Source organism: Vibrio sp. 14G-20, assembly GCF_026241515.1.
Classification (GTDB): domain Bacteria; phylum Pseudomonadota; class Gammaproteobacteria; order Enterobacterales; family Vibrionaceae; genus Vibrio.
The window spans coordinates 1-49,740 of record NZ_JAPHPW010000029.1 but is presented as its reverse complement, the minus strand read 5'-3'; the positions used below and the strand labels follow the sequence as shown (position 1 = coordinate 49,740).

The 49,740-nt window shown below is 44.8% G+C and carries 39 protein-coding genes, 2 tRNA genes and 4 pseudogenes; 27 read left to right on the top strand and 18 right to left on the bottom strand.

All coding sequences use genetic code 11. The annotated features are described in order from the left end of the window. Nucleotides 1-5,895: VCBS domain-containing protein (locus OQJ75_RS19925; protein WP_266067270.1), on the bottom strand; the 5,895-nt coding region annotated here is incomplete at its 3' end. Between the two features lie 233 nt (nt 5,896-6,128). Here OQJ75_RS19925 and OQJ75_RS19920 point away from each other — a divergent pair. The 5 genes from OQJ75_RS19920 to copI all read left to right on the top strand — a co-directional run bounded on the left by OQJ75_RS19920 (nt 6,129) and on the right by copI (nt 13,709). Then, a complete protein-coding gene (locus OQJ75_RS19920) occupies nt 6,129-6,593 on the top strand; it encodes a hypothetical protein (protein ID WP_265974590.1) in 465 nt (154 codons plus the stop codon). A gap of 177 nt (nt 6,594-6,770) precedes the next feature. Next, nucleotides 6,771-8,144, top strand: coding sequence for a TolC family protein (locus OQJ75_RS19915; protein WP_372194613.1), 1,374 nt, complete (start codon nt 6,771-6,773; stop codon nt 8,142-8,144). 3 nt (nt 8,145-8,147) lie between these two features. Continuing rightward, a complete protein-coding gene (locus OQJ75_RS19910; protein WP_265974589.1) occupies nt 8,148-9,887 on the top strand; it encodes an efflux RND transporter periplasmic adaptor subunit in 1,740 nt (579 codons plus the stop codon). Continuing rightward, complete coding sequence (locus tag OQJ75_RS19905; protein WP_265974588.1) at nt 9,884-13,027, top strand: efflux RND transporter permease subunit; 3,144 nt, start codon at nt 9,884-9,886, stop codon at nt 13,025-13,027. The genes OQJ75_RS19910 and OQJ75_RS19905 overlap by 4 nt, the downstream gene beginning before the upstream one ends. A 106-nt stretch (nt 13,028-13,133) precedes the next feature. Further along, nucleotides 13,134-13,709: a copper-resistant cuproprotein CopI gene (gene copI, locus OQJ75_RS19900; RefSeq protein ID WP_265974587.1), complete on the top strand. Its 576-nt coding sequence runs from the start codon at nt 13,134-13,136 to the stop codon at nt 13,707-13,709. Between the two features lie 126 nt (nt 13,710-13,835). Here copI and OQJ75_RS19895 read toward each other — a convergent pair whose 3' ends face one another. The 3 genes from OQJ75_RS19895 to OQJ75_RS19885 form a co-directional block, all read right to left on the bottom strand. Further along, nucleotides 13,836-14,093, bottom strand: a complete 258-nt coding sequence (locus OQJ75_RS19895; RefSeq protein ID WP_265974586.1) for a hypothetical protein — start codon at nt 14,091-14,093, stop codon at nt 13,836-13,838. A gap of 238 nt (nt 14,094-14,331) precedes the next feature. After that, nucleotides 14,332-14,406: transfer RNA gene (locus OQJ75_RS19890), tRNA-Gly, on the bottom strand. A gap of 38 nt (nt 14,407-14,444) precedes the next feature. Further along, nucleotides 14,445-14,519, bottom strand: a tRNA-Gly gene (locus OQJ75_RS19885). A gap of 529 nt (nt 14,520-15,048) precedes the next feature. On the opposite strand from OQJ75_RS19885, the gene OQJ75_RS19880 reads away from it, so the two are divergent. The 7 genes and pseudogenes from OQJ75_RS19880 to OQJ75_RS19850 all read left to right on the top strand — a co-directional run bounded on the left by OQJ75_RS19880 (nt 15,049) and on the right by OQJ75_RS19850 (nt 21,142). Further along, a complete protein-coding gene (locus tag OQJ75_RS19880; protein ID WP_004731486.1) occupies nt 15,049-16,212 on the top strand; it encodes a threonine/serine exporter family protein in 1,164 nt (387 codons plus the stop codon). A gap of 179 nt (nt 16,213-16,391) precedes the next feature. Next, complete coding sequence (locus tag OQJ75_RS19875) at nt 16,392-16,730, top strand: zinc ribbon domain-containing protein YjdM (protein ID WP_004731484.1); 339 nt, start codon at nt 16,392-16,394, stop codon at nt 16,728-16,730. A 135-nt stretch (nt 16,731-16,865) separates the two neighbouring features. Next, nucleotides 16,866-17,288 carry an N-acetyltransferase gene (locus OQJ75_RS19870; RefSeq protein WP_265974584.1) on the top strand — a complete coding sequence of 141 codons (423 nt, stop codon included), beginning with the start codon at nt 16,866-16,868 and terminating at the stop codon, nt 17,286-17,288. Between the two features lie 51 nt (nt 17,289-17,339). Further along, nucleotides 17,340-17,843 (top strand): GNAT family N-acetyltransferase, encoded by a 504-nt coding sequence (locus tag OQJ75_RS19865; protein WP_265974583.1) that lies wholly within the window; start codon nt 17,340-17,342, stop codon nt 17,841-17,843. A 119-nt stretch (nt 17,844-17,962) separates the two neighbouring features. Continuing rightward, nucleotides 17,963-18,393, top strand: a pseudogene (locus OQJ75_RS19860) (GNAT family N-acetyltransferase). Nucleotides 18,394-18,533: 140 nt separating this feature from the next. Beyond that, entirely contained in the window at nt 18,534-19,895 is a 1,362-nt protein-coding gene (locus tag OQJ75_RS19855) for a DUF1800 domain-containing protein (RefSeq protein WP_265974581.1), read from the top strand. Nucleotides 19,896-19,903: 8 nt separating this feature from the next. Continuing rightward, nucleotides 19,904-21,142, top strand: a complete 1,239-nt coding sequence (locus OQJ75_RS19850; RefSeq protein WP_265974580.1) for a DUF1501 domain-containing protein — start codon at nt 19,904-19,906, stop codon at nt 21,140-21,142. Between the two features lie 52 nt (nt 21,143-21,194). On the opposite strand, the pseudogene OQJ75_RS19845 reads toward OQJ75_RS19850, so the two are convergent. Then, nucleotides 21,195-21,416 (bottom strand): annotated as a pseudogene (locus OQJ75_RS19845) (LysE family translocator); the annotation flags it as partial. 202 nt (nt 21,417-21,618) lie between these two features. Between OQJ75_RS19845 and OQJ75_RS19835 the strand changes: the two are divergent. Continuing rightward, a pseudogene (locus OQJ75_RS19835) lies at nt 21,619-22,000 on the top strand (TonB-dependent siderophore receptor); the annotation flags it as partial. 31 nt (nt 22,001-22,031) lie between these two features. Here OQJ75_RS19835 and OQJ75_RS19830 read toward each other — a convergent pair. The 6 genes from OQJ75_RS19830 to OQJ75_RS19805 all read right to left on the bottom strand — a co-directional run bounded on the left by OQJ75_RS19830 (nt 22,032) and on the right by OQJ75_RS19805 (nt 28,025). Then, nucleotides 22,032-22,976 (bottom strand): ADP-ribosylglycohydrolase family protein, encoded by a 945-nt coding sequence (locus OQJ75_RS19830; RefSeq protein ID WP_265974579.1) that lies wholly within the window; start codon nt 22,974-22,976, stop codon nt 22,032-22,034. Between the two features lie 218 nt (nt 22,977-23,194). Next, complete coding sequence (locus tag OQJ75_RS19825; protein ID WP_239831126.1) at nt 23,195-24,118, bottom strand: amino acid ABC transporter permease; 924 nt, start codon at nt 24,116-24,118, stop codon at nt 23,195-23,197. Nucleotides 24,119-24,257: 139 nt separating this feature from the next. Continuing rightward, complete coding sequence (locus OQJ75_RS19820; RefSeq protein ID WP_050634275.1) at nt 24,258-25,067, bottom strand: transporter substrate-binding domain-containing protein; 810 nt, start codon at nt 25,065-25,067, stop codon at nt 24,258-24,260. A 12-nt stretch (nt 25,068-25,079) separates the two neighbouring features. Continuing rightward, on the bottom strand, nt 25,080-25,877 hold the full coding sequence (locus tag OQJ75_RS19815) for an amino acid ABC transporter permease (protein WP_265974592.1): 798 nt from the start codon (nt 25,875-25,877) through the stop codon (nt 25,080-25,082). Further along, on the bottom strand, nt 25,877-26,623 hold the full coding sequence (locus tag OQJ75_RS19810; RefSeq protein ID WP_016796287.1) for an amino acid ABC transporter ATP-binding protein: 747 nt from the start codon (nt 26,621-26,623) through the stop codon (nt 25,877-25,879). Before OQJ75_RS19810 ends, OQJ75_RS19815 begins: the two co-directional genes overlap by 1 nt. Before the next feature lie 253 nt (nt 26,624-26,876). Next, on the bottom strand, nt 26,877-28,025 hold the full coding sequence (locus OQJ75_RS19805; protein ID WP_265974578.1) for an iron-containing alcohol dehydrogenase: 1,149 nt from the start codon (nt 28,023-28,025) through the stop codon (nt 26,877-26,879). Between the two features lie 193 nt (nt 28,026-28,218). Between OQJ75_RS19805 and OQJ75_RS19800 the strand changes: the two genes are divergently transcribed. The 8 genes and pseudogenes from OQJ75_RS19800 (at nt 28,219) to OQJ75_RS19765 (ending at nt 33,824) form a co-directional block, all read left to right on the top strand. Beyond that, nucleotides 28,219-29,103, top strand: coding sequence for an AraC family transcriptional regulator (locus OQJ75_RS19800; RefSeq protein ID WP_265974576.1), 885 nt, complete (start codon nt 28,219-28,221; stop codon nt 29,101-29,103). Nucleotides 29,104-29,268: 165 nt separating this feature from the next. Further along, nucleotides 29,269-29,619 (top strand): hypothetical protein, encoded by a 351-nt coding sequence (locus OQJ75_RS19795; protein WP_248391512.1) that lies wholly within the window; start codon nt 29,269-29,271, stop codon nt 29,617-29,619. A 100-nt stretch (nt 29,620-29,719) separates the two neighbouring features. Next, nucleotides 29,720-30,199, top strand: coding sequence for a GNAT family N-acetyltransferase (locus OQJ75_RS19790; protein WP_248376583.1), 480 nt, complete (start codon nt 29,720-29,722; stop codon nt 30,197-30,199). 460 nt (nt 30,200-30,659) lie between these two features. Then, nucleotides 30,660-31,793: pseudogene (locus tag OQJ75_RS19785) on the top strand (RidA family protein); the annotation flags it as partial. A gap of 185 nt (nt 31,794-31,978) precedes the next feature. After that, nucleotides 31,979-32,335 (top strand): hypothetical protein, encoded by a 357-nt coding sequence (locus OQJ75_RS19780; protein WP_248376581.1) that lies wholly within the window; start codon nt 31,979-31,981, stop codon nt 32,333-32,335. A 94-nt stretch (nt 32,336-32,429) separates the two neighbouring features. Beyond that, nucleotides 32,430-32,579, top strand: coding sequence for a hypothetical protein (locus tag OQJ75_RS19775; protein WP_265974573.1), 150 nt, complete (start codon nt 32,430-32,432; stop codon nt 32,577-32,579). Nucleotides 32,580-32,723: 144 nt separating this feature from the next. Continuing rightward, nucleotides 32,724-33,242 carry a GNAT family N-acetyltransferase gene (locus tag OQJ75_RS19770; protein WP_265974571.1) on the top strand — a complete coding sequence of 173 codons (519 nt, stop codon included), beginning with the start codon at nt 32,724-32,726 and terminating at the stop codon, nt 33,240-33,242. A gap of 105 nt (nt 33,243-33,347) precedes the next feature. After that, nucleotides 33,348-33,824, top strand: coding sequence for a GNAT family N-acetyltransferase (locus OQJ75_RS19765; RefSeq protein WP_132936138.1), 477 nt, complete (start codon nt 33,348-33,350; stop codon nt 33,822-33,824). A gap of 103 nt (nt 33,825-33,927) precedes the next feature. Here the strand turns inward: OQJ75_RS19765 and OQJ75_RS19760 are convergent, their stop codons facing one another. Next, entirely contained in the window at nt 33,928-34,374 is a 447-nt protein-coding gene (locus OQJ75_RS19760) for a DUF417 family protein (RefSeq protein WP_146449751.1), read from the bottom strand. 250 nt (nt 34,375-34,624) lie between these two features. On the opposite strand from OQJ75_RS19760, the gene OQJ75_RS19755 reads away from it, so the two are divergent. Further along, nucleotides 34,625-34,987 (top strand): RidA family protein, encoded by a 363-nt coding sequence (locus OQJ75_RS19755; RefSeq protein ID WP_017632780.1) that lies wholly within the window; start codon nt 34,625-34,627, stop codon nt 34,985-34,987. A gap of 128 nt (nt 34,988-35,115) precedes the next feature. Here the strand turns inward: OQJ75_RS19755 and OQJ75_RS19750 are convergent, their stop codons facing one another. Next, nucleotides 35,116-36,702, bottom strand: coding sequence for a BCCT family transporter (locus tag OQJ75_RS19750; RefSeq protein WP_265974563.1), 1,587 nt, complete (start codon nt 36,700-36,702; stop codon nt 35,116-35,118). A gap of 451 nt (nt 36,703-37,153) precedes the next feature. Here OQJ75_RS19750 and OQJ75_RS19745 point away from each other — a divergent pair, with 451 nt between their 5' ends. Both OQJ75_RS19745 and OQJ75_RS19740 read left to right on the top strand, forming a co-directional pair. Then, nucleotides 37,154-40,321 carry a chitinase C-terminal domain-containing protein gene (locus OQJ75_RS19745; protein ID WP_265974561.1) on the top strand — a complete coding sequence of 1,056 codons (3,168 nt, stop codon included), beginning with the start codon at nt 37,154-37,156 and terminating at the stop codon, nt 40,319-40,321. Nucleotides 40,322-40,595: 274 nt separating this feature from the next. Then, the gene (locus OQJ75_RS19740; RefSeq protein WP_260811793.1) at nt 40,596-42,059 is read left to right on the top strand and encodes a sensor domain-containing diguanylate cyclase; all 1,464 of its coding nucleotides are present in this window, start codon (nt 40,596-40,598) and stop codon (nt 42,057-42,059) included. Between the two features lie 149 nt (nt 42,060-42,208). Here the strand turns inward: OQJ75_RS19740 and OQJ75_RS19735 are convergent, their stop codons facing one another. Further along, on the bottom strand, nt 42,209-42,463 hold the full coding sequence (locus tag OQJ75_RS19735) for a YgjV family protein (protein ID WP_017068159.1): 255 nt from the start codon (nt 42,461-42,463) through the stop codon (nt 42,209-42,211). A 268-nt stretch (nt 42,464-42,731) separates the two neighbouring features. Between OQJ75_RS19735 and OQJ75_RS19730 the strand changes: the two genes are divergently transcribed. The 3 genes from OQJ75_RS19730 (at nt 42,732) to OQJ75_RS19720 (ending at nt 45,154) form a co-directional block, all read left to right on the top strand. After that, nucleotides 42,732-43,322, top strand: a complete 591-nt coding sequence (locus tag OQJ75_RS19730) for a DUF4136 domain-containing protein (protein ID WP_265974560.1) — start codon at nt 42,732-42,734, stop codon at nt 43,320-43,322. A 178-nt stretch (nt 43,323-43,500) separates the two neighbouring features. Continuing rightward, nucleotides 43,501-44,685: a D-alanyl-D-alanine carboxypeptidase family protein gene (locus tag OQJ75_RS19725; protein ID WP_265974559.1), complete on the top strand. Its 1,185-nt coding sequence runs from the start codon at nt 43,501-43,503 to the stop codon at nt 44,683-44,685. 175 nt (nt 44,686-44,860) lie between these two features. Further along, the gene (locus OQJ75_RS19720; RefSeq protein ID WP_017076090.1) at nt 44,861-45,154 is read left to right on the top strand and encodes a YkgJ family cysteine cluster protein; all 294 of its coding nucleotides are present in this window, start codon (nt 44,861-44,863) and stop codon (nt 45,152-45,154) included. Nucleotides 45,155-45,321: 167 nt separating this feature from the next. Here OQJ75_RS19720 and OQJ75_RS19715 read toward each other — a convergent pair whose 3' ends face one another. The 4 genes from OQJ75_RS19715 to OQJ75_RS19700 form a co-directional block, all read right to left on the bottom strand. After that, nucleotides 45,322-46,998 (bottom strand): RluA family pseudouridine synthase, encoded by a 1,677-nt coding sequence (locus OQJ75_RS19715; RefSeq protein ID WP_265974558.1) that lies wholly within the window; start codon nt 46,996-46,998, stop codon nt 45,322-45,324. Between the two features lie 151 nt (nt 46,999-47,149). Then, nucleotides 47,150-47,770, bottom strand: coding sequence for a glutathione S-transferase family protein (locus OQJ75_RS19710; RefSeq protein ID WP_248391479.1), 621 nt, complete (start codon nt 47,768-47,770; stop codon nt 47,150-47,152). 33 nt (nt 47,771-47,803) lie between these two features. Then, entirely contained in the window at nt 47,804-48,835 is a 1,032-nt protein-coding gene (locus OQJ75_RS19705; protein WP_265974557.1) for an NADP-dependent oxidoreductase, read from the bottom strand. 160 nt (nt 48,836-48,995) lie between these two features. Continuing rightward, entirely contained in the window at nt 48,996-49,589 is a 594-nt protein-coding gene (locus OQJ75_RS19700; protein ID WP_248400074.1) for a TetR/AcrR family transcriptional regulator, read from the bottom strand. Nucleotides 49,590-49,740: the final 151 nt, after the last annotated feature.

Sequence of the window (49,740 nt, the reverse complement as noted above, 5' to 3'; positions counted from 1 at the left end):
GCCATCAGCTGAATGAACGGTAATTGTATCGGTGGCAGTAGTGCCTTTGCTTAAGGCTTGCACTTGTGGGTTTGTGTTATCGAGATCGTAAGTCCAAGCACCATTATCTTTGAGGTGGAGTGTGCCTAAAGCACCAACAACATCCGTATTGGAGAAATGTGCTTCCCCCGTATCAACATCAGTAATTGTCAATGTACCGGATGTTTGCAGTTGAGTTTCTTCCGTCACTGCGCCGGAGTTAGTTCCACCAATCACGGCTTTGTCGTTAGTGCCGTTAATTGTAATCGTCACTTGATGTGATGCGCCGTCTGCTGAATGAACGGTAATCGTATCAGTAGCCGTCGCGCCTTTGCCTAACGCTTGAACGGTTGAATTAGTGTTATCGAGATCGTAAGTCCAAGCACCATTGTCTTTGAGGTGGAGCGTGCCTAAAACACCTGCAACATCCGTATTAGAGAAGTGCGCTTCACCCGCATCGACGTCAGCAATCGTCAACGTTCCGGATGTTTGCAGTTGAGTATCTTCCGTTACTGTGCCGGAGCTCGTACCACCAATTACCGCTTTGTCGTTAGTGCCATTGACGGTGATAGTTACCTGATGGGGCGTGCCATCAGCTGAATGCACGGTAATCGTATCGGTAGCGGTTGCTCCTTTGCCCAACGCTTGAACGGTTGGATTCGTGTTATCAAGATCGTACGTCCATTTACCTGAACCTGTCAGATGCAGAGTCCCCAAGTTGCCAGCAATATCGGTGTTTGAGAAATGGGCTTCGCCAGTATCGACATCCGTCACGGTAAGTGTACCTGAGGTCTGAAGTTGAGATTCTTCGGTAACAGCTCCAGTATTGGTGCCACCAATTACCGCTTTGTCGTTAGTGTCATTGACGGTGATGGTAATTTGATGTGGTGTACCATCGGCAGAATGAACGGTGATGGTATCGGTAGCTGTTGCCCCTTTACCTAACGCTTGAACGGTTGGATTGGTGTTATCTAGGTCGTACGTCCATTTACCTGAGTCAGTCAGGTGAAGGGTCCCAAGAACACCAGCGATATCGGTATTGGAGAAGTGTGCTTCGCCTGTATCAACATCGGTTACGGTGAGTGTTCCAGAAGTGTGTAGTTGCGACTCTTCAGTGACTGCACCAGAGTCGGTGCCCGCAATGACGGCCGTATCGTTGGTACCATTTACAGTGATAGTGACCTGATGAGACGTACCGTCAGCTGAGTGCACGGTAATAGTATCAGTAGCCGTCGCGCCTTTGCCTAACGCTTGAACGGTTGAATTAGTGTTATCGAGATCGTACGTCCACGAACCTGAATCGGTTAGATGTAATGTACCTAGTGTTCCTGCGATATCGGTATTGGAGAAATGTGCTTGTCCTGTATCGACGTCAGTAATCGTCAATGTGCCGGATGTTTGCAGTTGAGTATCTTCCGTTACTGTGCCGGAGCTCGTACCACCAATCACCGCTTTATCATTGGTACCGTTAATTGTGACGATAATCTGATGGGGTGTGCCGTCCGCCGAATGAACGGTAATTGTATCGGTGGCCGTCGAGCCTTGTCCTAACGCTTGCACTTTAGGGTTGGTGTTATCGAGGTCGTAAGTCCAAGCACCATTGTCTTTGAGGTGGAGCGTGCCTAAAGCACCTGTAACATCCGTATTGGAGAAATGTGCTTCCCCAGTATCAACATCAGTAATTGTCAATGTACCGGATGTTTGCAGTTGAGTTTCTTCGGTGACCGCGCCTGAGCTTGTTCCACCAATCACTGCTTTGTCGTTAGCGCCGTTTACTGTAATCGTCACTTGATGAGGAGTTCCATCTGCGGAATGTACAGTAATCGTATCCGTTGCCGTTGAACCTTTGCCTAAGGCTTGCACTGATGGGTTGGTGTTATCTAGGTCGTAACTCCAAGCACCATTATCTTTGAGGTGGAGCGTGCCTAAAGCACCAGCAACATCGGTATTGGAGAAATGTGCTTGTCCCGTATCGACGTCAGTAATCGTCAATGTGCCGGATGTTTGCAGTTGAGATTCTTCCGTTACTGCACCGGCGCTTGTACCACCAATCACTGCTTTGTCGTTAGTGCCGTTTACTGTAATCGTCATTTGATGAGGCGTTCCATCCGCCGACTGAACGGTAATCGTATCGGTAGCTGTTGCCCCTTTACTTAACGCTTGAACGGTTGGGTTGGTGTTATCAAGGTCGTACGTCCATTTACCTGAGTCAGTTAGATGAAGGGTCCCAAGAACACCAGTGATATCGGTATTGGAGAAGTGTGCTTGTCCAGTATCGACGTCAGTAATCGCCAACGTTCCGGATGTTTGCAGTTGAGTGTCTTCTGTTACTGCGCCGGCGCTAGTACCACCAATCACGGCTTTGTCGTTGGTGCCGTTAATTGTGACGGTAACTTGATGCGGCGTGCCGTCTGCTGAATGAACGGTAATCGTATCGGTGTCAGTAGCGCCTTTGCCTAAGGCTTGTACTGTTGGGTTCGTATTATCTAAATCGTACGTCCATTTACCTGAGTCTGTTAGATGCAGAGTACCTAACACACCAGCAATGTCGGTATTTGAGAAGTGCGCTTCACCAGTATCAACATCAGTTACAGTTAGCGTACCCGATGTCTGAAGTTGAGATTCTTCGGTGACCGCGCCTGAGCTTGTTCCACCAATCACTGCTTTGTCGTTAGCGCCGTTTACTGTAATCGTCACTTGATGAGGAGTTCCATCTGCGGAATGTACAGTAATCGTATCCGTTGCCGTTGCCGTTGAACCTTTGCCTAACGCTTGAACGGTTGGGTTGGTGTTATCTAGATCGTACGTCCATTTACCTGAGTCAGTTAGATGAAGGGTCCCAAGAACACCAGCGATATCGGTATTGGAGAAGTGTGCTTCGCCTGTATCAACATCGGTTACGGTGAGTGTTCCAGAGGTGTGTAGTTGCAACTCTTCAGTGACTGCACCAGAGTCGGTGCCCGCAATGACGGCCGTATCGTTGGTACCATTTACAGTGATAGTGACCTGATGAGACGTACCGTCAGCTGAGTGCACGGTAATAGTATCAGTAGCCTTAGCTCCTTGTGCAAGCGCTTGAACTTTCGGATTGGTGTTATCGAGATCGTACGTCCACGAACCTGAATCGGTTAGGTGTAATGTACCTAGTGTTCCTGCGATATCGGTATTGGAGAAATGTGCTTGTCCAGTATCGACGTCAGTAATCGCCAACGTTCCGGATGTTTGCAGTTGAGTGTCTTCTGTTACTGCGCCGGCGCTAGTACCACCAATCACGGCTTTGTCGTTGGTGCCGTTAATTGTGACGGTAACTTGATGCGGCGTGCCGTCTGCTGAATGAACGGTAATCGTATCGGTTGCCTTTGCTCCTTTTCCTAGCGCTTGAACAGTAGGGTTTGTATTGTCTAGGTCGTAAGTCCAAGAGCCCGAGTCAGTTAAATGTAGGGTGCCCAATGAACCTACAATATCGGTGTTCGAGAAGTGCGCTTCGCCAGTATCGACATCAGTTACGGTTAGCGTTCCGGATGTTTGCAGTTGAGTTTCTTCCGTTACTGCGCCGGAGCTTGTACCACCAATTACCGCTTTGTCATTAGTACCGTTAATTGTAACGGTAACTTGATGTGGTGTGCCGTCTGCCGAATGAACGGTAATCGTATCGGTGTCAGTAGCGCCTTTGCCTAAGGCTTGTACTGTTGGGTTCGTATTATCTAAATCGTACGTCCACGCTCCTGAGTCAGTCAGGTGAAGGGTACCAAGAGCACCAGCAATATCGGTGTTTGAGAAATGGGCTTCGCCAGTATCGACATCCGTCACGGTAAGTGTACCTGAGGTCTGAAGTTGAGATTCTTCGGTAACAGCTCCAGTATTGGTGCCACCAATTACCGCTTTGTCGTTAGTGCCATTGACGGTGATGGTAATTTGATGTGGTGTACCATCGGCAGAATGAACGGTGATGGTATCGGTAGCTGTTGCCCCTTTACCTAACGCTTGAACGGTTGGATTGGTGTTATCTAGGTCGTAAGTCCACTTACCTGAGTCAGTCAGGTGAAGGGTACCAAGAGCACCAGCAATATCGGTGTTTGAGAAATGTGCTTCGCCAGTATCGACATCCGTTACGGTGAGTGTTCCAGAGGTTTGTAACTGTGACTCTTCGGTGACAGCTCCTGAGCTTGTTCCACCAATCACTGCTTTGTCGTTAGTACCGTTCACCGTAATTGTTATTTGATGAGGAGTGCCGTCTGCTGAGTGGATAGTAATGGTATCGGTTGCTGAATTTCCTTTCCCTAGAGCCTGAACGTTTGGGTTTTTATTGTCGAGATCGTATCGCCACCCACCGTCATCTTTGAGGTGCAAAGTTCCTAGTACGCCTTTGATGTCAGAGTTAGAGAAGTGCGCTTCATTTGAGTCAACATCAGTGATGTTTAACTGACCAACAACAGTAGTGTTTAAATCTTCGGTAACGTGGTTAGAGCCTAGATTTGTTGGAATCGCAGCAAATGAGTTTGGTGAACCGGCAGTACTACTAGTAATAACGGCTTGGTCGTTGGTGCCATTAATCGTTACCGTAACTTGATGTGCTGTTCCGTCGGCTGAATGAACGGTGATGATGTCTGTTGCAGTAGAACCTTGGGCCAGTTTTTGAACGGCTGGGTTCCCGTTGTCTAAATTGTATGTCCACGCACCGTCTTTTGATAGAACTAACGTGCCAAATTGACCTGTCAGTAGTGATGCTTGAAAATGATCCTGCCCAAGATCTGAGTCAGTGACCGTTAGTTGACCGTGAACCTGTGTCGTTTGGTCTTCTGTTACTGAGCCAGCATCGACGCCAGACACAATTGCATTGTCATCGTTACCGCCAATTGTCATTTCAAGCGCTTGAGGAGTGCCATCTTTGGTGTGAATAGTGAAGCTTTCTTGCAATGAAGTGACTGTAGTTAACGCTTGAACATTCGAAAGAGAGTTATCAACTTGATACTGCCAATGTCCATTAGAATCGATAGTTAATGAACCATATTTCCCGGTAATCGTTTCAGCAAGCACAGAGCTTTGATCATGGTCTGGGTCAATGACATCAATCTTACCTGTTGCATTCAGTAACCCTTGAGAATCCACGTTGCTATCTTCGGTCACTATGCCGTGCAAATCCCCAGAAATGGTAGGAACGTCTTGCTTACCAGTAACGGGTATTTGAACGACAACACTAGACCCATTTGATAAATGCAGCACGAACTTATCTGTGCCGGGTTGATTTTGGTGTAGCAAAACGTATTGAGGTGAAAGAGGGTTCAATACAAAGGTGTACTTACCACCCGAATCAACGTGCAGTTCCCCATATATTCCTTTGATCACTTCCGGAGTAAAGGTTACTGGTAGGCTCGGTGTTGTAGGAACATTGTTAGTAGGTGTCGTTATGCCTCTCGATTCGATAGAAGGAATCGAACTTGCGGGGATGTAATGTGCTTGAGGGTGTGACGAGCTAGAAAGGTGATGTGAAGGTCTTAGCGTCGTTTCACCTTCCATAGAAGGAGACTCTTGACCAACAATAGCATCTGAATCGTGAATATTTCTTGTTATTGGTTTTTGATTTTCGTCTTTAGAAATATCAGCGCTTTGATGAACTGCACTTTCTTGATTGTTGGTGGAATCTTGATGAGCCAAAGTTGCCTCATCAGTTGGTGTCATAGTTTCGGCTGACGCGTGTTTTGCTAGCGAAGGTAGAATAAGCATTAAAGACTGAGTCAGAGGTACATTAATCTTGAGTTTTGAATGTAATCGGACTTTCTTCTTTTTTGCCTGTTTTACAGCCTCTGAGGATTGGGCTTTAGGTTGCTCTTTTTTATCGAGCTTTTCGCTTTTTTTGACGCTGTTTTTTTTAGTCATCTTTTCATCCGTGAATCTCTATTATTCTTATCTAAGTAAAATACACAGATCGAGGTTTAGCGAGCTAATGAGATAATTTTTAAAGAAAATTTCCTTAAATCAAACGACTCTCTCACTTTAGTGTAAAGCGTGTTGAATATTCATTCGGCTATTGGCCAAAGATATTGAGTAATCAACTTGACCTTACCCTAAGGGGAACCTCTATAATTACCGTATAAATTTAAAGGTAAGCTATGACAAACACACTCCGCACAACTTGGATTACTGTTTTCAGCATCGTTGCGATGTTGGTGTCTAGCTATGCCTCAAGTTCATCGATCATGATGACCAATGTGATGATGTCTCAAATGGGCTCGAACCAGTCCGCTTGTTACCATAGTGATGCTTTGGCGGATGATATGGCGGCGGAATGCCACGTCGTAAGCTCCGAATCACACGCTGAACACACCAATATGGATGCTCAGGCATTTGATTCTCAGTGTCATATGTCTCCAGAGAGCGAAGATTGTGGCGACATGATGGGAAACCATTGTTCTGGTTCCGACTGCTGTGCCTCTGTTTGTTCTACAGTTTCTTACCCTATTCAGGCTGTTCAAACTGTTAATCCATTTATCTCTTCATTCGCTCGTTTTCAATCTGTCACTATTGGCCAGAAAGTCGCACGCGCTCAATCTTTACTACGCCCACCCACCGCATAAATCTATATCTAAAAACATAGCGATATCAGGGGAATAAATCTGATACGCCAATCTTTTATATGCGTTATTTAACGCTAGATATGGACATTCATTGTGAATATAAAACCAACAACCTCCGTGTTTAAAATAAACGCGAGTGTCGTGGTTGCTGTTGCCTTTGTTTCGAGTACTGCCTTTATTTCGGCCAGTGCTTTAGCTGCTGCGCCTACTTCAACACAAGCCGATCCACAGAGATCAACACAGCAACTCAATACATTGATTGAGATAGCCTTAAGCCAAGACGGTAACCGCAAGCAGTACTTTGCTCAGTCACAAGCGATGCGAGAAACCGGTATTGCCAGCGCAACCTTGATGGATCCGAAACTAAAAGTCGGATTTGGCGGTCTGCCAGTCGATGGCTTCCAGTTTGATGAAGACCCGATGACCAATATTTCGGTCGGTCTAATGCAGCAATTTGAACGTGGCGATACGCTGGATCTTCAGCAGAAAAAAGCCGGTCAGCAAGCGGATGGGTTAGCGCTTCAAGTGCAGGCTCGTGAGCTTACCGTTGCTAACAGCATGACGCAGCTTTGGCTTGAATTGGGTTACCAGAAAGTCGCAGAAGGTGTTATGCGTGAAAACCGACGCCTTTTGGTTGAGCTAGAAAACTATGTGCAAACCAACTACTCGATTGGTAAAAGCGAAGCTCAAGATCTGCTTAATGCTCAGCTTCAAGTCAGCAAGCTCGATGAAAAGTTGCAAGCCAATCAGCAAGTTCAACGCCGTCTGATCTCTCAACTGTCTGAGTGGCTCGGTTCTGATTGGTTAGGGAACCAAGCGATTGACTCTCAGGCTCTTGATCCTCAGGGGAGGCTTCATGCGACCAACTACATTGATTGGTCGTTATTGGAGAGCAAGCTGGCGACTAACCGTGATTCAACCAAGCACTATCAACTGTTGACGGATCATCCGCTCGTCAAGATCACAGATGCGACTATCTCATCTAATCAAACTCAAGTAGAGCTAGCTGAGCAAGCGTATACGCCTCAGTTTGGCGTGGAAGTGATGTATGCCCATCGACAAGCGAACAACATGGCTGGCGAACCTGCCTCTGATCTTGTCAGTGCTTATCTTACTGTCGATATCCCTTTGTTTACGGGTAACCGACAGGATAAGAACTTGTCGGCGGCTCAGTACCAAGTCGGTGCAGCTAAATCCCAAAAAGACACCTTACTTTCCCAAATGAACGCGCAAGTGAATGCATTATTGGTTGATAAGGCGAACCTCACCCAGCGTTTAGAACGCTACCAAAGCACTTTGCTTCCTCAAACTGCCGCTCGAATTAGTGCGGTGGAAAGAGGCTATCAAAACAACACCGCACAATTTAACGATGTTATTGCAGCAACGGCGGATGAACTAGCACTCCAGCTTGAACAGCAACGCCTAATCACTGATCTCAACATCGTAAATAGCAAACTGGCCTCACTGGTCAGTGGTTTTGACTACCAAGTTAAGCAACCGCAACTCAACCCCACCGTAACTCAAAACAACAGCCAATCAGTAAAGGAATAGACAATGAATACAGTAAAAGTAGCGACTATCGCTTTGTTGGTCGGTGGTGCATTGGGTTTTGGTGTGAATCACTTTGTTGTTGGGTCAGCACATAATATGTCATCGATGGCAGGTACTGAAGGAGCTGAATCTAAAGCTGACGAAAGTAATGAACCTCTGTATTGGGTTGCGCCTATGGACCCAAATTATCAGCGAGACAAACCGGGTCAGTCGCCTATGGGGATGGATTTAATTCCTGTTTATGCGGATGACTCAAGTGCGGGAGCAGACAAGGCGGGAACTGTGTATATCGACCCGTCAGTAGAAAATAATCTTGGTGTCAAAACAGCAAAAGTTAACTTTGAAGCGTTGTCTCCTCGTATTGAAACCGTGGGTTACGTGGCGTTCGATGAAAGTACATTGTGGCAAACCAACGTAAGAGCAGCAGGCTGGGTTGAGAAGCTTTATATCAATGCTGTTGGTGAGAAGGTGAATAAGGGCGATGTGCTGTTCACACTTTATTCTACAGAGCTGGTTAAGGCACAAGAAGAGTTACTTAGTGCATACAAAACGGGTCGCAAAGGGTTGGTCCAGGGATCCACTGAACGCTTGATCACCTTGGGTGTCGATAAAGATCAGATTCGTTCGATCACTCGCCGAGGTAAAGCCTCGCAAACCATAAAAATTAAAGCACCCGCAGATGGCGTTATCGCTAGCCTCAATATTCGTGAGGGTGGTTATCTTTCGCCTGCGCAAGCGGTAATCAGCGCAGGCCCTCTAGACGAGGTGTGGGTTGATGCCGAAGTGTTTGAGCGCCAAGCTCACTGGATCTCATCAGGCAGCAATGCGGTGATGACTCTAGATGCCATTCCCGGCAAAGAGTGGTTAGGTAATGTCGATTACGTTTACCCAATCCTTGACCCAAAAACTCGAACTTTACGCGTTCGTTTGAAGTTCTCGAATCCTAATGGCGAGCTAAAACCGAACATGTTCGCCAATATTGCGTTGAAGCCAATCAGTGATGAATCTGTTCTTACTATCCCAAGATCGTCGGTGATTCATTCTGGTGGCATGACACGAGTAGTGTTGTCCGAAGGTGAGGGTAAATACCGTTCAGCACGCATTGAAGTCGGGCGTGAAGCTGACGAGAAGATCGAGGTGTTGCAAGGGCTTGAACAAGGTGAACATATCGTGACTTCTGCGCACTTTATGTTGGATTCTGAATCGAGCCAATCTGCTGATCTGTCACGCATCAATGGCGTTGAGGAAGAGGCTGAAACCGTGTGGGCAAAAGGTGAAATTGCAGATGTGATGCAAGGCAGCCGTATGGCGACCATCAATCACCAACCTGTTCCTGAATGGGATTGGCCGGGCATGGTGATGAATTTCGCCTTTGCTGAAGGCTTAGATATGGCTGACGTGAAGCGTGGGCAAGTGGTTGATTTTGAAATGATGAAAACGGAATCAGGCCAGTATGAAGTCGTTGATTATAAAGTGAGCGAGCATCAAATGGCGGGCGAAGTGTGGGTGAAGGGAGACATCACCATGTTGATGGCAGATTTTGGCATGATCACGGTAAATCACAAGCCAGTACCCGAGTGGGATTGGAAAGCGGGGGAGATGAACTTCCAAGTAAGTGAAGACCTTGATTTATCCGAGTTTGCCGAAGGTCAAAGCATTCGGTTTCTAGTGGCGAAGCAAGGTTCTGATTATGTGCTCAAATCTCTCGAACCGACGAATAGCACGGGTGAGGGCGAACTATGATCAATGCAATCATTCGCTGGTCTATTAGCAACCGCTTCTTAGTGCTGGTTGCCACTGTAGCCATCGTATTTGGCGGCTTATACAGCGTTAAAAATACGCCCGTCGATGCTATTCCAGATCTTTCTGATGTTCAGGTGATCATCAAAACCAGCTATCCGGGGCAAGCGCCTCAAGTAGTCGAAGATCAGGTGACCTATCCGCTCACAACGGCGATGTTAGCCGTTCCGGGTGCAGAAACGGTTCGTGGCTACTCGTTCTTTGGTGATTCCTATGTCTATATCATCTTCAATGACGATACCGATATGTACTGGGCGCGTTCACGAGTGTTGGAGTACTTAAGCCAAGTGGCTCCTAACTTGCCATCAAGTGCCAAGCCAACATTAGGACCCGATGCAACTGGTGTGGGCTGGGTTTACAGCTACGTTCTGCAAGACAAAACCGGTCAGCACGACTTAGCGGAACTTCGTAGTTTGCAAGACTGGTTCTTGAAATACGAGCTTCAAACTGTTGATGGTGTGTCTGAAGTCGCGACTGTCGGTGGCATGGTGAAGCAATATCAGGTTCAGATAGATCCGGCCAAGCTACGTGCTTATGACCTAACGCTACAACAAGTCAATAAGGCTATCCAAGATGGTAACCAAGAAACCGGCGCGTCAGTGGTTGAAATTGCCGAAGCCGAGCACATGGTTCGCACCACGGGTTACCTTACAAGTATTGAAGACATCCAATCTCTGCCGCTAAAAGTGACCGACAAGGGCACTCCTCTGTTATTGGGCGACATTGCTGACATTAACCTTGGCCCGCAAATGCGTCGTGGTATCTCTGAACTCAATGGTGAGGGCGAAGCGGTTGGCGGCGTTATCGTGATGCGCTTTGGTGAAAATGCCAGTGAAGTGATCGACTCGGTTAAATCCAAGCTCGCAGAACTGCAAGCCGGCTTACCTGATGGTGTCGAGATTGTCGCGACTTATGATCGTTCAACTCTTATTGATTCAGCCGTTGAAAACCTATGGAAGAAGCTGGCTGAAGAGTTCATCGTGGTCGCCGTCGTGTGTGCATTGTTCTTGTTCCATATCCGCTCGTCGTTGGTTATCGCACTAAGTTTACCAGTTGGTATCTTGGGTGCGTTTATCGTAATGCATTGGCAGGGTATTAACGCCAACATCATGTCTCTTGGCGGAATAGCGATTGCGATTGGTGCCATGGTGGATGGTGCCATAGTGATGATAGAGAACGTTCATAAGCACATAGAACGAACGCCTCTGACTGATAAAAACCGTTGGCAGGTGATTGGCAAGGCGGCTGAAGAAGTTGGTGCGCCACTGTTCTTCTCGCTGATCATCATTACCTTGAGCTTTGTGCCTGTGTTCGCGTTAGAAGGACAAGAAGGCAAGATGTTCTCGCCGCTTGCGTTTACCAAGACGTATGCGATGGCGGCAGCGGCGGGTTTGGCTATCACGCTTGTGCCTGTGCTAATGGGTTATTTCATTCGCGGCAACGTGCTACCTGAACATAAAAACCCAGTAAACCGTAGCCTAGTGGCGATGTACAAACCGCTTCTAAACCTCAGCTTAAAATATCCAAAGGTGATGATTGTTATCGCACTTGGCTTAATGGTGTCTGCTTATTACCCAACCAGTAAGCTTGGTAGTGAGTTCATTCCTCCTTTGGACGAAGGGGATTTGATGTACATGCCAACCACGTATCCGGGCATCTCAATAGGTAAGGCTCGTGAGTTGTTGCAACAAACCAACAAGCTCATCAAAACCATTCCAGAGGTGGAAACTACTTGGGGAAAAATTGGTCGAGCAGAGACAGCAACCGATCCAGCACCACTGACCATGATTGAAACGGTTATTCAGCTTAAACCACGCGACGAATGGCGTGACGGTGTCACTACGGAGTCGCTGCGCAAAGAGTTTGATGATCTGATTCAGTTCCCAGGTTTGACCAATGCGTGGGTTATGCCAATCAAAACCCGTATCGACATGTTAGCGACCGGCATTAAAACCCCAATCGGTATCAAAATCGCAGGCCCGGATCTGAGCGTGATTGAAGATATTGGTTCTCAGCTGGAACCTATCTTAAATGGTGTTAGCGGTACGGCTTCTGTGTATGCCGAACGTGTGGCTGGTGGTCGTTATGTGACGATAGATATCAAACGCCGCTCTGCTGCGCGATATGGCTTGAGCATTAAAGAAGTGCAACAGGTTATCTCGACTGCGGTCGGCGGGATGAATGTGGGTGAAACTGTTGAAGGGCTAGAACGTTACCCAATCAATGTACGTTACCCACAAAGCTATCGTGATTCTGTCGTCAAGTTACAGAACCTGCCGTTAGTGACACCAAATGGAGCGCGAATTGCTCTTTCTGATGTTGCGGATATTCGTTATGAAGATGGGCCTCCAATGATAAAGACGGAGAACGCGCGTCCTAATGGTTGGGTGTTCGTTGACATCGAAGGGCGTGACTTAGGTTCTTATGTGGCTGAAGCGCAACAAGTCGTTGCCGAACAAGTTGTATTACCTGCGGGTTACTCGCTCGCTTGGTCTGGTCAATACGAATACATGGAGCGCGCGAAGGAGCGTTTGAGTGTCGTTGTGCCAATCACCATCGCCATCATCATGTTGTTGCTCTACCTAAGCTTCCGCCGCGTCGGTGAAGTGATGATGATCATGGCAACACTTCCTTTGGCTATGGTGGGTGGACTGTGGTTGATGCATTACCTCAATTACAACTTCTCGATAGCCGTGGGTGTTGGCTTTATTGCACTTGCAGGCGTTGCGGTCGAGATAGGTGTGATCATGTTGGTCTACCTAAACCAAGCATGGCACTACAAAAAGCTCGATGCAGAACAGAACCAACAAACGCTTCAACAAGCTGATCTAACCGATGCCATTAGAGAAGGCGCAGGACTGCGTGTGCGCCCTGTGATGATGACGGTTCTTACGGTGATCATTGGTCTCATTCCAATTATGTATGGCGAGGGTACGGGCTCAGAAGTGATGCAACGAATTGCCGCGCCGATGATAGGCGGAATGGCGTCGGCACTGTTGCTTACCCTACTGGTGTTGCCTGCAATCTTTAAGCTCTGGAAACAGCGTGAGATTACGCACAGCCAAAACGAGACAAACAAATAACGTATTGATTATTAGTCCTTACTTGCCAAAACAGAGTGGGTAAGGGCGTACCACATGAACATGTGAAACTAACAAATAAATAACTGAATTAATCTAAGGAACGATCATGAAAAAGACACTTATTGCGATTGCACTGACGTTAACTACTGCAACGGCTTTTGCTGAAATGGACCACTCAAATATGGATCACTCAATGATGAAAAATGGGGAGATGGATCATTCAAAAATGGATCACAGCATGATGAAGGATGGGAAGATGGACCATTCAATGATGATGAACATGGATGGAATGATGGATATGGAAGGCATGTCTGAAGTGGGTATGCCAGCAACAGGCGCGAAACCCGATAAAGTGGTTCATGTTCTACTGAGTGACGACATGAGAATTACGTTTAAGAACAAGGTCGATATTGAGCCCAATGACGTGGTGCAGTTTGTAGTGATGAACACAGGCAAGATAGACCACGAATTCTCGATTGGTTCTGCCGCGGAGCAGTTAGAGCATCGTGAAATGATGAAGAAGATGGGCAACCACCACCATGATTCTGGCAGTACAGTGACGGTGAAACCGGGTAAAGCGAAGCACATGCTTTGGTATTTTCATGGTGATAATCACGTCGAGTTTGCCTGTAATATTCCAGGGCACGCAGAAGCAGGCATGGTTAAGTCGGTAACGCTTTAGGCATTAATTGATATCTAGATACCTAAATAGACAGGTACTAAATAACTAAGGGCGACAAAGCCGAAAGATTAAAGATAAGTCTTAACTCACGCATATGTGCTGGCTGAGACTTATCTTTCTTTGCCACTACTGTAATAGGATCGACGTTTCCAGTAGGTGGTGAGCCTCACCGCTCAGGTGCGGTAACTCTGACATGATCTTCTTAAGCTTGTCGTCGATCGAGTCCACTTCATTCAAAGAACGAAACGCAAGCACGGCCTGTTCTGGTTCGCTGCTCACATAACCTTTCAACGTATTAAGCTGAATTTTGTTCGCATTTTCGACTTTTGACAGTGCGACATTGATTGCTTCGATGTTTATTGTTAAATCATTGCTTTTAAACATTTTTAATTATTTTTGGTTGTTGCTAATGCGCGCACATTAACACAACTGTGTTTTCGGATATTGACCAAGATTATTAAATTGGAACAACTTCGAAAACGACTAAAAGTAGAACAGTGGTATTAGCTATTAAAATACGAAGCAATAGAGTGAGTTAACGGATTTATCTAGAGACAATAAAATTGATATTGAAGCGTTTGATCTTTGGGAGAGTTTCGGCTGAATAAAGCCTAAGTAGGATTGGAGCGTGCAGCGGGAATCGAACCCGCATCATCAGCTTGGAAGGCTGAGGTAATAGCCATTATACGATGCACGCACACTGTCTTAAGAGTAAGACTGAGGCATCAAGAAGACTGGAGCGTACAGCGGGAATCGAACCCGCATCATCAGCTTGGAAGGCTGAGGTAATAGCCATTATACGATGTACGCACATCGTCTTAACGAGTTTGATAATGCCACATCTAACTGAAAACGAAACCTTTTTCTTTCATTTTTATTCTAAGTGCTCGCATAACCACCACTCCGCTAGTTTTTCAATCATATCTGGCGTTATGAGAGTGAATAAAATGTGACTAAAATCTCGTTAAAAGGAGGGCGAGCAATAATAGTAAATGTCATGCTGCTTTTTGCGATAAATACACCTTAATTTATAAACCTGCTTTGGTGGTGCTCAGTTGTCATAAATCTAATGAAAATTAAGGTATTTGGAGTGTTAACATAAACTGATTTTTATTCGTGTTTTGGCGTTCGTTAATAACAATCTGAATGCATAAATTTAACTTACTTATTAGTCGGTCAAAGCATTCAGTAAACTAATCCCAAATGAGTAGAGTTATAGAGACTTCTAAGCCTTTGCAGAAAAAAGTAACGAGTTCAGTTGATAATTCACGCAAAAGCCTCGTCATTCCGACTATCGTTTGGTACATTTGCCGCACATTTTGTCTCCCCTAAAATACCCATGCCTTCTCAGTTCCGAATTAACAAAATTGTTGAAATTGGTGACACTCTTCACCGCAGTGGTTGTGCTCCTTACAAGCTAGAGAAATACACCCAATTCTATGCAAAAAAGCATGGTGTGGATGTGATGATCCAAGCTACGCCAACTGCGATTAACTATCAATTTCCAGACGATAACAACGCCGTTATTCTTAAGCGTCTAAAGCCTGCGTCAATTAACCTGAGTTTGTTGGCAAATACCATCATTCGTATTAACCAACCGAGCAGTGAGCCTGTACCAGAGCCTGTCGGGTACTCTAAATTTGTGACGGCACTTGCCAATATGGGTATTCCGCCTGCGTATTTGATGCTGGTGGGCAGTACGTTGGAAGCGGTTGGCTTTTCTGCGTTATTGGGTTTGATGGTTTGGGTCTGTCAGCAAGTTCTTCATTCACGTCGCGCTATCGCGGTTGAATTCATCTCGGCACTGCTAACGGGTATCTTTGTGGCGTTTCTGGCAAGTACAGGGTTGCCGATTCCGGTGTGGGCGTTGTGTATCGCCTCGATCGTCTTGTTCGTCCCCGGATTATCGATAGCTAACGCATTAGAATGTTTGGCGTTTAACGATCTCGTCTCGGGTACCAGTTTATTAGGGCAGAGTGCCTTAACACTGATAAAGCTGTTTGTTGGGATAATCATGGGGCTCAATATTGGTGAAGCGATATGGGGACAAGCGGTCTCCATCGACTATACCAATGCGGTACCAATGTGGATGCATATATCTGGCTTGGTGCTGATCTCTGTATCTATCGGTGTGATGTTCAATGCGCGCCCTAAAGACATCTTGCTTGGCTTACCAGTTGCGGTTCTTGGTATGTGGGGCCCGTTCTATCTAGGTTTTGATAGTGGTTGGGTTGTCGGTACTTGGGTAACCACAGTTCTTATCACTTTATACGGGACTTGGATTGCTAAAAAAATGGAGCTCACGGGGTCTATTTACATCGTGCAAGGCATTATCATTTTGGTTCCGGGTAGCCGCGTGCTGGTGAGTGCCAGCCAATCGGTGTTCGAGCAGTCTATCTTGCCGATCCCGAGTATTGGTTTATCGGCACTGTTTATGTTCTCCGCGATTGTGGCAGGGCAAATCACCGCGTATTCGATCTACTCACCAAAAGTAGAGCGTTAATCCGTTCCGGTTATCCAGTCTTTAAACAAACACAGCTTAACGGCTGTGTTTGTTCGTTTTAGGTGCTGTTCTTTTCTACGTTAAATTACGCTGCCGAAAATTGGTTCGATTTGTGCTCGCTAAGCCTGACAAGAGTCATTAAAATGGGGACAAATTCTATTTAAATGAAGTATTAACGTATGTCTTTACCTCCTTGTCCGCAATGCCAATCTGAATATGTCTACCCAGACCAAAACAACCTAATCTGCCCTGAGTGTGCCTATGAGTGGAACCCAGAAGAAGAGCGTTTAGAAAGAGAAGCCGCGCGTGTTAAGGACGTAAATGGAGTTGTATTGGAAAGTGGCGATAAAGTTACCTTCATTAAAGATCTAAAAATCAAAGGCAGCTCTTCTGTACTGAAAATCGGCACTAAAGCGGTAATCAGACGAATCAATGAAGGTAAAGATCACCAGTTAGATTGCAAGCTGGATGGTGGCGGTGAAATGCTCGTTACGGCGAAGTACGTTAAGAAGCAATAGCGGCCAATGGTATTGATCTATCATTGCCGTTCAATAATTCTGACTGGGACATTGTCGTAAATCTTCAATAGGTTTAAGTCGCTTCTTGGCATACTGGTTCGCCTATTAAACAATGTTAATTGCCTGAGAATTAAGATGATTAGAGAGTACAACCCAGCTGATATTGAAGCTGTTTTAGATATTTGGTTAACCGCCTCGATAAAGGCGCATGACTTCATGGCACCTGCATTTTGGGAGTCACAAGTGGGCAATATGCGCGACCTATATATTCCCGCATCAACAACTTACGTGTATCAAGTAGACGGTGAGGTTCGTGGCTTTTATTCGCTTTATGAAGGGATCTTAGCGGCGATCTTTGTCAGTACAGAACATCAAGGCAGTGGTATTGGTAAGCAGCTTATTCACCACGCCAAGCTTGAATGCCCGAACTTGTCTTTGAATGTGTACAAAGAGAATCAAGCGACCATTCGGTTCTACCTTTCTCAAGGCTTTAACATCGTAAGTGAACAAGCAGACGAGCACACAGGGCACCAAGAATACACCATGCATTTCGCCTAGCGTTGGGCTTAGTGAATAGTCAGACGAGCATTAGGTAGGGATAGAAGTTATATGGATATAGTCAAAGCCGGCATGGCGCACTCGAATGCGTTCCACCATTATGTAAAAGCTTGTATTGATGATGGACTCGAAATCTATACCGGTATTTCTGATGGTAGCGATACGTATTTAAAAAGGCGAATCGCTTATTCAAAAGGTGAGTGTTTGCCTGAAGGGTGGACGCCAGTTTCCACTTATTTTTGTATTGAGTCTGAGCAGATTATTGGTGTGATTAGAGTTCGTCACGGCACCAGTGAATACATTCATGACGTTATCGGGCACATCGGCTATGAGACTCTACCACAAGCAAGAGGGCGAGGTATCGCCAGTCAAATGCTGTCTTGGGTTCAGCGTCATGTACTTATCGAAAGCGCTATTATTACCTGTGACTGCGACAATGTTGCGTCGCAAAAAGTGATTGAGAAGTGCGGCGGCCAGTTCTTAAATACCTTTTATTCAGAGCAAGATCAGCAAGATCAGCAAGAGGTGTTGCGTTATCAGCTAGACCCAAAATGAACACTAAAGCATGGCACTTGCTTATGTTCGCTTACTTTCCGTTAGCGAGACTTTATTAAATTGAAGCCACCATTGGTGGTTTCTTTGGTTATAGTTCATCGATTATTGTTGGAGATATTTTGGAGTATTCGACAAGACCTGCTCAGTCATCAGATTATGAATTTCTTTTCGAGCTAAAAAGGCGGCTGAATTTGAGCCAATCAAAGCTGTTTTTGGCTGGGATGAGCAAGTTCAACGAGATATACACGCAGAAGAGTGGGCGGAAGAAAGGCCTGAAATCATTGAATATCAGGGCAAAGCGATTGGCAGTGTGTTACTGCAAGACAAAGGTGACTATTTCTACTTTTGCCGATTCTTTTTATTACCTGAATATCATTGCAAGGGCATTGGTAGCCAAGTCCTCACCGATTGCTTAGCTCACGCAGACAAGCTAAGTAAGCCAGTTGAGTTATGTTACCTGCAAGGTAATCGCGTTGGAGAGCTCTACTTAAGATTTGGTTTTGAAATCACCTCTCAAAGCGACCAGTTTGTATATATGTGGCGTAAATAGACATTCATTCAAAATGGTCAAACCGTGTCTGTAACTTGATAGGCACCTGACACCCATCTAACGTAAAACCTTGTAAAGCTCCCTATGCTTGATAACTAAGCGATTACACTTAGAACAGATCGAGCGTAAGGGAGTGTGCAATGAATTATTACCCGACTTCAAAAATCGTGGGTGAGCAAAGGTTTGGTTTTGGGCCTAGATTAGGTCAAACAGCCTATTATTCACCTTTAGAACAGTTGGATAAAAAGCCATTTGTTCATCAGTCCATTCACGCTTTACCCACAACCGAATCTATCCTGATAACCGTTGGTGAGAATCGTGAACAGCGAAAGAAAGCCAAGGGTGATGAGCAAAAGATGCAAGCAATGAAGAAAGAGGCACAGTCTTTTCTTCGTACTCACTACCAACAACAAGCTCAAGCTCGCCATCTGCAAAGCGTTGAAACACCTTATGGTTTTCAAGAGCGCATTATTCAGTTTTGGAGTAACCATTTTGCCATCTCGGTCGACAACCGAAAGCTGATGCCCTTAGCTGCGAGCATCGAAAACGATGTGATTCGCCAACATTGGAATGGTAATTTCAGCGACATGCTGATGGCATCTTCAAAGCATCCAGCCATGCTTTTGTATCTAGATAATCAACTCTCCATTGGGCCTAACTCAAAAGTCGGTAAGCGCCGTGATAAGGGACTGAATGAAAACCTCGCTCGTGAAATTCTAGAGCTTCATACTCTTGGTGTTGATGGCTCCTATACCCAACAAGATGTTATTGCCTTAGCTAAGGCGATTTCGGGGTGGGGTATTAAATTCCAATCCCCAAATGCTGGTTTTCGATTTGCTAATAATCTCCATGAGCCCGGCAGTATTACCTTACTTGGAAAATCCTACTCCCAATCAGGGATCTCACAAGGCGAGTCGTGTTTACAAACCCTAGCTACCCACAAAGACACAGCGAAACATTTGGTTGATAAGCTTTGCCAGCATTTTATTGGTGACATGCCTAAAGATCTCTCAGAACAGATGGTTGCTGCATACTTAAAGGGTAATGGGGATTTGCTGCCTGTTTACCGCTTGTTACTGGGGAGTAAAGAGGCAAACGAACCCAAACCCAATCGGTTCAGACCGCCGAAAGAGTGGCTATTTGCGGTACTTCGCAGTGCCGACATTCCTCTTAACGATAAGCAAGCGCTGAACACTCTCAACACACTAGGCCAACCACCCTTTAAACCGGGTTCACCTGCAGGATGGTCGGATCAAGACAGAGACTACAACAGCCCTTCGGCATTAACCCAGCGTATGCAAGTCGCTAATCGGCTAGCCTCAATCGCGATAAAGTCGGCTAAGGCCTCGGGTACAAAACCAAAGGTGGTAGTAGATGACGTGATCGCAGCTTTATATGGCGATGCGATTGATGAACATACTCAAATTGTATTGAGCAAAGCCGACAGCGCTGCAATGCAACTTTCCCTGTTGTGGTTAAGCCCACAGTTTCAATATCGTTAGGAGTGGGTATGAAAAAGACAAACGGTTCGCAGAATATGAAGTCGCAGAGTCATGAGCCACACAATCACGACCTAGAAAGTATTAATCGTCGCCAGTTTATGGGCCTTGCCGCAGCTGTTGGTGTGAGTGCGATGTTGCCATTTCCAAGCTTTGCCAAAACACGTTCAGACAATATCTTTGTTTGGATATCACTGCGTGGCGCGATGGATGGGTTAAACGTTGTGGTACCTCATGCTGATCCTGATTATGCAGATCTAAGACCGAATATTGGCTTGAAGACTAAGCAACTACTTAAGCTAGATAGTTTCTTTGGGTTACACCCTTCGCTTAAAAGTTGTCATCAATGGTATGAAAATAAAGAAGTCAGCTTTGTTCATGCTTGTTCAACCGCTTATCGCGAGCGTTCTCATTTTGATGGACAAAAGATATTAGAAAACGGCACTTCCGATCCTTTTAATACCGAAGGGTGGCTTAACCGTTTACTCACGCTGAGTTCCTCCCAATACGATGGAATTGCGATTGATTCCGGGCTGCCGCTCATCATGCAGGGTGAATCTACCGTGGCAAGTTGGTATCCAAACCGCTTGAAAACACGCGACAAACAAACCGAGCTACTTGAAGAACTCTTCCAAAGTGATCAAATGCTGTCAGCCAACTTTGAAAGCGTCATGAAGATAGATGAGTTGGTGGGTGACCAAGGCGTTGGCAAACAATTTAAGTCATTGATGAGTAAAACGGGCGACATCTTGTCTGCTGAAAATGGGCCAAACATCGCAGCATTAGAATTAGGTGGTTGGGACACGCATGCCAATCAAGGCAGCGTTAATGGTAGGTTGAGTAACCAGCTTAAAACTTTGGATGCAGGGTTAGCAGCACTTAAGGAATCGTTAAGGTCACGCTGGAATAACACGGTGATCATCGCCGCCAGTGAATTTGGTCGAACGGCTAAGGAAAACGGTACAAAAGGCACCGATCATGGTACAGGTAACGTCATGTTGGTTGCGGGTGGTGCGATGGTTAATAAGGCTTCAAACATGTTGAGTTCAGGCGAATCTGGGGGACAAGTTATCGCAAACTGGCCAGGTTTAAGCCAAAGTCAGCTTTATGAAGGCCGAGACCTTAATCCAACGACTGATATGCGAAGTGTAATCAAAGGTGTGTTGAACCAGCATCTGTCGATAGAAGAAAAGCAACTCAACACCATCTTCCCTGATAGTGAAATGGTAAAGCCACTTCAAATGATATGAAGTGGCTTTGAACTTTAGATTGTGGGCTTTGGGGGATAGCTTTGAATGTGGTTTAAGACTTAACCACCAACAATGCCCCGAATGTTATCAATCCAACTCCACACGCTTGATTGAGCCTTTTTTTTGCTCGCAATAAATGCTTCTGCAACGTATTCGAAGTAAATAACATTGCGACAATTCCGAACCACAAACCGTGAAGAACAATCATATAAAGTCCATAGCCAAGTGCAACATGCTGGTTCGCTGCATCGGGTGAGATGACTTGGCTGATGATGTCTTCTATCTTGGCATCGAAACCTTTTGCCACTGAAACGTTACTATCGTTTTCATCCAATCCAACGTCCTGAAGTATGCCTTTTGAGTTGGTGCTTGATGGACTGATGTTTGTATCTCCAGAAGTGCACTCTTGGCAACATTGAATCGGCATTTGAGACAAGGTTTGAGCAAGTAACTGCTGGGTTAACGTCTCTACGACAAGCTTGTCTTACGACTACGAGATGTTTAACAGCAAACTGTCTTATGTGCGTTCAGATACTAAAAACAAAGACACAGGCGGCGCTGTCGCGGGTGGCAATGGTCGCAGTATTGATATGGGTGAGCATCACGTTGACTCTGGATTACCAGTCTGAAGCGCTTGAAACGATCTTTGGCTGGAACTCGATGTTTGTGAAAGACGAAGACAATGTATTCGATGGTCAGCCAATCAAAGAAGGTTACGATGTTCATAACCTTTACGCTCAATGGGTGCCATTAAATGTTGACGGATTGTCTGATACCTTTGGAGTCGATAACGTATTTGATGAACAATACACCTCACACGCATCTCGTTCAGGTACGGCAAGAGGCTTTAGTTTTTGATTGTCTGAGCAGTTAATACGGCTCCACAACACTATTCAATTGGCAGAGACAAGACACCACCATTGAGTTCGACTTGGTTTAGCCATTCTGTTGGAATCGCGCCGTCTTCTTCATAGAAGCAAGCCGCTAATACCGCGCCAATCACAATTGCACGTCCACAGCTATCACCACCACATAAGATATTGTCACGAATGCCTTGTTTAAAGCTCTGAGCGCCAGCAATAATGCGAATCAGTAGTGGGAACGCGGCACTCAATTCACAATGTAATCCGAACTTTTTCGCGGCATCTGTTATGGAAAGTTCGGGCTCAGCCAGTGCTTCATCGATTTGATCGTGTATAAACTTGCTGCAGGTTTGTCGTACCATTTCTACTGACTGTAATGGTGAATTGCCTTGTATCGCGGCTTGAATCAGTAGGGTGATGGCTTGTGCCCACTCTACTGCTTTATCATTATTATTAGTGACTCGAACCGCACTTTCGACCATAGCCGGTAAGGTGTGAGAGGTGTAGGTACACGCCACCAAAGGAATCAGTTTTGAAACCGCAGGTAATTGGGTGTCATCTGCGCCACAGGCTGTAATTGGAGCATCTGCTAGCTCTAGTTGATGTATGTTCAGCAAGCTCATACGAGTCGCTTTATCAATGTAACCTTGCCAACTGCCACCAAAATCAAACCAGAAACGGAAGTGCTTAATGTAACTCGCTTCGTCGTAGTGTTGATTGTCGACTAGGCTATCGACCATCGCCAATAACTGAGCACCGTATTGCGATTTATCGCCAGCGGTTTTTCCTTGGTGGGCAAAGTAGCCTTTGTCTTGATAATCGAACTGGTTGGGTGAGCGAAATTCCGGTTCAAACCCCGCCACGTGTAAGATCCTCTCTTGGTCATACAACCAATGCAGCCCCATGGAAGCGGCGTCTCCAACCAATGCGCCAACAACGGCGTAAAAAGCTCTTTCTTTATGATTGTCCATGCTGAGTGAAGTCCTTGAGAAGATCCAATGGAATTTGATATCTCAAGTATAGTGTCTAAATGATGGGTTTGCTGTGTTTCAGTAGAGAGTTTTCAAGCAATTAATCCTGACTGGTCAATGGGTTAAGCCAATCAGGGTAAGTGGATGAATATTATCACTTAGGTGGCTATGTTGGCATCTAACAGACGCTTGAATACACGTCTAAATGAACAATGACACTAGCGGTTAAGGTAAACACTCGATCGTTGTTCAATGACTTTGAAAATACGCGAAAGGGTGAAACATAACGCGAAGTAAACCGCGCCAACAATCAGCCAGATCTCGAAGATCAAACCCGAAGAGTTCGCCATTTCAGTGCCAACAAATGTCATTTCTTGAATCGAAATCAGCGACACAATCGAGGTATCTTTTACTAGAGAAATTGCCTGACCTGCTAAAGGTGGCGTGATTGCGGTTAATACCTGTGGGCCAACCACATATCGATACTTAGAGAATGCAGATAAGCCGAGAGAGTCGGCCGCTTCCCATTGGCCTTTAGGAATGCTTTCTAAGCCGGCTCGAATAACCTCAGCGATATAAGCGGAAGAGAGCAGGCCAATACAGATAACGCCAGACGCTAAGTTTTCCCAAAGGTTTGCAGGCCCGAATAGGAAATCTTGAACAGCGTTAATTTCACCATTGTGTTCACGTAAAAGGGTTTCTAAACCAAGCAAAGGGATCAACTGGTTAGACACAAAGAAGTAAAAGATAAACACAAACACCAATGGTGGAATGTTTCGAACCAACTGGATGAAAAGCAGTGCCGGTGTTTTGAATAAAGCGATCTTAGAGTGTCTTGCTACCCCTAACAGTGTGCCGAAAGAGAGTGCTAACACCATGCTCCATAAGCTCAAACGCAATGTTGCGACCAAGCCTTGGAAGAAATAAGGAATACTGCCTTGAGACGGTGGAATAAAGATTAACGTGAACGCGTCTTCCCATCGCCACTGATAATTAATACCGACAGCAGAGCGATAATACAGCCAACCTGCGAACGCACAAATGATGGCAAACAACACTCCATCTAATAGATTGAGGCGTTGATACCAAGGCTTCGTGTGAAGGTTGGGCTTGGGCGTTGATAATGCGCTAGTACTACTCACGTCATTCCTGTTTAAACGATGATAATTAATGTGTTGTGAGAGGTGGCTATGAGTTTATAGCTATCTCGAGTGTTTCTTAAAAGGCAGTACCAGCAAGGTACTGCCTTGATTGGTTCTTTAGCGTTTAATTGGCAGTCGATTACTGACCTTGAGCAATCTGATCTTGCCAATCTAGAGTAGAGAACCAGTACTCGTAACGCTCTTTCAACCAACCGTCTTCAGTACGTGCTTTGATCCACTCGTTGAAGAACTCAGTTTTGTCTGTTTCGCCAAGGCGCACAGCAAAGGCTTCGTTGCCTTTAGAAAGACGTTCTTCAAATGGAATGAATAGCGTGTCTGCGTTTTTGATCGCTTCGTGTTCTGGTTTCGGGCTAGATGCGATAACCGCGTGTGCATTGCCGTTTAGCACCTCTTGGAACGCTTGAGCATCGTCATCGAACTGAAGCACTTTTGCTTTCGGGAAAGTTTCACGAGCCACTTGAACCGTGAATGCGCCGCGACGTGCTGCAATTTTCACACGACGAGAATCGAAATCAGAGATTTGAGTAAAGCCTTCAGCCAATTCTTTGTTTGCTGCTAGTTGAACACCTGAGTGAGAGTATGGTTCAGTAAACAATACACTCTTAGCTCGCGCTTCAGTGATAGACAAACCGCCGATGATCACATCGAACTTGTTCGACAGTAGAGAAGGAATAATGCCATCCCATGCCGTCGGTACGAATTCAACTTTCCAGCCTGAATCTTCAGCTAGGCGTTTTGCCACATCGATTTCAAAGCCAACAAGATCACCTTGTTTGTTACGCATCGCCCAAGGTACAAAAGTCGACATACCAACACGCAGAGAGCCACGTTCGTTGATTTTATCTAGGTTAGGCGTTTCAGAAGCAAGTGCAGGCAAACTTACGGCAAGCGCAAGTAGAGCTGTAATTGCGGTTTTAAATAGCTTCATGCTGATAAATCCTTATTGTGTTCGCCAGTTAGCTCCGAGCTTATGCTCAAGCCAAGCTGCAACGGCAGAAAGTGAAAGTGTAAGTGCGAGATAAATGATCGCCACAGAGAACCAGATCTCAAATGGCATCGCGGTTTCAGAAACAATGTTTCTGGCTTCGGTTGTCAGGTCGAAAATCGCCATGACACTCACAATCGAAGAGTTTTTGACAAGGGAAATAACCTCATTCGTCAAAGGCGGCAACGTGCGTTGAATCACCTGAGGAAGAATCACATCCCAATAAGTATAGGTCTTTGATAAGCCCAAAGATTGAGCTGCTTCAAATTGTCCTTTAGCAATGCCATTTAAACCGGCCCGAAATATCTCGGCAGTGTACGCCCCTTGGAAAAGTGCCAGGGCTAAAACAGCCGTGCTAAAGCGATCCAGCCCTAGTACGGGACCGAACACAAAATAAAGTAAATAGATTTGTACTAATAACGGCGTATTACGAATCAACTCGACATAGCTGGTGGCTAAGGCTCGCCCAACCACAGAATTAGAGTTGCGTAATAGGGCTGTGGTTAAACCAATAGCCAGCGTCGCGACCAAAGAAATCAAAGAGATATTGATGGTGACGAGTAGCCCTTCCATCAATTCTGCAGGCCACCATTCGCCGTCTTCATAAAAGGCGATGTAGTCGGGCACGCGTTCCCACTGCCAGCTGTATCCCATGGCTTGTGCGCCAGAATCGAGGATCCAGATAACAGCGGCCGCGAGCACAACAATTTGTACCAATGCAGATAGGGCAGGTTTTACAATTTTAAGCAGCATCAGTAAGTCAGAATCTGATTTAGGAACGCTTGAGTACGCTCGTGTTGAGGATTCTCGAATAGACATTGTGGCGTATTGGATTCCACGATTTGTCCTTCATCCATAAATATGACACGGTCGGCAACACGTTTCGCAAAGCCCATTTCGTGTGTCACGCACACCATGGTAATCCCTTCACTTGCAAGCTCAACCATCACATCAAGCACCTCATTGATCATTTCCGGGTCAAGAGCAGATGTTGGTTCATCAAACAATAGCAGTTCTGGCTTCATACAAAGAGATCGAGCAATCGCAACACGTTGTTGTTGGCCACCAGAAAGTTGAGCTGGGTATTTATTGGCTTGCTCGGCAATGTGCACACATTCGAGATAATGCATTGCCGTTTTCTCTGCTTCTTCTTTGCTTTTTTTGAGCGTACGAATCGGAGACAGAGTCAGGTTTTCGAGCACAGTGAGATGGGGGAACAAATGGAAGTGCTGAAACACCATTCCGACTTGGCCTGGCGTGTTGAACTTACACGGAAGCGCTTGTTCTAGCACGGAAAGCTCGCCACTTTCGAAGGGTTCTAGCTGATTGATACAGCGGATCAAGGTTGATTTACCTGAACCAGACGGTCCGCAAATCACCACTATTTCTCCCTGTTCAATCTTTAAATCGATATCCTTTAGGGCATGAAAATCACCATACCACTTGTTAAGTGACTTAAACTTAACCATTTCCTTGAGATTGTTCAAATCGTTGTTCATACCTAGTAAAGAGACAGGTTTACCTTAACAATATAGAAATATGATTGCACATAAAATTAGGGACTTATGAGAATTTAATAGCATCTTGTAGGGCAAATAAAAAGCAGCGCCCAAAATGGACGCTGCTTTTGATATACGTAGGGCCAAAGTAATTGGTTCAGTGTGATGCCATAAATCTTGTTTACGGCTCTTCACTTGTTCAAATTGTCTTTGTAATCCTATTCTGTTCGGCTTTCTTTAAGCTTTAACGAGCTTAGTGAATCGCAGACTCTAGAATCTCACGTGTTTTCTCTGGCGTGATTGCTTGGTTCTCACCAAGTTGCAGGTAACCGTGTGATTCAAGCTGAGCAACAACGTTGTCGATTGCGGCCGCTTTAGTTGCTTCGTAGCCGTCGAACATCGTTGCTACATCTAGGTTGTGGTAGAACGCTTCGATTGCATCGATAGTACGCTCTGCCAAGTCAGCACCCGCATCTAGGACAAATACGTTACGACCCATTTGCTCTAGCTTGCCACGCTTCGCTTCGATTTGGTTACGAAGTAGTGAAGGTTGAACAATCGCAAGAGAACGCGCGTGGTCTACGTGCCATAGTGCTGTGAACTCGTGGCCAATCATGTGTGTTGCCCAATCTTGAGGAACACCCGTACCAATCAGGCCGTTAAGCGCTTGGTTTGCTGTCCACATTAGGTTTGCACGCCATGCGTCATTGTCACGCTCGTCGTATTGTTTACCCAGTACAAGAAGGTTTTTAAGCAATGTTTCTGCGTAACCGTCTTGAACCATCGCGTCTGTTGGCATTGTGATGTATTGCTCACACACGTGCACCCAAGCATCAACCAAACCATTCACTAATTGGCGCTCTGGTAGAGACTTCATTACATCTGGGTCCATTACCGCAAACTTAGGCTGTACTGCAGGGTTAAGGAAAGCCAGCTTCTCTTGAGTCGCTTTACGCGTGATTACCGCACCCATGTTAGATTCAGAACCTGTAGCAGGAAGCGTTAACACTGCACCGATTGGCGTTGCTTCTGTTACTTGGTGTTTGCCCGTTAGGATGTCCCAACCGTCACCGTCGTATTTAGCCGCTGCAGCCACATACTTAGAACCATCGATTACCGAACCACCGCCAACAGCGATAATGAATTCTACGTTTTCTTCTTTAACAAGAGCGACGGCTTTGTCTAGCGTCTCTTTCGTTGGGTTTGCTTCAACACCAGAAAACTCAATCCAAGCGTGATCTTTAAGAGACGCGACTACTTGGTCGTAAACACCATTGCTCTTGATTGAACCGCCACCGTAGATGACAAGTACTTTCTTTGAAGTATCAACCGCTTGGCTGATAGCGTTGATTTGGCCTTGGCCGAAGTGGATTACTGTAGGGTTAACATAAGTAAATTGCATTGTAGGTTCCTTGTGTAAAGCTAGATTTTTTATTCTGATTCGTTGCTCAATTTCTATATTTGCATATTAGTACAGGAATTTAGGGTGGTGAAGGCCAGTTCCTCCAAATTAATTGCCTATTTCTACAAACTTGTTATTCTTTTTGGGCTTTTGTGCAAATACACTCCGCACCTTGAATGGAATATCACCAGTTATGAATACACTCGCTCAGTTAATGCAGTCTTACGTTGAATACAAAGGTTGGGATGATCTCGAAGGGATCAGAGAAACTGAGATCGAGGGTGTCTGGTTTTACCGAAGCAGTGGTGGTAATCAGCGCCAACCTTTTACCTATCAGTCTGGCATCATCATGCTCGGGCAGGGTAAAAAGAACATCTATATCGGTGAAAGGCCTGTTACTTATGCCGCGGGCGATTACCTTGTCGTTGGTGTCCCAATGCCACTAGAGTGCGAAGCCTTACCCGTCGATGGAGAACCCTTGCTTGGTTTGTCTATTAACATTGATTCTCAGCGTTTACACAGCTTAGTGAAAAAGCTGGAAGACCAAGGCTTTCTCGAAAGTTACTGCAATAAACATAAGCAGAACTCGAGTGGTTTAGAGTCGACCCCTATGGAAGGTAGGATGCTAGAAAGCTTTACGCGACTGATCAAAACGCTGCACTGCGACATCGAAGCCAACATACTGGGCGATGCGCTTGTTAGCGAAATTGTTTATCGTGCGCTCACAGGTTCAGAAGGGCGTGTGTTATTCGATCTTGCCCATCACGACGGCCATTACGCACGTGTTGCCAAAGCACTGTCTAAAGTACATGAAGAGTATGACCAAACCATTACCGTTCAATCGTTGGCCGATGAAGCGAACATGAGTGTGTCTGCTTTCCATAATGCTTTTCGTAACGTCACCTTTGAATCACCACTTCAATATTTGAAGAAGGTAAGGCTCAACAAAGCCAAAGAGTTGATCCAGTTAGAAGGCCTACGAATAAACGATGCCGCACGCCGAGTCGGCTACTCCAGCCCATCCCAATTCAGCCGCGAATTTAAGCGCCACTTCAACACAACCCCTAGAGCTGTTTAGCCTTTACTCAATATTTACGTTCCGAAACGTGCGGCACTTCATGTTGTGCAATATCACACGTACCTTTTGGTTGATCGAGAGGCATTTATTTTATAAATATTTGTTGATGTACAGACCATAGTCATTGAAGAACACCTAAATTACGTACGTTCTCTAGGAGGTAACTTGCTCGATTTATTGAAGAAAGTAGCATTAATTAATTTAACAGCAGCATTGGTTGTTTTAGCGCTATCTCAGTTTTTTCCTTTCTTTGCCACGACAAGACTTGTCGACTTTCTGTTTTTTGTGGTCATTGTCATTTGGGTTCTAGCGAAGTTAATGTGGGAAGGTGGTGTTCATAGTAAGACGACACGTCTTGATGACCCTATAACAGATAAAGTCTACAAAATGGTCGAAGGGCATGACTTTGATAAAGACCAACAAGAACACTACCGAATGAATTACCAGACAGGCTTAGTGTTATTCATCGCTGGTTTACCCGCTTTCATTGCTTGCTTTGTTCTGCAATTTCTCTGAGTTCCAGTAAAGTAAATGAGTCCAACGATACTGAATGCTTGGGATTTTTAGCTTAAAGTGTGTTTTGTGCATCTATGATATTTAAAGGTTCACCAATAAGATGTTAGCTGACAAGGAAGTGATGGAAGAGTATTTGGAACTAGACATGCTCACGTTAGAGGTTATTTCTAAAGAAGCCGGGTTTCCAATCGACAGAGATGTATATTTAGCATCACGAACTGAATCAATTGAGCAAGGGTTATTGTTTGAATATCGCCGTGGAGATAAGTTAATTGGCTATACGACGTTGCGTGATCTAGGCGATGGTCAGTGGTTTGTGCCTATGTTTGTGGTGCACCCAAACTATCGTAGTAAGGCCGCTTTCCTTTCTTTGTTTCGCTCCATTGCCGATAACCTAAAAAACAAACACTCAACTGTGTTAGTGAGTAATGTCCTACGTCTTAATGACTTGTCGGTGCGGTTTCACAAGCATCTAGGTTTTGAGATCACACGTGAAAACCATTTAGGCTACGAATTCTCGCTAGATTTAACGCCTGAAGTAAAAGACAAATGGTCAAGCTTCTTAGGTGCTCGTCGTTAATGTTTTGAAAATTACAGTGGCTACTCCTAGGCTGACTTATCGGATACCTTGAACGAACACTGCTGTATTGTTGAATTAAGTGAGTTAATGTATCTAATTGTAGGTATTTTTAGTGAGTTGGTATTTGATTGTCGAGTATCTTATTAACGTATTTATATAAAATAGCCTTCTAAAATAATTAGTTAAATAGCTTAAGATTTTATTCAGTATATATTAATGTAAATTCAATGAATCTGATAATAAGGCTGTTTTATTGTGAACAACCTATCAAACAGTAGCTAAATTTTTGGAATGACTCATAGAATTATCTGAGAGAGTATTCAAGATTATTGAATAGTTTAAAAATTAAAGAGAATTTAGCTGTTGATAAAGCCAAATATGGCGGATATTTAGTCGTGTGATGACTAATTATGCTGTAACTTACTGATTTATAGTCAACTGAGAGTCTGATGGATATCACGTTTACCCTAAAACAGGTGAAGTTGTGATTGGTGATATTAAAGACCAAGCAGCACAATGCTTAAATAATATTAAGGCCATTGTTGAAAGCATCGACCATGTTATGGATGATGTCGTGAAGATTAATGTTTTCGTTAAGAATATTTCTGATATCGATGCTATTGATGAAGTCTACAAAAACTTCTTCAACAACAGTCTTCCTACACGTACAGTCGTGGGTGTCGCTGCGCTGTCGAACAGTGACGCTTTAGTTCAAATGGATGCGCTTATTTCAAACGGCGAAGGCACTAAACCACAAGCACCTTGCGCACTAGTTAAGGTCTCAAGAAATACGGATAATGCGCCTCAAAGTGCTGTGTCCACTCAGACCGCGGCTTTTTCTCACTATAATAATCTTTCAGCTCAATTGCCTATCGATGTAACCACAGGTGAGTTGGTTGATGGTGGTATCGAAGCGCAAACGGCACAATGTCTATCAAACATTAAAGCGATTCTAGAAAGCATCGGTCATGTCATGAATGATGTGGTTAAAACCACGATTTACCTTAAAAATATTGAAGATGCAGAAAAGGTGAATGAAGTTTGCTCTAAGTTCTTCCCAGGTTATGTGCCAGCACGAACGGTTGTTAATGCCGCTGACCTACCAATGGGCGCTTTAATTCAAATCGATACGTCTGTTTCACATGGCGATGGCACGCCGCCACAACTGCCAGAAGACACTCGCTTACTGGTTATCGAAGCTAATAATACGGTTGATGCGCCATTTATGGCTTATTCGCACACTGTTGCTTTTTCTCACTACAACCATATTTCTGGTCAACTGCCTGTAGATCCGAAAACCAATGAGGTGGTTGCTGGTAGCATAAAAGAGCAAGCTGAACAGTGCCTACAAAATATTAAGGCGATCATTGAAAGTGTTGACCACAGCATGGACGATACGGTGAAAATTAATATTCAGCTTAAAGATGTTTCAGATATTGATGCGGTGAACGAGATCTACACTACGTTCTTTAACGCTGACTTACCGGCAAGAACGGTGGTAGGGGTTTCAGAGATTCCTATGAATGCTTTAATTCAAATTGATGCAGTCGTTTCTAACTGTGAAGGGACACCACCACAAGACGTAGTTGCTTAAACCCTCGATAATATCGATCAGATCTCGGCTTTAGCTTCTAAACAGGCCGTGATCTGATTCGCTCACCTCATTACTCAAATCAATAGAAGCGACCCGCCTAAGCTTATCCCTTAAATATGGTATTTATAAGGTTGAAGTGTTTTAATATGAAAAACAGACGCTTAACGTAATCAAGAAACCAGTTTATGCAATTTCGAGCCATTTTACTGCTGTGCCTTATGCTCATAGGGTGTTCGTCCAATCAAGAGTTGGTACCCGACCCAACAACCATCACGCTATTTTATGGTGATACATCAATATCCGCGGGTATTTTGGAAGATAAAACATTCAAATCAGTCCTCGCTGATAGGGTTGAAAGCGTTACGTTTTCAGGCTCAATATCAAAGCAAAACTCAGGTTATTTTGTCGATATATTAGTGATTCGAGAAATGAAAGAGCCACGTTCAACACGACAACTGAACACCTCGCTTGTTATGAAGCCGAGGGAGTTAGTGGATGTTGGCGGTGTGAATAACGATGTCTTCAGGGTAATCCTCGAGTAACAAAACTAACGTGTTCAATTAATCTGAAATTTTTCTTTACCTCAACCTAACTTCAAGTCTTAAGCTTCTCTTACTGATTAAGAAGGAGCTTATTATGCAAAATAATTACGTAAAAGAACTCGCCGTTAAAACTTACCAAGAAGATCTTCAGAAAGAGTACGTAAAGTCTAAAGCTCGCCTATTTCATGCCCCGAGTTTTATTGGTGGGGTGCTGTTGTCAGTTGTGTTAGTTGGACTGTTTTAGTAAATAGGCTTGTGGAATCTTTAATCTACTGCCAACTATCACCACTCCAATTGACTTGAAGGCTCACACACATTTGCTTCGGCTTGTTTGTGATTTTATTATTAGGGTGAACATGACAGATTAAATAAGTGTAGGGGATTAGTTATGGATGTATTTTTACACTTACTTCACCAAAGCGATGTCAGTGCTTTATTAGAGTTTGAAGTTGAAAATAGAGAGTGGTTTGAGCAATTTGTCCCAGCTCGGGAAGACCGTTTCTATTCCAATGCGGGTGTTGCCGAACAAGTAACGAGCTTTCTAACAGCGTATGACAATGGCGAGATGATTCCTATGTTGATCAAAAACGTTAATGGCACTGTTTGTGGACGAATCAACGTTCGTGATATCGACCAGAGCACTGAAAGTGGAGAACTAGGTTATCGAGTTGGTCATTCTTTTGCTTCAAGAGGCATTGCGTCTAATGCAGTAAAGCAGTTTCTAGTCTACTTGGCGGAACAGACAAATCTTAAATATGTTGATGCCTATGCATTCGTGGGTAATGTTGGTTCCAACAAAATCTTATCCAAGGCCGATTTTGACTTAGTTGAACATGTAGAGAATTACGCAGTATTCAAAGGACAAAATCAAAACGCCAATTATTACCGTAAAGCGATACTTTCTTAAGCGAATGTTTGATATTTATTATTTGTCCTATGATCAATACGATAATAGATTTAGACAAGATGAGTTCACACCAACTGTGGTGCGAAACAATACAGAGATCAGTTTATGAATATTGTGACAGTCTATAGTGGTAATCAACAGGTATACGCGAATCTATATCAGGGTTATGCAGCCGAGTTTTCTAAGATCATCGGAGATAAACCAGACGAGTATGGCTTGTTTGAGATTTACCCGACGCTTGGTGAGACCGTAACGGGTTACTTACTCTACATTGATGGAGTTCCTGCAGCGTTAACCGCTATTGAAACCAAAGCGCCAAACGAGTTTGAGATCTGCGATTTCTATGTCGTGCCTTATTTTCGAAAAAACAAAGTCGGGAAACGGTTTATCTGTGAGCTGTTTGAACATCTAAAAGGCAGTTGGGAGATCAAGCAAGTACTCGGCGCAGAGCATGCTGTTAAGTTCTGGAGAGAGGTCGTGAATGACTACACATCAGGTAACTACGTGGAAGATCAATATCAGGACGAAAAATGGGGCTTGGTAACGAGACAATGCTTCAATCACGATGCGAGTGCAGAGTAAACTTTATACATTAGAAGCTGGCAGTGTCCTTCTAGCCAGCTTCGAGCCTTTTTATTTCAAGGTTTAAGGTTACTTCTAGTTACGGCCACTTATAGATTTACGGTTACTTCTGAGGTTTGTTACGTTCGATTACGCTTATAGCAATCGCCAAGAACAGGATGTCTTTCACTAGGAAGAAGTTAGTGACTAAGATGCCATCCGATACTTTCCAAGCATTTGGCGTTGTAATTAGGAAGCTGAGTGTCACAACAAAGATAGCCGCTGCAGCGATGCCTGAATAGAAGGCAACTGTCGGTTTCTTAAATCCAACGATCAATCCAATCGCGACAATGATCTCCGCGCCACCTACCATGTTAGACACAGCTTGTACTGAGAACAGATTGTAAAGCCAGTTCATTGCAGGATGATTTGCGATTAACGGTTCAATGAGCATCGCTTCGGTTGGCGTAAACTTGTAAATACCAATCCAAGCGAGCACTAATGCTACGCCAACCACTCCAAGGTTATATCCCACATTAGTCTGTTTTAAATCATAGGTTTGAACATGCATAAAAGTACTCCATTTAATAAAATCCCTGAATATGACCGCATGAGTACAAAATTAATTTCGCTGTGAGAATAATACTTAATCTTTTTTAGTGAGCGTTGGTTTAGGTCTTCACAAGTGGAGTCGAAAAGTGGTTGGTTGCAAAGGGGAGTTTTAAAGCAGGAAGAGGTCCATTCTAATTTTTGTTTTCAATATTAGGAATTTGGATTAGATTACGTTGACGTAAATCCTAATTATAAGAAGAGAATCGCACGTGAAAATCCATAGAATTAACCCGACCAAGCGTTGGTCTGATGTCACTGTATTTAATGGCATCGCAAGCTTTGTTGAAGTACCAGAGACGGATACATCAGCAGGAATTAAGAGTCAGGTTCAGCAAATTTTTGATCAAGCTGAAGAAATGATGAGTTTGGTCGACAGTGATAAATCTCGCGTATTGTCGGTGACTATTTACCTAACGGATTTTGCTAACTTCGATGCACTGAACGAAGTGTGGGATTCATGGTTCCCTGAAGGCAGCGCACCAAGCCGTGCATGTGTAAAAGCTGAACTGGCCAACCCAGAGCTATTGGTTGAGATGTCGTTTATGGTTGCTGCGGGTGAGAAGTTTCAATAAGCCGAACTATCGGTAGCAATAACCTTCGTCAATTCAAGTAACCAACAGATAAAACAAAGCCACTCAGGTGAATCACTTGAGTGGCTTTTTCGTTTTACACGCTACCCGAAACTAAATCGGATTAGGTATTAGGCGATGCCTTGATCTCTTGCCATCTGCTTCGCAATCTTCGGTGCGTGCCATAAACACGGCAGCAAGATGAAGGATACAGGAGCGGCTGTGATCACAATGAACGACTGTAGGGCAGAAATACCGCCAGAGCCCATCGAGATAAGTGCAATAGCTACCGCACCCATGATGATACCCCAGAAGGTACGTACTGCTGCGTTCGGCTCTGTTGTGCCTGTCATTACTACACTGATTGTGTAAGTCATTGAGTCACCTGTCGTCACGATGAACGTGGTCGTCAGGATAAGGAACAGAATCGCGATCAGAGTAGGGAACGGCAGTTGCGCAGTAATTGCTAGAAGAACTGCTGGAAGGTTGAACCCTTCGAACGCGCTAGAAATAACACCTGGGTTCTCTAATTCAAACGCTAAACCACTACCACCAACGATACTGAACCAGAAACACGTCACAAGTGGTGCAACGATGCTAATAGAAACGATCATTTGGCGAATGGTACGGCCACGTGAGATACGAGCAATAAAGATTGCCATCATCGGACCATAGCCTAAGAACCAGCCCCAGAAGAATACTGTCCAGCCACCTAGCCACGCCGTATCTTGGCGGTAAAGCGCCATTGGGATGAAGTTATCAACCATTTCGCCCATGCCTTGCAGGTAACCGTCAACGATGAAGCTCGTTGGGCCAACAAGAAGGATGTAGCCGATTAGACACACAGACAAGATGATGTTGTAACGGCTTACTAGTTGGATACCTTTATTCACGCCGCTCAAAGCAGAAAGCGTGTACATAGCGATGGCAAAGATAATAACGACACTTTGAGTAGCAAAGCTGTCTGAAATACCAAACAGTTCGCTCAATGCGTAGCTGATTTGTAGGCCAAGGAAACCGATAGGGCCGATAGTACCCGCGGCTACAGCAACAATGCTGCATGCGTCGACTACATTACCCACCCAGCTGTTAATAGCCTTATCGCCAAGCACTGGATAAAGCAGAGTGCGAGGCTTAAGAGGAAGGCCTTTGTCGTAATGCAGGTGCATTAACACGATAGAAGACAAGCCACCTAAGATTGCCCATGCAAGGAAACCCCAGTGCATGAAAGATTGTGATAGAGCATTAAACGCCATCGCTTGAGGATCAGCGTTGCCATAAAGTGGTGGAGCTGAAACAAAGTGAGCAATTGGCTCTGCTGCTGCCCAGAACACACCGCCGCCAGCTAGCAGCGTACATAGGACGATAGACATCCATTTAAAGGTGGTCATTTCAGGGAGGGCAAGCGTTCCTAAACGAACGTGGCCTGTGCGCCCTAGTGCAAGCACTAAGCCGATGATGAAGTTGAGTAGTAATAGGACTTGCCAGAAAGCACCGAACCACTTAGTTGAGTAACTAAAGCCGATGTTAACAAGTTCGGACAACACGGAGGTGTTGGTGAAAGCGAGGATGACAAAGAGGGTTAAAAAACTGCCACTAAGCCAAAAGACTGGGTTTCCGAGTTCCAGTTTTTCACCCAAAGATTGAGCTTTATTGAAATCGATAGAAGTAGATTCTGCGTTGATGTTTTCGTTGGCGACTTGCGTCAAGTTGGACATTATTTCTTCGCTATATTTGGCTCTTTCAAGCCTATGTATTTCTCCCACACTTGCATAGAAATGTGAGGTTCGTCAAAAAAGCCGCCGATACTAACACATTTGTTATCAAAAAGTGGGCGAATTCCCAAAAGAATCCCAATTCGCCTTTAAATCACTACTTTTTGGTTAGTTTTGATACGAATTATTTTCTCGAATCCAAATCACATTTCCGATTCTTGAGACATTATTTTTTAGCTTTCCGAAATAAATTAATATTAGTTGTTGGTGCAAAATAAGTGTCGACTCATTGCATGCTATAAACAAATTAATGCGAGTCATTTTATAAATACCGAATGTTTTAGGTGTTTAATTGGCGCTGTTACCTACAGTTGTTTTGCGAAGAGATTTAAGTGGTGAGGAAAATGCCATTTAGATTAAACATCTTGAAACAACAACTTAAGGGATAGCTAACATGCACCTAAACCAAGGAAGAGTGGCCAAGAAGGTTTTTACACTCAGTACTCTCACCGCGTCATGCTTAATGGCGTTCAACAGTTATGCGGCTGTTGATTGTTCAACGTTAGAAACGTGGGATTCTGCCACGGTGTACACTGGTGGTGATCAGGTTTCACATGACGGCAGCGCGTACTCGGCAAATTACTGGAATCAAAACAACAACCCGAGCCAATTTGAAGGTGACTATGCACAGTGGAAAAAGCTAGATGTGTGTAGCGGCAATGGAGGCGGTGGTACACCAAATGAAGCGCCAACCTCCTCGTTAACAGCGCCAACCGCATCCGATGTGATTGTTGAAGGCGATAATGTGGTACTTAGCGCAACAGCACTGGATTCTGATGGCAGTGTTGCTTCGGTAGAATTCTTTGTCGATGGTTCTTCGGTTGCAGTAGTGACAGCGGCACCATTTGAGGCGGCTTGGGCTGCAACGTCTGGTAACCATCAAGTTTCAGTTGTTGCAACGGATAATGAAGGCGCAGCAAGTGTTGCAAGCGCGGTTTCTGTTTCTGTTGATTCAGCACAACCAGGTAATGAAGCACCAACAGTTTCAGTAGCCCTTTCAGCGACATCTGTGGATGTTGGTGGTGTCGTCACACTGACAGCAACGGCTGCAGACAGCGATGGCACGGTTGATAAGGTTGATTTCTACGTAGCGGGTGCTCTGGTGGGGACAGCAGCGACAAGCCCATACACGCTAGATTACACAACCACTCAAGCAGGCTCTTTAGCGGTTTACGCGAAAGCGACAGACAACCAAGGTGCAACGGCGGATTCAGCACTGGCTTCTTTGACAGTTAACGGCGCTCCAACGGTGAGCACATGTCGACCTGATGGCTTGTATCAAACGCAAGGTATCGATGTCCCTTACTGTACGATTTACGATGATGAAGGCCGTGAGAAGATGGGCGCGGATCACCCACGTCGTGTGATTGGTTACTTCACAAGCTGGCGTGCAGGGGACGACCCACAAGCGGCTTATTTAGTGAATGATATCCCTTGGGAACAACTCACACATATTAACTATGCGTTCGTGAGTATTGGCTCCGATGGCAAAGTAAATGTCGGTGATGTGAATGATCCTGAAAACGCTGCGGTTGGCAAAGAGTGGCCGGGTGTGGAAGTTGATCCTGCATTAGGCTTCAAAGGTCACTTTGGTGCGCTAGCGACAGCGAAGAAAAAACACGGCGTTAAAACGTTAATCTCAATCGGTGGTTGGGCTGAAACCGGTGGTCACTTCGCGACTGATGGCAGTCGAGTTGCTGATGGTGGTTTCTACACCATGACGACAAATGCTGACGGCTCTATCAATCATCAAGGTATCGAAACATTCGCGACTTCAGCGGTTGAAATGCTTCGTAAATACCAGTTCGACGGCCTAGATATTGACTACGAATACCCAACCTCAATGGCGGGTGCTGGTAACCCATACGACAAAGACTTCATGGAACCACGTCGTCAGTACCTATGGGCTTCGTACCAAGTATTGATGAAAGTGCTGCGTGAGAAGCTTGACGTGGCGTCTGCGGAAGATGGCAATCATTACATGTTAACTATCGCGGCTCCTTCTTCTGGTTACCTATTGCGCGGTATGGAAACATTCGATGTCACCAAGTACCTAGATTACGTCAACATCATGTCTTACGACCTTCACGGTGCGTGGAACGATCATGTTGGTCATAACGCTGCCTTGTTTGATACAGGTAAAGATTCAGAGTTAGCACAGTGGAATGTATACGGCACTGCGGCTTACGGTGGTATCGGTTACCTGAACACAGATTGGGCTTACCATTACTTCCGTGGTTCAATGCCAGCAGGTCGTATTAACATCGGTGTGCCTTACTACACTCGTGGCTGGCAAGGTGTGACAGGTGGCGAAAATGGTCTTTGGGGCCGAGCTGCACTTCCAAACCAAGCCGAATGTTCAGCAGGTACAGGTGAAGGTGAGAAGAACAATTGTGGTCATGGTGCAATTGGTATCGACAACATGTGGCACGATACCGATCCTAAGGGCAACGAGATGGGTGCGGGTTCCAACCCAATGTGGCATGCGAAGAACCTAGAGAAAGGTATTTGGGGTTCTTATGCGGATGCTTACAAGCTTGATCCTGTCAACGATCCAACGGATGTTCTAACGGGTACTTACACGCGTAACTACGACAGCGTGGCGGTTGCACCTTGGTTGTGGAATGCAGAGAAGGGCGTATTCCTTTCTACGGAAGATAAGCAGTCTATCGATGTGAAAGCAGACTACGTTATCGATAAAGAAATCGGTGGCATCATGTTCTGGGAACTAGCAGGGGATTATAACTGTTATGTACTCGATGCAAGTGGCAACCGAACTTCAATCGATACGACAGAACAAGCGTGTAACAGCGGTAACGGTGAGTTCCATATGGGTAACACCATGACGAAAGCTATCTACGACAAGTTTAAGTCTGCGACCCCATACGGAAACAAGGTAGCGACGGGCGCTATCCCGACAGAAGCACTAGATATTACGGTATCAGTTGGCGGCTTCAAAGTCGGTGACCAAAACTACCCAATCAATCCTAAGATCACGTTTACAAACAACACTGGTCAAGCACTTCCGGGTGGTACCGAGTTCCAGTTCGACATTCCAGTATCAGCGCCTGATAACGCGAAAGATCAATCGGGTGGTGGTTTGACTGTGATTGCTTCAGGTCATACTCGTGCGGATAACATCGGTGGATTAGACGGAACCATGCACCGAGTGGCGTTTACTTTGCCGACATGGGAAGAGCTTCCTGCTGGCGGTGTGTATGAGCTAGATATGGTATATTACTTGCCAATTTCAGGCCCTGCAAACTATGCAGTGAGCGTGAATGGCGTCGATTATGCATTTAGCTTCGAGCAACCCGATCTACCATTAGGTGACATCAGCTCTGGTGGTGGTAACCCTGGCGACGGTGGTACAAACCCTGGTACGTGTGACACTGCAGGTTTAACGGTTTACCCAGATCTACCTCAGAAAGATTGGGCAGGTAATCCAAGCCATGCAAACACGGGTGATCAAGTCGTTCACAACGGTAGTATTTACCAAGCTAACTGGTGGACAAGCTCTGAACCTGGCAGTGATGGTAGCTGGACTCAGGTATGTTCTTAATCTAACGCTAGAACATGTATTTATAGATAATAAATACGAATGGTTTTGAGTCTATTTATCAGTTTGTTAGTGTAATTTAAACATACAACTCAAACGTAAAATCAAAACGCCGAACTGAATTCAGTTCGGCGTTTTTGCTATAAGTCACAGATTGTGTATAGAAATCTCTCAAAATATCGACACTCGTTCAGTAAAAAATAAAATATATGATATAAAACAGTCTGCTTATCAAAAAACAATAGCGTTCCCTAAAATTAAAAGCTACGGGGTCATCTTGAAAGTCAGACGTAAATACATTCTTAGTTTTTCAATTGTACTGGCCGTAGTTTCTCTGATCCTCTCTGCTGTTCAATTCAATCGAACGAAAGAATCATTATTAGAATCTAACCAGTTCTTCTTTCGTACGATTGTGAATGCGAGCTACGACATCGTAGACACCACAGTTAACGAAGCGATAAGAACCTATCTCAAAGGTGTGGCTGATACTGTCGCCTCCCACACACAGCGTGTCACTCCAGAACAAGAAGTCGACGAGGTCATCCGAATTGCCAATGAACTGGTGATCGGAGAGTCAGGCTATATCTATCTAATGTCACCCCAAGGTGTTCATCTATATCACCCGTTTCTACAAGGGAAAAATCGTGCACACTTAACCCACATTCAACAACAACTGAGTTTAAATTCAGGAATGACTCAGTATTCTCATGCTAATCCACATGAAGTCGGTAAACGTGCCAAGGTTGCATATTCAGTGAGGCTGCCGAGTGGTAATACATTGGTGGCGACCACTTATAAAGATGAACTGATGTATCTGGTTGATCTTGAAGCGCTTAAAGACAAGTTGAGAAAGTACTCTTATGGCGATAGTGGCTATGTGTATATCGTTGATTTACAGGGTGAGTTAGTTCTTCAACCTAACTTTGAACACCAGCATTTAAAAGCCTTGATTGAAGACTCTTCAGAGTTGCTGCTTGATAAGGTTGTAGCTGAACCTGAAGGTCACTTTAGTTACTCAATCTCCACGGAAGATGGCACGACAAGCAAAAACATCTTCTATAAGTTTTATCCATACCTGAATTGGGTCATTTCGGCGGGTGTGTTAGAACAAGAGCTCAACAAAAATCACAGTCTACTGCTGGCAAGTTTGATGACATTGGTCGTCAGTCTCCTGAGTATTATTGTGGTTCTGGTGCTTTACCTGCGGCATCGTCACCTAAAGATCTTAGATGTGGCGAGCCTTGATTACCTTACTGGACTTTATGGTAGGCGCAGTTTCATTGAACAGATTAAACTGAGAATATCGGATAACTCACCTTATCCATTACAAGGCGTTGGCGTAATTTTGCTGGATATTGATCATTTCAAGTCGGTGAATGACCGACACGGACATGCGCAGGGTGACAGTGTGATTTGTGCGGTCTCAAAAACCTTGAAGCAGTTTACAAATAATCATCGCTTGATTGCTCGCTATGGCGGTGAAGAATTTATTCTGGTGACGTTTGATTGTGATGAACGTCAGTTGTTCGAATTGTCTGAAGCGTTAAGACGCAGAGTCGAACAAATACAAGGCTTGGTAGCGCCAGTAACTGTAAGTGCGGGATGTTGTTATGCTCAGGTGTTGTTTCAGATAGAAGGCACAATCGAAAAAGCCGACAAAGCGCTTTACCAAGCCAAAGAGGCTGGCCGAAATAACACTCAGATGTATCGAGAGAACGAATATCGCGTTGCTTATACTTGAACTACTTTCAGTTAAGTCACCTCAAGGCAGCTTTTAAAACGATAGATAAACGACAGACATAAAAAAGCCCAAACTGTGCTTCTGTTCATAGTAGAACGAGAGGAACCGTTTGGGCTTTTTCACAATTTTTTGAAATGCGAATCGCTAATTTAAGCTTTCGCTGCTTTCATCGCTTCCGTTTTTTTTTCCTTTTGCATTTTTGCAAGGAAGTAGATGTTTACACAAGCGATAAAACCATTGGTTGCAGCAACTGGCCATGCGTCAATCATGATGCCGTAAGCTGTGAAGAGAGCACAACCGATAAAGTTAAGGACACGCAGACGAACGATATCTTTCATTGTTAATGAAATTGCGACCATAATAGACGCAGCGTAACCTAAAATTTCAACCATATTGAATTCCATTGTTTGACCCTCTTAAATTTGCCGATACTTTGTCGGTACCAATTCTTCTCTTCATGAGATGATTGAGGAAGCTCCGTGCCTCGAATGGTCTGGTTTTGTTTAACGGGATGAACTATACCAACTCTGTTTTTGTGATTAAACCCCCAAAACGGACAGAAGTGAAGGTTAGCGATTACGCAAACGTTTAATGACACTTCTCTTAATATAATTACTATTTATGTTGGAGGGTAAATTGATAGTTATTCTTATATAGGTAAGGAAGCCGCGAATGATAAAACGATCCATATATAAAACAAAAAGCATAAGAAAAATTGCTGTGTTAGCTTTGATGGCTATTGGGCTGACAGCATGCACCACGCAAGAAATCCCACCAACGCACAATTATGGTGTGGTCACCAGTGGTGATTTTGAGTTCATGGAACACGGAGTGATGACGTACTCGTGGCACCCTGAATCAGAGCAGGTGTACCTTTCTCAAAAATACGATGAGACCGTAGTAACCGATTTGGTGCGTGATGCGATTGAAGATCAACTCGCTACGAAAGGTTATCAGCTAAGTCAAACTGGTGCAGCTGGTGATGTTGTTATCGGTTTTGGATTAGCCGAAGAATCAGAGTTAAATGATGACTCGATTTTCGACGCGATTAAGCTTTCAACAGGGGTGCCATTTTATGATGGTGACGGAAAGGTCGCCGAGAAAGGATCGTTGTACATTGCGTTTTTCGTGCCTAACTCTCAGGCCGTACAATGGCAAGCACTAGCACAGTCTGGCATCCAACCTGACTTAGATCCAAGCGAGAGCAAACAGCGAATTACTGGCTTTGTTGAAATGTTATTTAGACGTATGCCTGATCGATAGAATTAAGTATTGGACGCATTCGTTGGGTCAATATTAGCTGTTGAAAATATGGTCAGATCGCAGATTATACTTTTTTATTTGTAACGAACGGTACAAATACGTAAAGCAACGTAAAGTTCGCGCTTCTTTTACTAGCATTTGTCTATACTGCACAAAACGTTAACTTAGGTTTGATTCAATGAAACTGTTTTCCAAATACTCTCTCCCTCTATTAAGTATATTCATTGTAAGTAACGCAGCGATGGTAAGTGGCACAGCTATCGCAGCACCTTCTATAGTACCAAGCCCACCTAGCCTAGGCGCAAAAGGGTATGTGTTAATTGATTTTAATTCTGGTGATGTGCTAGTAGAAAAAAACGCACACACTAAATTAAACCCAGCAAGCTTAACCAAACTGATGACCAGCTATGTAGCCGGACAAGAGATGAAGCGAGGCAACATCTCTGCTGATGATCAAGTAAGAATCAGTGAGAATGCATGGGCAAAAAAATTCCCAGACTCATCAAAAATGTTCATCGAAGTGAATACCGATGTAGCGATGATGGACCTTTACCGTGGCTTGATTATTCAATCAGGTAACGATGCAAGTGTTGCGATAGCGGAACACGTTGCGGGCTCGCAAGATGCATTCGTCGACCTGATGAACTCTTGGGCTACCTCTCTGAAGCTAGAAAACACCCATTTTGCCAATGCACATGGTTTAGACGCTGACGATCTCTATTCGACTCCTTACGATATCGCGCTACTCGGTCGTGCCATTATTCGTGATTTACCGGATGTGTATGGCTTATACAGCGAGCGATCTTTCAGTTACAACGGCATCACACAGCATAACCGTAATGGCTTGTTGCGTGATAGAAGCTTAACAGTTGATGGCATGAAAACGGGCTACACCTCTGGTGCTGGCTACAGTTTGGCGAGTTCAGCGACACAAGGTGAGATGAGACTTATCGCGGTTGTGATGGGCGCATCAAGCGTTAAGAGCCGTGAATCAGACAGCAAACAACTGTTGAGCTATGGTTTCCGCTTCTTCGACACGCTAAACCCGCATAAAGGCGGCGATCTAGTGGCAGAAGAGAAAGTGTGGTTTGGTGGTCAAGATACATTGAAGCTAGGTGTTGCTGAAGATACGTTTATCACGTTGCCTAAGTCAGACAGTAAAAAGTTGACTGCGTCTATCGAGCTGAACTCTGAACTGAAAGCTCCAATTGCAGAAGGTCAAACTTTAGGTGTGGTTCATTACACCGTTGATGGTGAAGATGTTCAAACTCAGCCTTTGATCGCGCTGGAAGCGGTTGAGCAGGGCGGTTTGTTCAAGCGCTTAATGGACTATGTTAAGTTGTTTTTTGCGAACCTATTCTAGATAGATTTAGTGGCGATCAGCTGCGCTAAAAAGCCGAAATATTATGGGCGTTGTGCTTCACTCACCACGCCCATTGTGATTTATACATCAATGAAAAGACCGCGTCGCATCATCTTTATTAGCCGTAGCGGGCGGTTTCGATTACTATACGCAAAATTTAGCAGTGTAGTCACTTATGACGATAGAGATTAAGAACGTAACCGAACCTGAAGTAACCTGTGCCAATTGTCAGGCATGCTGTTGTCGCCTAGAAGTTATGATCATCACAGATACAGGTGTTCCTGAAGAGCATATTGCGTATGACGAGTGGGGTGGCGAAACCATGCTGAGATTAGACGACGGTTGGTGCTCTGCGGTAGATAGAGAAACACTGATGTGTACTATTTACGAAAATCGACCTTGGATCTGTCGTGAGTTCGAAATGGGCTCTTACGAATGTGTGGAACAACGCACAGATGTGATGGGTTAAGCGTCTGCAATATTGAAATGAGTAACGAAAGTACGTTACCGAGCTGTGATAAACACATTAAAAAATTAAATTTCAGGGTTCTATATCTCAAGCAGATTTAGAACCCTGATGCGTTTAACGAGACAAAAATTTTAGCTCGGTAATAGTTTTATCACGATAAGCACAGCTTAAAACTCAGAAGGTACTTCAAACTCCATCCATTCACCGGTTGTCGGGTGAATCAACTTCAAGTAGCCAGCGTGCAGGTGTAAGCGCTCGCGTTTGTATCCGTATAAGTCGTCACCACGAATTGGAACACCAAGCCCTAATGGAGAAGCACAGTGCACTCGCAGCTGGTGGGTTCGCCCGGTTTTAGGGTACAAGTGAACCTTGGTTTTGCCATTATGAGTGCTCACCGCCTGCCAGTGAGTTTCTGCATTTCGGCCGTGTTGGTGGCAAACCAGTTGTCTTGGTCTGTCTGTGATGTCGCCGCGTAAGGGCAAGCTAATATCGCCAGATTTACCGTGGATTTCACCATCAAGCAGAGCGGTGTAACGCTTTTCTACGGTTCTATCGATGAATTGCTTCTGGATGTGTCTATTGGATTCTGCGGTCAGTGCCAAAATCAACAATCCAGATGTCGACATATCTAGTCTATGGATAATCAAAGGGCCTGTTGCATCGGGGTAACGCGCTTTAATACGGGTATAAACTGAATCTTCGATGAATTTACCGGGAACCGACAAGAACTCTTCAGGCTTATTTACGATCACAATCTCGTCGTCTTCATAAACAATATCAAAAGACTTACCTACAGCAGGGTTCACGATAAGCGGGTTATCTTCTAGTCCAATACCACTCAGCTGGTGTTCGAGGATCTCGAAGCTTTTACTTTGACAAACAGGGTAAAGGTTTCCGTGTTGTCGAATGATATCCGTTGGCGGCAATCCCCACCAAAACTCAGACAATGCTAACGGCTTAAACCCGTGTTCAAAAGCGAAGTTAAGCAGCTTAGGTAGGCAGCAGTCACCAGAGCCTTCCAGCGCGTCTTTTCCATCGAGTAGCTCAAGTAAACTCTTAGATTGCTTGGCTTGATTGATAAAGCGATAGTGAGAGAGACGTTGAGCTTCCAACTGTTCTGAAACTGCTTGGTGCTCTTGCTTACGGTTTTTCATTTCGCTTTCAATCAAATCAACTTGTGATTGGCGTTCTGCGATCTTCTGTTTCCACTCAATACGAAGTGCTTTTAGATCGCGTTTCTCTTGGCTACTTTGATTGCCCAGTTGTTTAAGTAAACTCGCCGCTGACTCTAGATTCCCTAATGCTTTCTCTTGATTAGCTTGTTCTCTGAGTTTGTTACGTTGAGCTTTGTTCGCGGCCATTGCTAACTGAAAGGCTTCGATAGCTTGTGCTGATTCGATTTTTAACTCTTCAAGTTCAACCAATAATGCATCTAGGTTGTGCGACTGTTGTAGCTTTTCAATGTCGTCCGCTAGTTGCAACTGGTGAGCAAGGTTCACACTATTTTTAGACTGAAATTGTGCTGAATCGAAGGCTGGTGGAACAAAGTGAATGTTGTTTAACTGAGAGACCAAAGCCGGATCTAACTGCAAGCCCGAAAACGCAGAAAGGTAACTCAACTCTTGGGTTTGAGGATGTTGAACCAGAAGAACGGCATAGAGGTTACCTTGCGATCTTTCATTCACACCACAGTCAATCAGAGATTGTTGAAGCTGCTGCATCGCTAATTCACACAAAGGGTGCGGAGTATAGTAATACGGGAACGTAAAACGAGTCGGTAGCGATAACTTTGCATTCGCGTCGGCTAGGTTTAGAGGTGTGTATTGAGCGAGGTTTGCTGGCATTTAGATCAAACTCTATGGCTGTTCAGTTAGAGTTCGGTATTGTTGTCGAAATGAAGACAAATGAGAAGCCAAAGCAGAAGATAAATCGGCTTTGGCTTCATTTAGTTGCTCGTACTTATTCTAAGAACGGACGAGCTTGATTGAAACTCGATCAGTTCGAGTGTTCTAGCTCTACTTGCTCTGCTTTTTGGTAAGCAGGGTGGCTTGTTAAAAGCTCACCGTATTTAGCAATGTTAGGGTAAAGCGCAGTTGCCCCAAAGTTACCAACGATTTCTACGATGAACGACATCATAAAATCTGCACCCGTCAGAGTATCAGCAACGAGGTAGGTTTTACCTTCAAGTGCTTCGTTGACAAAGGTTAAGACCTTTTGGTTTTCATCGTCAGCGTAGCCGCCGAGGAAATTAGTCTCGCAACCGTCTTTCATCACAAAGATTTTGAGCAGCATTGGCAAAATACCAGAGCTTTCAGCGAAGTGAAGCCACTGTGAGTATTCTACATAGTCAGCTGTGCCGCGCACTGGTGCGAACTTGCCTTGGCCGTATTTGTCGATTAGGTACTCGGTGATAGCACCAGACTCGCTGATCACAACGCCATCGTCTTCAATGACTGGAGATTTACCCAACGGATGAACTGACTTCAATTCTGGTGGTGCTAGAAACGTGACACTGTCTCGTTGGTATGGTTTTATTTGGTAATCCACACCAAGCTCTTCCAACAGCCAGATGATACGTTTTGAACGCGATTTGTTTAAGTGATGCAAAGTAATCATGATTCTGCCTATTTTATGTTTCAGCTGATTGAGCTATTTTGCTTCGTTAGTTTTGATAACAAGCTTACCGAAGTTTTGTCCTTCTAATAGACCCATGAATGCTTTTGGCGCTTCGTCTAGACCTTCAATTAGGTGCTCGCGGTAGTGCATCTTGCCTTGAGACAACCATTCTGTCATTTGAACAGCAAACTCGTTGTAACGGTGTGCGTAGTCATCAAAGATAATGAAACCTTGCATCTTAATACGCTTGACCAGAAGAGTGCCCATAAGGCTAGACATACGATCTGGGCCTTCAGGAAGTGATGTTGCATTGTACTGAGAGATAAGGCCACACACAGGAATACGAGCCCCTGTGTTAAGCAGAGGCATTACTGCGTCGAAGACCTTGCCGCCAACGTTTTCAAAGTAGACGTCGATGCCGTTGTTACACGCTTTAGCCAATTGCTCCGCGAAGTCATCCGCTTTGTGGTCGATACATTCATCAAAGCCCAGTACCTCTTTTGCGTACTGACACTTCTCTTGACCGCCTGCAACGCCAATAACACGACAGCCTTTTAGTTTGCCGATTTGCCCAACGGTTGCACCTACTGCACCTGTTGCAGCCGCAACGACTAACGTGTAGCCTTCTTTAGGTTGGCCTATATCCAGCAAGCCCATGTAAGCGGTAAAGCCAGGCATACCCATGATGCCAAGCGCATAAGAAGGATGAGTTGGCTGTTTACCTAGTTTGATAAGGCCTTCACCGTTAGACACACCAAGATCTTGCCAACCTGTGTAAGCCAGTACCCACTCGCCAATTTCGTAATCAGCGTGATTTGATTCTTCAACCTGACAAACGGTCGCACCTACCATCACTTCATCGATAGCGACTGGATCTGCGTAAGATTTCGCATCGCTCATACGACCACGCATGTAAGGGTCGAGAGAAAGGTAAACCGAGCGAAGTAACATCTCGCCATCTTTGATTGTTGGTGCGGCTACTGTCTCTAAACGGAAGTTGTCTTGAGTTGGTGCGCCAACTGGGCGAGAAGCCAATACGATGCGGCGATTGTCTTGTTGAGTCATTGGATGTCCTTAATTTTATATTATGTTATTTAGAATTAGACCAGTCGTCTAGTCTTGTTGTCTAAAAAATCCCGCCGTCATCAAATGGATAGAGGGCGGGTGATTTGTTTTAAGTTAAAGCAAGTTGAATCAAGTTAAAGCCAATAAAACGCGGTGCGCGTTAGTGGCTTTCACCCTTTAAAATTCGTTCGGTAAGGCTCAAAGCCGACCGTAAGCTATGGGAGCTCTGGCTCAGTTTGCTTAATAAGCTTGCGCCTAACCACATTGAGTATAGGTTCTGAGCTGCTTCTTGGCTGTCTTCAACCTTTATAGAGCCATCTGCAATACCGCCGACAATGCACTGTTCGATGGTATTCGTCACTTTCTCAGCACCTTTTAATAGCGCTTGACGCATAGGATCAGAGAGATCAGAAACTTCCGCACTGAGTTTAACGACCAAGCATTTATGAGCATTACAGGTACCGTTTTCGGTCTTCGCCCATAGCGAGAAATAGCTCAAGATTCGCTGATAATGATTACCTTCACCGTGTACTAAAATTGCTTCAATCTTAGTAGTGTAGTTTTCAAAATAGTGTTGAATCAACGCCTCGCCAAATTGCTCTTTAGATTTAAAATAGTGGTAAAACGATCCTTTCGGTACGTCCGCTTCTTTAAGCAATTGCGATAGGCCAACGCCGTTAAAGCCGTTGTTCACTATTAATTGGTAGCCAACATCTAAAACATGCAGGCGTGTGTCATTCGTTTTTTCGTTCATAGGTGGGACTATAATTTAAATTAGACCAGTCGTCTAGTGGTTGATTTTCGAGGGTATATTCGGTCATGGAAAAAGTAACGTCACATGTTCAGATATAAAATGTATGGTCCGCCCCGTTATTGCAACTACAATTAAGTAATAACGGAGTTGG

What these genes read in the sequence shown, in the direction of transcription:
- OQJ75_RS19765 (WP_132936138.1), top strand. Translation starts at nt 33,348, where the DNA reads ATGAATATTGTGACAGTCTATAGTGGTAATCAACAGGTATACGCGAAT.
- OQJ75_RS19780 (WP_248376581.1), top strand. Translation starts at nt 31,979, where the DNA reads ATGCAATTTCGAGCCATTTTACTGCTGTGCCTTATGCTCATAGGGTGT.
- OQJ75_RS19920 (WP_265974590.1), top strand. Translation starts at nt 6,129, where the DNA reads ATGACAAACACACTCCGCACAACTTGGATTACTGTTTTCAGCATCGTT.
- OQJ75_RS19895 (WP_265974586.1), bottom strand. Translation starts at nt 14,093, where the DNA reads ATGTTTAAAAGCAATGATTTAACAATAAACATCGAAGCAATCAATGTC.
- OQJ75_RS19705 (WP_265974557.1), bottom strand. Translation starts at nt 48,835, where the DNA reads ATGACTCAACAAGACAATCGCCGCATCGTATTGGCTTCTCGCCCAGTT.
- OQJ75_RS19750 (WP_265974563.1), bottom strand. Translation starts at nt 36,702, where the DNA reads ATGTCCAACTTGACGCAAGTCGCCAACGAAAACATCAACGCAGAATCT.
- OQJ75_RS19805 (WP_265974578.1), bottom strand. Translation starts at nt 28,025, where the DNA reads ATGCAATTTACTTATGTTAACCCTACAGTAATCCACTTCGGCCAAGGC.
- OQJ75_RS19815 (WP_265974592.1), bottom strand. Translation starts at nt 25,877, where the DNA reads ATGCTGCTTAAAATTGTAAAACCTGCCCTATCTGCATTGGTACAAATT.
- OQJ75_RS19720 (WP_017076090.1), top strand. Translation starts at nt 44,861, where the DNA reads ATGACGATAGAGATTAAGAACGTAACCGAACCTGAAGTAACCTGTGCC.
- OQJ75_RS19730 (WP_265974560.1), top strand. Translation starts at nt 42,732, where the DNA reads ATGATAAAACGATCCATATATAAAACAAAAAGCATAAGAAAAATTGCT.
- OQJ75_RS19865 (WP_265974583.1), top strand. Translation starts at nt 17,340, where the DNA reads ATGGATATAGTCAAAGCCGGCATGGCGCACTCGAATGCGTTCCACCAT.
- OQJ75_RS19855 (WP_265974581.1), top strand. Translation starts at nt 18,534, where the DNA reads ATGAATTATTACCCGACTTCAAAAATCGTGGGTGAGCAAAGGTTTGGT.
- OQJ75_RS19700 (WP_248400074.1), bottom strand. Translation starts at nt 49,589, where the DNA reads ATGAACGAAAAAACGAATGACACACGCCTGCATGTTTTAGATGTTGGC.
- OQJ75_RS19870 (WP_265974584.1), top strand. Translation starts at nt 16,866, where the DNA reads ATGATTAGAGAGTACAACCCAGCTGATATTGAAGCTGTTTTAGATATT.
- OQJ75_RS19745 (WP_265974561.1), top strand. Translation starts at nt 37,154, where the DNA reads ATGCACCTAAACCAAGGAAGAGTGGCCAAGAAGGTTTTTACACTCAGT.
- OQJ75_RS19810 (WP_016796287.1), bottom strand. Translation starts at nt 26,623, where the DNA reads ATGAACAACGATTTGAACAATCTCAAGGAAATGGTTAAGTTTAAGTCA.
- OQJ75_RS19715 (WP_265974558.1), bottom strand. Translation starts at nt 46,998, where the DNA reads ATGCCAGCAAACCTCGCTCAATACACACCTCTAAACCTAGCCGACGCG.
- OQJ75_RS19880 (WP_004731486.1), top strand. Translation starts at nt 15,049, where the DNA reads ATGCCTTCTCAGTTCCGAATTAACAAAATTGTTGAAATTGGTGACACT.
- OQJ75_RS19910 (WP_265974589.1), top strand. Translation starts at nt 8,148, where the DNA reads ATGAATACAGTAAAAGTAGCGACTATCGCTTTGTTGGTCGGTGGTGCA.
- OQJ75_RS19735 (WP_017068159.1), bottom strand. Translation starts at nt 42,463, where the DNA reads ATGGAATTCAATATGGTTGAAATTTTAGGTTACGCTGCGTCTATTATG.
- copI (WP_265974587.1), top strand. Translation starts at nt 13,134, where the DNA reads ATGAAAAAGACACTTATTGCGATTGCACTGACGTTAACTACTGCAACG.
- OQJ75_RS19725 (WP_265974559.1), top strand. Translation starts at nt 43,501, where the DNA reads ATGAAACTGTTTTCCAAATACTCTCTCCCTCTATTAAGTATATTCATT.
- OQJ75_RS19790 (WP_248376583.1), top strand. Translation starts at nt 29,720, where the DNA reads ATGTTAGCTGACAAGGAAGTGATGGAAGAGTATTTGGAACTAGACATG.
- OQJ75_RS19775 (WP_265974573.1), top strand. Translation starts at nt 32,430, where the DNA reads ATGCAAAATAATTACGTAAAAGAACTCGCCGTTAAAACTTACCAAGAA.
- OQJ75_RS19770 (WP_265974571.1), top strand. Translation starts at nt 32,724, where the DNA reads ATGGATGTATTTTTACACTTACTTCACCAAAGCGATGTCAGTGCTTTA.
- OQJ75_RS19760 (WP_146449751.1), bottom strand. Translation starts at nt 34,374, where the DNA reads ATGCATGTTCAAACCTATGATTTAAAACAGACTAATGTGGGATATAAC.
- OQJ75_RS19875 (WP_004731484.1), top strand. Translation starts at nt 16,392, where the DNA reads ATGTCTTTACCTCCTTGTCCGCAATGCCAATCTGAATATGTCTACCCA.
- OQJ75_RS19830 (WP_265974579.1), bottom strand. Translation starts at nt 22,976, where the DNA reads ATGGACAATCATAAAGAAAGAGCTTTTTACGCCGTTGTTGGCGCATTG.
- OQJ75_RS19905 (WP_265974588.1), top strand. Translation starts at nt 9,884, where the DNA reads ATGATCAATGCAATCATTCGCTGGTCTATTAGCAACCGCTTCTTAGTG.
- OQJ75_RS19850 (WP_265974580.1), top strand. Translation starts at nt 19,904, where the DNA reads ATGAAAAAGACAAACGGTTCGCAGAATATGAAGTCGCAGAGTCATGAG.
- OQJ75_RS19710 (WP_248391479.1), bottom strand. Translation starts at nt 47,770, where the DNA reads ATGATTACTTTGCATCACTTAAACAAATCGCGTTCAAAACGTATCATC.
- OQJ75_RS19820 (WP_050634275.1), bottom strand. Translation starts at nt 25,067, where the DNA reads ATGAAGCTATTTAAAACCGCAATTACAGCTCTACTTGCGCTTGCCGTA.
- OQJ75_RS19800 (WP_265974576.1), top strand. Translation starts at nt 28,219, where the DNA reads ATGAATACACTCGCTCAGTTAATGCAGTCTTACGTTGAATACAAAGGT.